Source organism: Janthinobacterium aquaticum (assembly GCF_009208565.1).
Lineage (GTDB): Bacteria > Pseudomonadota > Gammaproteobacteria > Burkholderiales > Burkholderiaceae_D > Janthinobacterium.
In genome coordinates this window covers 230687-288357 of record NZ_WFLK01000004.1, presented here as the reverse complement: position 1 = coordinate 288357, position 57671 = coordinate 230687, and the positions used below count along the sequence as shown (strand labels likewise).

Below are 57671 nucleotides of genomic sequence, written 5' to 3'. Positions count from 1 at the left end.
TCGGGCAACTACGGCTACAACGCAGCAAACGGCACCTACGGCGACATGGTTGAAATGGGCGTGCTGGATCCAGCCAAGGTAACCCGTTCGGCTCTGCAAAACGCAGCGTCGATCGCGTCCCTGATGCTGACCACCGACTGCATGATCTGCGAAATCGCCGACGACAAAGCCGGCGGCGGCATGCCAGGCGGTATGGGTGGCATGGGCGGCATGGGTGGCATGGACGGCATGATGTAATGTCCGGCGGCCAGGCGCGCAGGCGACGGCGTCGCCCGGCCGCATAGTCTTGCCAGCTTGCTGACGGGCCAAAAACTGCCAGCAGCCAAACAAGACGCCCAGGGCAACCTGATAAGCCATCTTCCTCGTGAAGATGGCTTTTTTTTCGTCCGCAGCCCCCACTGCCCGGCGATTTTGCTTTAGCATGGCCGCCATCACCATCCTCTCTACGCCATCATGCAGCCACGCTCCTCGTCTTCCAGAACCCCGATCATTGCCGGCATCCTGGCCGGCCTGCTCGCTGCCGGACTGGGCGCTTATTACGTCTACCAGCCGCCGCAGTCTCCAGGTGGCAGCAGCAACGCGCCGACAACCCAGGACGCCGACGCCAAAGCCGTCGACGCCTTGATGGCGCTGCCGGAAATCAAGGCCTGGTCCAGCCATATCGAAAAAGCCTCGAAAGGCCGCGCACATGGCGCTGTGATGGAAACGGCGCCCGAGCAGCGCCTGGTCGATGGCAAGCCCTACTACCAGCTGAGCTTTTTTGAAAGCACGCCCGACGCCGCGCACCGCTGGGAAAGTTTCCTGGTATCGCCCGACGGCAAGCGCATCCTGGTCGAAGACCTGGCCAGCGACGAACTGTTCAGCCTGGAGCGCTGGCGCAAGGAAAGCAAGCCGATGGAGCGTGCCGGCAACTAAGCAGCGGCAACGCTGCGCACGCGCGAGGCCCACCATACCATCAGCAGCGACAGGCCCGCGGCCAGATAGCCGTTGACGCCATAGCCGCTGATATGGCCAGCCGCATCGGTATGGAGCAGCAGGCCACCCAGCCAGGCGCCCAGGCCATTGCCGACGCTTTGCAGCGCCGCGTTGGCGCTGAGAAACGCCCCGCGCTGCTGCGGCGCCGGTATGGTCGTCAACAATGCCTGCAGCGGAATGGTGCGCCCCGATACCAAAATCATGAACAGCGCAAACGCCAGCATCAATAGCGGCAAGGGCAGCGGCGGCAGGTGCGTGATCAAGAGCATGGGCACGATGGACAACAGCGCCAGCCAGCGGTACACCTGCTGCTTGCCGGCGCGGTCGGCCCAGCGCCCGACCAGGCGCGCCGACACCAGCGTGGCGCAGCCGCCGGCCAGATACACCCACGTTACATCGGCTGGCGCCAGTCCCTGGTTGCCCACCAGCACCGGCGACACAAAGGGAATCAACAGCATGCCAGCCGCCATATTGACCACCGACAGGCCGAATGCAGCCAGGTGGCGCCGTTCGCGAAACAGCGCCAGCAGATTGGGCAGCACCTGGCGCAGCGGCGTGGGCTCGTTGGCCAGATGCGCCGTCAGCGACGGCAGCACGCGCATGCCGGCCAGCCAGATCAGCAGCGACAGGATTACCAGCATAAAGAACGGCGACGCCCAGCCATAGTGCGCCGCCATCACCACGCCAATCGGCACGCCGGCAATGGCCGCGATCGCAAACGAGGTCATCACGATGCCGGTGGCCGCGCCGCGCCGCTCGGCCGGAATCACGTCGCCGATGATGGCCATGGTCATGGCGCCCAGCACGCCGCCGGTCAGGCCGGCAAAGGCGCGCGACCACAGCAGCACATGGAAGTTGGGCGCCAGCGCGCAGGCCAGGTTCGACACCGTAAACAAACCAAACATGGCCAGCAGCAGACGCTTGCGGTCAAAGCGGTCGATATAGGTCGCCGCCAGCAGGCCGGACAAACCAGCGCACCAGGCATAGGCCGAAACCGCGCCCGAGACGGCTGCCGGGCCGATCTGGAAAGCCTGCATCAGCTGCGGCGCCAGCGGCATCATCACCATGAAATCCATAATGACGGTAAATTGGGTCAGCGCCAGCAGCCACAGCATGATGCGCTCGCGCGCCGGGCTGAGCACGGCGGCCGTCATGGCAGCACCTCGATCGCGCGGCGCGCTTCGCGCAAGATGGCGCGCATGGCCGCCAGCCGCGCTGTATCGGCATCTTGCGCCAGGCCGCGCGCAATAACGACTGCTTTCAATTCATGCATCAGCTGGCGCAGATCGTCGGCCCGCTCGCTGGACGATACGCGCGCGGCTATCGCGTCCACATAGCCGCGATTGGCGTCCAGGAACGCCAGGCCTTCGGGCGTAATGCTGTGCAGCTTTTTGTTACCGTCGCGGCTGACCGCCACATACCCTTGCCCGACCAGGCCGTGCATCAGCGGATAGATGGCGCCAGGGCTCGGCGCATAGCCGCCGCCGGCGCGCTCGCCGATGGCCTTGATAATGTCGTAGCCATGGCGCGGCTGGTCGGCAATCAGTTGCAGCACCAGATAACGCAAGGTACCGGCATCAAACATTTTCGGGCCACGCAGTACGGGAGCTGCGTCGGCAGCAAAAGGTTGGTTCATGGCTGCTCATTAAGATATATCGTAATAAGATATATCTTAATTAAAACCCGGCAACAACTCAAGCTTTACTTTCATGCAGCCCGGGCCGATACTCGCTGCATGCCAGCAACTTTCCTCCGCGCCCTCACTGCCGACGATGCACCCGCCTACCGCGCGCTGCGCCTGGCCGGCATCAGCGAACTGCCGCAGGCTTTCTGCACCACGTATGCGCTGGAAAGCAGCTTGCCGCTGGGACAGATCAGCCAGCGCCTGCAGCACACCCCACTCCAAAGAATATTTGGTATTTTCAACGATATACAGTTGATTGCCATTGCTGGCCTGCGTCGCGAACCAATTGCCGTCGTGCATGACAAGGCCACCATCTGGGGCGTGTATGTAGCGCCGCAGGCGCGCGGCCAGGGGCTGGGCCGGCAACTGATGCACGCTAGCATCCACCATGCCTGCACCATCCCCGAGCTGGCGCGGCTGCGCCTGGCCGTGGCGCACGACAATCAGGCGGCGCTATCGCTTTACCTGAGCTGCGGCTTCGTGCTCGACGAGACAGCGGCACAGGGCGATATGTTGCAGCTGCAATTGCTGCTGCCGCGCCCTGCCCTCACCACCGCAGGCGCGCCGACTTTCTTGAAAATCAATACCTTACAATTTCCGGCGAAATAAGCACAAAGCCGTTTTTTCTGTTGCCAGCAAACGCAACAGGCCTTAGCATCGCGGCTTACAAAAATCACTTGGGGGAGAGCCTATGTCAACGGCCGGGACACAAACTGCCAACGGCAAGATGCCGCGACAGATACCATATATTATTGCCAACGAGGGCTGCGAACGCTTCAGCTTTTATGGCATGCGCAATATTCTCACGCCGTTCCTGATCAGCACCTTGCTGCTGATGATCCCGATCGACCAGCGCACCGGCGAAGCCAAGCATGTGTTCCACACCTTTGTCATCGGCGTGTACTTTTTCCCGCTGCTGGGTGGCTGGCTGGCCGACCGCTTCTTCGGAAAATACAACACCATTTTCTGGCTGAGCCTGGTTTATTGCGCCGGCCACGCCTGCCTGGCCATCTTTGAAAACAGCGTCAACGGCTTTTATTTCGGCCTGTTCCTGATCGCCTTCGGCTCCGGCGGCATCAAGCCGCTGGTGGCGTCGTTTGTGGGCGACCAGTTCGACCAGACCAACAAGCACAAGGCCAAGCTGGTATTCGACCTGTTCTACTGGATCATCAACTTCGGCTCCTTCTTTGCCTCGCTGCTGATGCCGGTGTTCCTGCGCGACTACGGCCCGTCGGTTGCGTTCGGCATTCCCGGCCTGATGATGCTGGCCGCCACCATCGTATTCTGGATGGGCGCCAAGAAATACGTGCACGTGCCGCCGGCACCACCGAATCCGCATTCATTTACCCGCGTGGCGCGCACCGCGCTGCTGGCGCATGTCGAAGGTGGTTCGCGCCCGGGTCTGTATGTTGCCTATATTGGCGTGCTGGGCGCGCTGTATGCGTTCTACAGCATTCCTGACTGGGGCTTTGTGATTTCCGCCTGTACCGCACTGGTGCTGCTGCTGGCCTTTGGCAGCATCGGCACGGCCATGCAGCTCGAACGCGCACGCGGCATCCATCCTGACGAAGCGGTCGAAGGCGTGCGCGCCGTGCTGCGCATCCTGGTGATCTTTGCGCTGGTCACGCCGTTCTTTTCGCTGTTCGACCAGAAAGCTTCGACCTGGATCGTGCAGGCCAACACCATGGAAAAACCATCATGGTTCCTACCGGCGCAGATGCAGGCACTGAACCCGATGCTGGTGATGCTGCTGATCCCGTTTAACAACCTGGTGCTGTACCCGCTGCTGGCGCGTTTCGGCATGGAAGCAACGGCGCTGCGCCGCATGACAGCCGGTATCGGTTTTTCCTCGCTGGCGTGGATCGTGATCGGCCTGCTGCAACTGTCGCTCGACAGCGGCAACGCCGTCTCGATCATGTGGCAGATCCTGCCGTACGCGCTGCTGACGTTTGGCGAAGTGCTGGTCTCGGCCACCGGCCTGGAGTTTGCCTACAGCCAGGCGCCCGTCTCGATGAAGGGCGCCATCATGAGCTTCTGGAACCTGTCGACCACCGTGGGCAACCTGTGGGTGCTGATCGTCAACAAGAGCGTGATGAACGAAGGCGTGATCGGCAAGATTGCCGAAAGCGGCATCAGCGTGACGGCATTCCAGATGTTCTTCTTTGCCGCCTTTGCCGCGGTGGCGATGCTGGCTTTTGGTCTGTATGCCAAGCGCTACAAGATGGTCGATAACTATCGCAAGGCTGAGGTGGGCAAGGTTTAAGCCTGCTGTATGCGTGTCGGGTTACGCTACTGATTGTCGGATTACGCTACGCTAATCCGACCTACCCGACCTACTCTGAAAGGCAATCTGCGTAGGTCGGATTAGCGCAGAGCGCGTAATCCGACAATATTGTTGGCCACATTTGTCGGATTACGTCGTCACCGTCGGTGCATCGCGCCCCGTGCGCTCGCGGATCTGCGCGAGCTGTTCGGCCACCGCAATCAGGCCGGCCAGCGCTTCCTGCGTGGGGATGCTGTGATGGGCAGGATCGGCTTCATAGCGCTCCAGGTACAGCCTCAAGGTTGCCCCTTCGGTGCCGGTACCCGACAGGCGCAGCACGATGCGCGAGCCGTCGGTCATGACGATGCGCACGCCCTGCTTGTGCGACACCGAGCCGTCGACCGGATCGGTATAGCTGAAGTCGTCGGCCAGCGCTACCGTATAGTCGCCCAGCTGCTGGCCAGCCAGTCCTTCCAGTTGCCCGCGCAGCGCGTCCATCAATGCGTTGGCCACGGCGCTGTCAATGGCTTCATAATCGTGACGCGAATAGTAATTGCGCCCGTAGGTGGCCCAGTGCGCGCGCACGATCTGTTCCACCGATTGCTGTTTGGCCGCCAGCAGATTCAGCCAGAACAGCACCGCCCACAAACCGTCTTTTTCGCGCACGTGGTTCGATCCGGTGCCATAACTTTCCTCTCCACACAAGGTCGCCATGCCGGCGTCAAGCAGGTTGCCGAAGAACTTCCAGCCGGTCGGCGTTTCAAAGCATGGAATGCCCAAGGCAGCTGCCACGCGGTCGGCCGCGCCCGAGGTGGGCATCGAGCGGGCGATACCGGCCAGGCCGCCCGCATAGCCGGGTGCCACGCTGGCGTTGGCGGCCAGGATGGCCAGGCTGTCCGATGGCGTCACGTCAAAGCGGCGGCCCACGATCATGTTGCGGTCGCCATCGCCATCGGAGGCGGCGCCGAAGTCGGGCGCATTGTCGCCTGCCATGATGGCAATCAGTTCATGCGCATTGACCGGGTTGGGGTCGGGATGGCCGCCGCCAAAGTCTTCCAGCGGCACACCGTTGATCACACTGCCCTTTTTTGCGCCCAGCATGCCTTCCAGAATCGCCGTGGCGTATGGCCCCGAGACGGCGTGCATGCCGTCAAAGCAGATGCGCAGGCCGCCGGCAAACAGGGCGCGGATGGCGTCGAAATCAAACAGCTGCTGCATCAGTTCGGCATAATCGGCCACCGGGTCGATCACTTCAACCACCATCTGCTCGACATGCACGATGCCCAACCGGTCGAGATCGATATCGGCGCTATCGCTGATGCGATATTGCGTGATGGTTTCGGTGCGCGCAAACATCGCCTCGGTCAGCTTTTCCGGTGCCGGGCCGCCATTGCCGGTGTTGTACTTGATGCCGAAGTCGCCATCGGGGCCGCCCGGATTATGGCTGGCCGACAGGATCAGGCCGCCGCTGGCGCCATGCTTGCGGATCACGCAGCTGACGGCCGGGGTCGACATAATGCCGCCCTGCCCGACCAGCACGCGCGCATAGCCATGCGCGGCAGCCATGCGCAATACCGTCTGGATCGCAGTGCGGTTGTAGTAACGGCCATCGCCACCGAGCACCAGCGTCTGTCCGTGGCAGTCGCCCACGGTGTCGAACACGCTTTGCACGAAATTTTCCAGGTATTGCGGCTCGCTGAACACGCTGACTTTCTTGCGCAGGCCCGAAGTACCCGGACGCTGGCCGGCGATCGGCGCCGTATTGATGATCTGTACCGCCATGATGTCTCCAAATTAACTAATGACTAATTTTACATCATGCAGGACTGCCATTCTGTGCGGTGACACGCCCCCGCAGCGGCGCCATGCATCGATTGTCCTGTCGATTGCCCTGTCGATTGTCGGCTTGCTCTATCCATAACGCCCCACTATAATAAGAATGGTTCTCATTACTATTTATCGTGGCAGCGCTTTATTCACCCACCGCAAGTCATCCCGCCAGCCAGGTTTCGCGCCAAGCAAGCATCCATGCCGAAGCAGCGCCACTACATGCCTATAACAAGATAAGGGATATACCATGCAATTGACTTCCATCGCGCGCGCCAGCGCCCTCGTTGCCACGATGCTGGGCGCAGCAATGCTGTCGGCGTCGGCTGGCGCGCACCAGATCTGGCTGGAGCAGAATGACCAGCACGCCAGCGTGTATTTTGGCGAATTCGGCGACAACCTGCGGGAAGTCTCGCCCGGCCTGCTCGATAAATTCAGCCTGAAAAACGCCAGCCTGGTGGCGCCCGGCGGCAGCAAGACGCTGCAGGCCAGCAAGAGCGCCGCCGCATTTGCACTCAATGGCAAGGTTGCCCCTGGCGAGACCATCATCGTGGAAGAAAACAGCTATCCGGGCTGGGAAAACAAGAAAGACGGCAAGGTGACTTACGCCATCTGGACGCCGGCAGCACGGCTGGTAGCCGACCATAGCGCGCAGAAAGCGGCGCTGACGCTGGACCTCGTACCCACCGGCATACCGGGCCAGTTCCAGCTCAGCTACCGCGGCCAGCCGCTGGCCGGCGTCAAGGTCAACGCCGTGGTGCAGTCGGGCTGGTCGCGCGAAGCGTGGAGCGACAAGCAGGGCCTGGTCAGCTTCGCGCTGCCATGGCAGGGCCGTTATGTGCTGGAAGTACACCATGAAGACAAGACCGGTGGCGAGCGCGACGGCAAGTATTACGACCAGGCCAGCTACGTCACCACGCTGTCGCTGGTGCAGCCGCAGGGCGTGGCGCCGTTGCCGGCACCACCTGCCGCAGAACCAAGCAAGGATCACGGCTAAGCATGTCCGCCTCCGCTCAAACTGAAAAACTGCAGCGCCTGCGGCTGCCGGAGGCGCTGCGCTACCGCCTCGGCGTGGCCTCGCGCAGCGTAGCGGCCATCGTCGGCGGCTATCTGCTGGCCGCCCTGTCTACCATGCTGCTGTCGGTATGCCTGCCGATGGCGCGCGTGGAGGCCGTGATGACGGCGACGCTGCTGTCGTTTGCCATCTATACCTGCGCCGTCATGTGGGTGTTTGCCACCGGCAGCGCGCTGCGCGCCTGGCTGGGCCTGTTGATCCCCTGCGCTGTCATGGCCGCCATCCTGCAATGGATGGACGCGCTTTCCTGGAGTCTCGCATGAAAGAAGGTTTCCGCCAGTCGATGGCGTGGCTGCATACCTGGTCCGGCCTGCTGGTATGCTGGGTTTTGCTGCTGGTGTTTTGCGCCGGTACGGCCAGCTACTACCGCAATGAAATTACCCTGTGGATGCAGCCCGAACTGCATGCCGCCGCCGGTCAACCTGTCAGCAGCGAACAGGCTGCCACGGCAGCGCAAACGGCCATGCAGGAACGCGCGCAAGGCGCCACGCGCTGGTTTATCACCCTGCCCGGCGAGCGCAATCCTGCGCTGCAGCTGGGCTGGAGCAAGCCGTCCAAGCCGGGCGAGAAGAAAAAGGGCCGGCGCGGCAACTTCCACAGCGAAAAAGCCGATCCGTCCACCGGCGAGGTGCTGTCCAAGCCGCGCGAGACGCGCGGCGGCGAATTCCTGTATCGCCTGCATTTCGACCTGCACTATATGTCGGCCCTGTGGGCGCGCTGGATCGTCGGTTTTTGCGCCATGTTCATGCTGGTGTCGATCATCAGCGGCATCGTCACCCACAAGCGCATCTTCAAAGACCTGTTTACCTTCCGTCCGAAAAAAGGCCAGCGCTCCTGGCTCGACGCGCACAATGTGACGGCGGTGCTGGCGCTGCCCTACCACCTGATGATTACCTATACCGGCCTGGTCACGCTGATGTTCATGTATATGCCGTCGGGCGTGACGACCGCCTACAAGGGTGACCAGGATGCCTTTTTCTCCGAAGCCTTCCCGGCCCGTGCCGGCGAAACCAAGGCGGCCGGCGTGGCCGCGCCATTGACGCCGTTCGCGCCGCTGGTACGCCAGGCAGAGCAGCGCTGGGGCGCGCAGGTGGGCTTTGTCTCGGTCAACCTGCCGGGCGACGCCAACGCTACTGTCACGCTGCGCCGCGCTGGCGGACGCGACATGACATCCAAGCAGCCCACCATGGAATTCGATGGCGTGAGCGGCAAGCTGCTGGCCACCTATGGCGATGAACCGGGCGGCGCGTCCAGCACGCATGGCGTGATGGTGGGCCTGCATATCGCCAACTTTGCCAGCCCACTGCTGCGTGCGCTGTTCTTCCTGTCGGGCCTGGCCGGCTGCGCCATGGTCGCCACCGGCGCGCTGCTGTGGGCCGTCAAGACGCGCCAGAAGCAGGCCAAGGCGCTGGCGGCCGGCAAACGGCCCAGCTTTGGCCTGCGGCTGGTCGAGGCGCTCAATATCGGCGCCATTGCCGGCATCCCGATTGCCTTTGGCGCCTACTTCTGGGCCAACCGGCTGCTGCCGGTCGGACTCGAAGAGCGGCCGAAAGAAGAGATCGCCTGCTTCTTCGGCGCCTGGGCGCTGGCCGCCATCGTGGCCCAGTTGCGTCCGACGCGCGCCATGTGGCGTATTCAATTGTCTGTCGGCGCCTTCCTGCTGGCGTCGCTGCCGGTGCTGAACGCGCTGACCTCGGGTTCGCACCTGGGCGCAGTGCTGCTGGGTCGCGGTCCGGTGGCCGTAGCGGCATTTGACTTGGTGGTGCTGGTGCTGGGCCTGGGACTGGCCTACGCCGCCTTCAGGCTCAAGCCCTTGCCATCCAAATCAGCCAAGCCAACCAGACCGGCCGCCAAGGCCGACGTCACGCCCGATACTGCCGCAGGAGCCGCATAATGGAATGGATAAGCAACTTCCTGGTTTTTGCGCTGTGCTATGCGGGCCTGTCATGCCTGTGCCTGGCGATGGACCGCCACTACGCCGACCTGCACGGGCGCGGTGCCGAGCCGCCTTTGCAGCTGCGCCGGCGCCTGCGATGGGGCGGCTGGCTGGCGCTGGCCTTTGGCCTGGCCTGGGCCATGCACAGCAGCGGTGCCGGCTACGGCACGGTGGTATGGGTCGGCAGCCTGACCTGCTGCGGGCTACTGCTGATCTGGCTGCTGCCGTATGCCCCCAGACACGCGATGCTGCTGGCGCGCGTGGCTGGCGTGGCGGCGCTGCTGGCGGCGCTGGTACTGGCAGTACGATAATGCAGTTCGACAGCTGCTACAGCGCCAACCATGGCTGGCTGACCCACTGGCTGCAACGGCGCCTGGGCAATGCGTTCGATGCGGCCGACCTGATGCAGGACACCTTTGCGCGGCTGCTCGCCGGTTCACCAGCGCAACCGCAAACGGCTGCGCTGCGTTCGCCCAGAGCTTATCTGGCCACCGTGGCCAAGCACCTGCTGATCAACCATCTGCGCCGCCAGTCGCTGGAGAACGCGTGGCTGGACGTACTGTCGACGCTGCCCGAACAGCATGCGCCGTCGGCCCAGCAGCAGGCAGAAATGCTGCAGTCGCTGCAAGCGGTTGACGCCATGCTCGACGGCCTGAAGCCGAAAGTGCGCGCCGTTTTCATCATGGCGCAGATCGAAGGCCATACCTGCGCCGAAATCGCGGCCCGCCTGCATATCGGCGAGCGCTCCGTCAAGCGCTACCTGGCCGAAGCGCTGACCGAATGCGTGCTGCTGGCATGAAAACCGACACACTGCCGGCGCCACCCTTGCCGCGCAAGATTGCGCGCCAGGCCGTCGAGTGGTTCCTGCTTGAGCAGTCGGGTGAGGCTACGCCGGACGAACTGGTGGCCAGTGCGCGCTGGCGCGCACGCGACCCGGAACACCTGCGCGCCTGGCATAAGGTGCAGCAGGTCAGCGGTCAGTTTGAGCAGACAGCCGCCCTGCTGCCGCCGGGCGTGGCGGCGCCCGTGCTGCGCCGACCGCAGCGCCGCGCCGCCATGCAGGCGCTGCTGGCTTTGATGACGGTGCCTGGCGCCTGGATGCTGTACCGCCACGATCTGCTGCCCACCTATCTGCTGGCCGAACTGCGCAGCGACGTCGGCCAACGGCGCGAACTGGCCCTGCCCGATGGCGCCCGCCTGCTCCTTAACAGTAACAGCGCGCTCGACGTGGCCTATGGCGCGCACGAACGCCTGCTGACGCTGCGGCGCGGCGAAATACTGGTCGAAACCCGCCCAGACCATGCGGGCAGGCGGCCGTTTATCGTCGCTACCCGCCATGGCCGCATCCGCGCGCTGGGCACGCGCTTTATCGTGCGCGTGGAAGACGATGACAGCCGCGTAACGGTGCTCGAACACGCGGTGCAGATCGCGCCGCGCGCAGCTTCGGCCGCCATACGCCGGGTCGAAGCGGGCCAGCAGGCACGCTTCGACGCCAGCTACGCTGCGCTGCCCACGGCCGCCGCGCCGCAGGCCGACGCCTGGACGCAAGGCATGCTGCTGGCGCAAAACATGCGCCTCGATGCGTTTGCCGCCGAACTGGCGCGCTACCGCCCCGGCCTGCTGCGCGTCGAATCGCAGGTGGCTGGCCTGCGCCTGAGCGGCGCGTTCCGGCTCGACGACACCGACAGTGTGCTCGACAGTCTGACGCGCATGCTGCCGGTCGATGTGCTGTACCGCAGCCGCTACTGGGTCACCATCACTGCCCACGTAAAATAATTATTTTTTTCTGGCCCCTTTTTCACCGCTCGGCTGTCCTGTGGATGTCGCTTACTTGATTCCACTGGAAAGGCTATACCATGCATCTGCACCATCTGAACCTGTCTCCCCTCGCCCGCGCCGTTGGCAGCGCGCTGTTGCTGCTGTCGCTGGCACAGCTGCCCGCCATGGCGGCCGATACTGCCAGCGCCAGCACCAGCGCAACGCATTACAGCGTGCCGGCCGGCGACCTGCCCACCGCGCTTGCCGCCTTTGCCATTAACGCCAGGGTCAACGTGGGCGGCGCGGCCGAACTGCTGCAGGGCTTGCGCTCGCCCGGCCTGCAGGGCAGCTATACGGTGCCGCAAGCGCTGGCGCAACTGCTGGCCGGCACCGGCCTTGAAGCGGTGCCCGGCGCCGAGCGCAGCTATGTGCTGCGCAAAAGCACGTCTGCCGCGCCGATTGCCGCCACGCTCGGCGAAGTGGCCGTCAGTTCCAGCGCACTGCGCGACGGCACCACCGAAGGCAAGCGCAGCTACGCCGGCCTGACCAGCGCCACGCGCCTGAACCTGTCGCTGCGCGAAACGCCGCAAGCGGTCAGCGTGATCACGCGCCAGCAGATCGAAGACCAGGGCCTGCGCACCTTGCAGGACGTGCTGGTGCAGTCACCCGGCATCACGGTTGACCGCTCGTCGAGCACGCGCGAATACGACCAGGTGTTCTCGCGCGGCTTTGAAGTCACGTCGTACATGTTCGATGGCATACCGACCAGCAAGAACCTCGAAGCGCGCACCTATGACGCGGCCATCTATGACCGCGTCGAGATCATCCGCGGCGCCACCGGCCTGATCAGCGGCACCGGCAGTCCGTCGGCGGCCATCAACCTGGTGCGCAAGCGCCCGGGCCGCACGTTTGCCGCCTCGGCCGGCGTGCAGGCCGGCTCGTGGGACCGCTATCGCATCGATGGCGACCTGTCCACGCCGTTGAACCAGGACGGCAGCGTGCGCGCCCGCATCGTCGCCGCACATGAAGACCAGCATTCGTTTATCGAGCGCTATCGCCAGAAAAAAGACGTGCTGTACGCCATCGTCGAAGCCGACCTGTCGCCATCGACAGTGCTCAGCGCCGGCGTGAACTACCAGAAGGAAAAGCTGAATGGCGCCGGGCGCGAATTTCCCGCCTTTTACAGCGATGGTTCGCTGACCCATTTCAAGCGCTCGATGAACGGCACGGCTGCATGGAGCACCTACGACCGCGAACAGAGCATGCTGTTCGCCACGCTCGACCATTATTTTGACAACGGCTGGATCGCCAAGCTGGCCGTCAGCCGCAGCAGCAACCGCTATGACGCCCTGCAGGGTTTTGCCGGCAACGGCTATGCCGATCGCATCAGCGGCGCCAACCTGAAACTGTGGCTGGCCAACTGGCACAGCAAACCGCAGCAGACCGCGCTTGACGCCTATGTCAGCGGACCGTTCCAGGCGTTCGGGCGCCAGCATGAACTGGTGTTCGGCGTGAGCACGTCGGAACTCGAAACCAACAGCCCGATCTACCCGGGCTGGCGCCTGGACGGCTATGACTACAGCATCCCCGACATCAATGCCTGGAATGGCGCCATGCCGGTACCTGACTACCGCGGCACGCGGCTCGGCACTTCCTATGACAAGGAGCGCGAAAGCGGCCTGTATGCCACGCTGCGTCTGCGCCCGACGGAAGCGCTGTCAGTGATCCTGGGCGCGCGCCTGTCGTACTGGAAGCGCGATATCCGCAGCGATTACGACGCCGACACCGACCTGTATGACGCGATGCGCGAAAACGGCAAGATCACCCCGTATGCGGGGCTGGTGTATGACTTGGGGCCACACTGGTCGGCCTACGCCAGCTACACGAGCATTTTCACGCCGCAAAGCCAGCGCGATGTCAACAGCCGCTTCCTGCCGCCGCTCGAAGGCAAGAACTACGAGGCCGGCGTGAAGGGTGAGTTCTTCAACGGCGCCTTGAACACCAGCGCGTCCGTGTACCAACTGCGCCAGGAAAACCTGGCCGAAGCCGATCCGGGCAATATCTGGATCATCGGCACCGGCGGCGGCTCGTACGCCTATCACACGGTCAAGGGCGCCACCACGCGCGGCTTCGAGGCGGAAGTATCGGGCCAGTTGCGCCCGGACTGGCAACTGACGGCCAGCTATGCCTACAGCCGCATCCGCAATGCGCAGGGTGAGCGTATCCAGACCAACCAGCCGCAATCGCAGGTCAAGCTGTGGAGCACCTACCGCCTGTCGCAAGGCCTGCCCGGCCTGGTTCTGGGGGCCGGCGTGAACTGGCAAAGCGGCATCTACATGGACGACCGCGGCCCGAACGGCGAGCGCTTCACGCAGGACAGCTATGCGGTGGCCGGCCTGATGGCGCAATACCCGCTCAACCCGCGCCTGACGGCTACCCTGAATGTCAACAACGTGTTCGACAAACGCTACCACTCGACCGGCATGGGCGGCTACTATGGCGACCCGCGCAACGCCATGCTGTCGCTGCGTTACCGGTTCTGAACCGGCTGCCGTGAGCGAAAGCTGCTACAGTGCCGTGCACCGCAATAAGCTGACCGATGAACATGACAGAGCCTGAACACAAGAACGATATCCCGATTGCAGACGGCGTCTGGATTGAGGTCAGGGATCTCGATGGCTGCTATGCGCACGCGCATGAAGTTGATCCGTACCTGCACGGCCTGTGGGAGCTGCTGGCGCGCCTGGAAACCCAGTGCGTGGCCGGCTGCTGCGGCTTTGACGCCTATGACTTCAGTTGCGCAGCGGTGCATGCCGCCCTCGACGCTCCCGGAGCCGATGCAACAGCCTGGCGCACGGCGCTGAAAGAGGCCACGCAAGCCGTGGCAAAGGCGCCCGAAGTGCTGGTCAGCAGCACCATGAACAACTATGTCGACCGGCGCGCGCTGCTGCAGCTGCTGGGCCATCTCGACAGATGCATCAGTTCGCACCAGCGCTGATGGCGTTGCCCGGCAGGGGCGCGATGTCGGCCGGCGTCATGGCGCGGCCCAGCAGATAGCCGAACGCCTCATCGCAGCCCATGTCGGAGAGCAGCGCCAGCTGCGCGGCGTTTTCCACGCCGCTGGCAATCGTGCGCAGGCCCAGCGTACGCGCCATTGCCACGATGGCGCGCGCCATGCTGGCGCCATCTTCGCTGTCGCGTCCCAGCTCATCGACAAAACACTTTTCGATCCTGACGGCGTCGGCCGGGAAGCGCCTGAGCAGCTTGAGCGACGCCTCGCCGGTGCCAAAGTCGCTGATGCAAATCGTCATGCCCAGCTGGCGAAACTGCTGCAGTATCTGCTCGCAATTGTAGTTGCGATCGATCAGGATGCCGGCAGCGATATCCAGTTCGATGCAGTGGCCGGGCACGCCGGCCGCTGCCAGTGCGGCGCCAACATTGCGCGCGATATCGCGCTGGTAGAACTGGCGCGCCGACAGGCTGACCGACACCGTCAGGCAGTGCCCTTCCTGTAGCCAGCACCTGGCCTGCTCCACCGCCGTGGCCAGCACCCAGGCGCCGACCGGCAGGATCAGGGTGCTTTCTTCGAGCACCGGCAAAAAATCGAGCGGCATCATCAAGCCCTGCTCCGGATGCTTCCAGCGCAGCAGCGCCTTGACGCCCGTCATGGTGCGCGTCTGCAGATTGATCCTGGGCTGGTAATGGAGCATGAATTCGTTGCGCTCAAGCGCATGGCGCAGCGCCGTTTCCAGGATGGCGCGCGAACAGGACTGCACCTGCATGCGCGGCGCATAGCGCAGCAAGGTGCCAGGCGCGCGCCGCTTGGCCGCGTACATGGCCAGGTCGGCCTTTTCAATCAGCGCCGGCACATCGTCGTCATCGTCCGGATACAGCGCAATGCCGACGCTGGCGGCCACCGACAGGCTGTACTCCTTGACGACAAACGGCGCGGCAATGGCGGCGATGATTTTTCCAGCCACCCGTTCGGCGTCCTGCGCCGCATGCAGTTCGGTCAGCAGGATAATGAATTCGTCACCGCCCTGGCGCGCCACCGTATCGACCTTGCGCACGCACTGCTGCACCCGCTGCGCAAATTGTGCCAGCACCGCGTCGCCCACGTCGTGGCCCAGGCTGTCGTTGATGGGCTTGAAGCGGTCGATATCGACAAACAGCACGGCCAGCAGGGAACGGTGGCGCCGCGCATAGGCGATGGCGTGCTCGCAGCGGATCTGGAAATGCAGGCGGTTCGGCAGGCCGGTCAGGCCATCGTGGTGGGCGATAAATTCAAGCTGCTGCTCGGCATGCCGGCGCGCCGACACATCGTGCAGCAACAGGACCGCACCATCGCCGTGCGCCAGCGGCGCGCAGCTGTACTGCACATCGACGCGCGCGCCGTCGGACTGGCGCAGCAGCACGGCGCCGCGCGACACGTCGAGCAGCGCCTGTTGCGTCACGCAGTCGCGCACCTGGCACGCCATGTCGATGGGGGCGCCGTCGTGGAACAGCGGCAGCAGCTGCGCCACCGAGGCGCCCACGCCCTGCCCCGACGGCAAGCCGCCCAGGCTGGCGGCACGCGCGTTCAGATAGCGCACCACGCCATGCCGGTCGGTGCCGATCACGGCAGCAGGCAGGGCCTGCAGCAGCGCCGCCGCGCGCGCGTTGCCTTCGCGCCGGCGGTACCGGCGCTGCGCCGCGCACCAGGCCAGCACCGTACTGAGCAACAGCGATAAGAGCAAGCTGAGCAGCGAGCCGAGCAATATGCCCGGCAGCAGCCAGGACGCGCTCACGCGGCACCAGGCAGGCGAAAATGGGTGGCCATGAATTTCCTTTGCAAAGCGCGCCTTGCAGCGCCAGTCGACACTGCTGGAGCTTGCGGAAAGGAAATAATATAAGAATCAGCGCACTATTTTCACCTGTTCGTGACCTGCTTGAGCGCCATCAATCAGCGCGCTGCCTCGGCCGCTGCGGCAAACTCCTCGCGCAGCAAGGGATACAGGCGGCGGTAGCGCGCCAGGCGGTCGGCCAGCACGCTGTCGGCCTGCGGCGCAATGGCTTCGGCCACCGGTGGCCGCGTGCACACTTCCACTGGCGGACGGCCTGTCACGGCCATCTGCGCCAGGCGCGCCGCGCCCATGGTGCCGCCGGCTGCGCCATGGTCGTGGCGCAGCACCGTCATGCCCGATGCACTGGCGCACAGCTGGGCCCAGAAGCGGCTGCGCGAACCGCCGCCGACAAACGAAGCCTGCGACAGATGCGTGCCGGCGCTGCGCAGCGCCTCGTTGCCATCGGCCATGGCAAAGGCCACGCCTTCCATCACGCTGTAGGCAAGTTCGGCACGGCCATGGTCACTGGCCAGCCCGAAAAACACGCCGCGCGCATTGGCGTCATTGTGCGGCGTGCGCTCGCCGCTCAGGTAAGGCAGGAACAGCGGCGCCTTGCGCGCTTCCACATTGGCAGCCTGCGCCACCAGTTCGCCGATATCGGTTGACTGCGTCAGCTGCGCCACCCAGCTCAGGCTGGCTGCGGCGCTCAGGATCACGCTCATCTGGTGCCAGCGTCCGGGCAGGCAGTGGCAGAACGCATGCACGCCCTGGCCCGGATTGGGCGCAAAGCCGTCGCTGCCGGCAAACAGCACGCCCGAGGTGCCCAGCGACAGCAGGCCGGCGCCTGGCTCGACCACGCCCAGTCCCACGGCGGCAGCCGCATTGTCGCCGGCGCCGCCGGCCAGCAGCACCGGGTGGCTGATGCCCCACTCGGCGCACAAGGCCGGGCGTACCTGCGCGGCCGGCGCGCTGCCTTCGACCAGGCGCGGCATATGTTCGCGCGACAGCCCGGTGGCCGCCAGCATGCGATCGGACCAGTCGCGTTTGGCCACGTCCAGCCACAGCGTGCCCGAAGCGTCCGACATATCGGTCACAAACTCACCCGTCAGGCGCAGCGCCACATAATCCTTGGGCAGCAGCACCTTGGCGGTGGCGCGAAACAGCGCCGGCTCGTATTTTTGCAGCCACAGCAGCTTGGGCGCGGTAAAGCCGGGCATGGCCTGGTTGCCGGTAATGGCGCGCGATTCGGGTACCAGCGCTTCGAGTTCCACGCATTCGGCAAAGGCGCGCGTGTCGTTCCACAAGATGGCGGCGCGCAGCACGTGCTGCTGCTTGTCGAGCAGTGTTGCGCCGTGCATCTGGCCCGACAGGCCGATGCCGCGCAGGCCCGAAAACGCCACCGGCTGGGCCGCGCGGATGGCCGCAATCACGTCCAGCGTGGCATGCCACCAGTCCTCGGGATTCTGTTCGGACCAGCCGGGATGCGGGCTGGCCACGCGCAGCGTCACACCGCTGGTTGCCAGGATGGCCTGCGCGTCATCAAGCAGGATGGCTTTGACTTCGGAGGTGCCGATATCGATGCCGAGATAAGTCATGGGGGTCCGTTAGAAAGGTGAAGGGCAGGATAAAAGATGGCCGTCAGGCGGCCGGTTCGTTCAGGTTCATCAGCAGGCAGGCGCGAAACTTCGACGGCGACATCTGCTTATAGGCCAGGAACTGGCGGTTGAAATTGGACAGGTTGTTAAAGCCGGTGCGGTAGCAGATTTCGGTTACCTTCAGATCGGTGTTCATCAGCAGCTCGCAGGCCAGCGCTATGCGTTCCTGGTTGACATAGTGGATAAACGACATGCCCGTGTGCTTGCGAAAAAAGCGCGTGAATTTGAGCGTATTCATCTCGGCTACGTCGGCCACGTCCTGCTCGCAAAAATCGAGCGTGATGTTCTGTTTGATATAGGCCAGCACCTGGTTGATGGTCGAGGACATATAGCGCCCTGCCTGCGCCAGGTAATTGGCGCTGGCCAGCGGCCGGCGTTCGCGGCAGTCGCACAGTGCACCCAGCACGCGTGCAAACAGTTCGACCCGGCGCGGTCCCTGCGCCGTGGTCAGCTCCTGCATCAGCGGTGCCAGCTCCAGGCCCAGCGCATCGGGAAACTGCAGCCCGCGCGCCGCATCCTGCATCAGCACCCCGACCGGCGCCAGTTCCGGCAGCAGCTGCGCGCAGCGCTCGATAAAGTCGCTGGAGAACTGCAGCACCAGGTCGCGCTCGGCCAGCCGCACGCCCTCGGCCAGTTCGCTGATCCAGTTGTGCGGCAGGTTGGGACCGGTCAGCACCAGGTTACCCGGCGCATGGTTGCCGATATGGTCACCGACAAAAAACTTGCCGGTCGACTCGGTAATGATGTGCAGTTCGTACTCGGGATGGAAATGCCATTTGGCCACCGCATGCGGATAGCCGTGCGCCCAGGCACGGAACGATTCGTGCATTGGTTTATGGATCAGTTCCAGGTCAGGCGTCACGGCAGTCCCTTGCGCGTTGTGGTGGACTATTCTACCGCTGCCAGCACCAGGCCGCTATCGGCGTCGAACAGGTGCATATGCGCTTCATCGAAGGCCAGCGCCAGCGCCTGGCCCGGCTGCGCGTCGCCACCGGCGCCATGCGCCGGCAGCAGCGCCGACAGATTCACCTGCCCGCACTGAAAGCTGATCAGCGCTTCGGCGCCCAGCAGCTCGACCAGGTCGACCACGCAGCGCAGGCCATGCACCCCGGCCGCGCCGGGCGTATCGGCTGCAGCAGCGCGCAAATGGTTGGGGCGCAGGCCGAATACCACCTTGTGGCCGGCAGCGAGCGAGGCAAAGCGGCTCGACGCCAGCGGCCAGCGATAGCCGGCGCAAGCGAGCACGGTCTGTCCGTCCACCTTTTCAATCACGCCGTCGATGAAGTTCATGGCCGGCGTGCCGATAAAGCCGGCTGCAAACAGCGTGCGAGGATGGTTGTACAACTCGGCCGGCGTGCCGATCTGCTCGATATGGCCGCCCTTCATCAGCACCACGCGGTCGGCCAGCGTCATCGCTTCGAGCTGGTCGTACGTGACGTACAGCGTGGTGGTGCGCAGGCGCCGGTGCAGCCGCTTGATATCGGCGCGCAGCTGCGCGCGCAACTTGGCGTCCAGGTTCGACAGCGGTTCGTCGAACAGGAACACCTGCGGCGTCTTGATCATGGCGCGTGCGATGGCGGTGCGCTGCTGCTGGCCGCCGGACATGGCGCGCGGCTTGCGCTCGAGCAGCGCATCGAGGCTCAGGATGGCCGCCACCTCGCGCACGCGGCGGTCGATCTCGACGGCCGGCACTTTCAGCCGGCGCAGGCCAAAAGCGATATTGTCGTACACCGTCATGTGCGGATAGAGCGCGTAGTTCTGGAACACCATGGCCACGTTTCGCTCGCGCGCCGGCAGGTCGTTGACAACGTTCTGGCCGATCAGCAGCTCGCCGCTGCTGATGTCTTCCAGCCCTGCCACCATGCGCAGCAAAGTGGACTTGCCGCAGCCCGAAGGGCCGAGCAGGACGATGAATTCGCCATCGTCGATTTCCAGGTCGAACGGCTGCAGCACCGCCGTTTTCTGGTCATAGGTCTTGTGCAGCTGCCTGCAGGCGATGCTTGCCATGTTCTGGTCTCCTTGACGGCTGGCTCAAGCCAGCTCGATCTGTATTTTCACGTCGCCGGGCTGGCCCTTGGCCGCCTCTTTGAACGCCTGCACGCCATCGGCAAAGCCGAAGGTGCGCGAGATGAAAGGTTTGACATCGATCTTGCCGGAAGCGAGCAAGGCGATCGCGCGCGGGAAGATATTGGCGTAGCGGAACACCGACTCGATGCGCACCTCCTTGGCCTGGATGGCCACGATATCGAATGGCACTTTTTCCGGTGGCATGCCGACCAGCACCAGGCAGCCGTTCGGGCACAGCAGGTCGATGATATTGTCATAGGCGCGCAGGCTGCCGCTCGCCTCGAACACGACGTCGGCGCCCCAGCCTTCGGTGGCCTGTTGCACCACCTCGGACAGGCTGGCATGGCGCACATCGACCGTGGTCACGGCCGGATTGCCGGCAAACAGCGCCAGCTTTTCCGGCACCAGGTCGGCCAGGATCACGCGCGAGCAGCCACCGGCAAGCGCCGCGAGCGCCGTCATGGCACCGATGGTGCCGGCGCCGATCACGACCGCCACGTCGCCCGGCTTGATGGCCGCCTTGGTCGCCGCCTGCAGGCCGATGGCCAGCGGCTCGACGATGGCGCCCTCTCCGAAGCTGACATTGTCGGGGAGCTTGAAGGTAAAGGCAGCCGGATGCACCACGTAGGGCGTGAGGCAACCGTGGATCGGCGGAGTGGCCCAGAAGCGCACGGCCGGGTCCAGGTTGTACAGCCCGCGCATGGTGGCCGGCGAATCGAACTGCGGCACGCCCGGCTCCATGCAGACACGGTCGCCCACTTTCAGGTGCGTGACCTGTTCGCCCACTTCGGCCACCACGCCAGACGCCTCATGGCCCAGCACCATCGGCTCTTCGACCACGAACGGGCCGATTCCGCCGTGCTTGAAGTAGTGCACATCGCTGCCGCAGATGCCCACCGTGTGTATTCTGATTTTCACGTCGCGCGGCCCCACTGCCAGCGGCAGGTCGATCTCGCGCAGCGTGATGTTGTCGATTTTTTCCAGTACCAGTGTTTGCATGATGATGTCCTTGATCGGTTGTGATATGGCTTATTTATGTTTGAGCATGGAGTTGAGCAGCCGCCCCAGGATGCCGACAAACAGCAGTGGCGGCAGCGCCAGCAGGACGGTGGAGGCGTTGACCACGCCCCACGGCACCTCCTGGCCCATCGAGGTAAAGGCCGAGGCAATCACCGGCAAGGTGACGCTTTTCGACGAGGTCAGCGCCAGCGCGATCATCAGTTCATTCCAGACCAGCACGAAGCTGAACACGATGCCGCCCATCAGCGTCTTGGACGCCACCGGCAGCGCCACGCGCCAGAACACCTGGTACGGCCCGTAGCCGTCGAGCGCTGCCGCTTCCTCGATCTCTTTGGGTATGCGCGCAAAGGCTGGTATCGACAGCCAGATAATGGTCGACAGCGTCACCAGCAGATAGGTGACGATCATCGACAGGCGCGAGTCGTACAGTCCCAGGTCGATCCAGATCGAGATGAGCGGAATGGCCACTGCTACCGGCGGCAGGAAACGCAAGGACAGCAGAAAAAACTGGATGTCCTTCTTGGCCGGCACCGGATAGCGCGCAATCGCGTAGGCAGCCGGCACGCCCAGAACGGCCCCCAGCAGCACGGCAATGCCGACGATGGCCACGCTGTTACCCAGACCCGTCAGCACTTCGGGGCTGGCCAGCACCTGGCGGTAGTTGGCCAGCGTGGGGCTGAAAACAAAGCGCGGCACGGGCGTGACGATATCCATCAGCTCCTTGAATGAATTGAGCACCGCCCACAGGATGGGAAACAGCGCCACGAGCACAATCAAGGTAGCAATGGCAGTGGTGGAGATGGCGTCCACAGGACGGCGCAGGGTCAGTTTTCCCATTTGGCGACTCGCTTCCAGAGCAGGGTAAAGATGATGGTGGTGGCCAGCATCATCAGCACGGCCATGCTGGACGCGTACGACACCTTGCCCATCAGTCCGATGCCTTGCGCATAGGCGTACATGTCCAGCGTTTCGGTGGCGATGCCGGGGCCGCCCTTGGTCATCACGTAGATCAGGTCGAACGAGCGCAGCGACTCGACCATCTTGATAAACACCAGGCTCATGATGGGCACCTTGAGCATCGGCAGCGCGATATACGCATATACCTGCAGTGTGCTGGCGTAATCGAGGCGCGCCGCCTCCAGCGGTTCGTGCGGTAAGGTTTCCAGCAGTTTCAATATCACGGCGCCAAAGAACAGGCCCCACTGCCAGATATCGACCAGCGCCACCGCATACAGGGCAGTAGCCGGATCGGCCAGCAGCGCGCTGCCGCCCAGCCCCACGATTTCCAGCAGCCAGTTGAGAATGCCCATCAGCGGCGAATACATGAACTTCCAGATAAAGGCCGCCGACACGCGCGGCATCAGCACCGGCACGATCAGCAGCAGTGCAATGACATCGCGTGTACGGCCCCTGACTTTTTCAAACAGGAACACGGCCAGCAGCACGCCGGCGATCAGCGAACCGGCTACCGTCACCACTTCCCACACGGCAGAGACCTGCACGGCGTTCAGGAAGCGGCGGTCGCCAAACAGGCGCGCGAAGTTGGCCAGGCCTACATAGTCGCTGTCGCTGTAGCGCAGCACGCGGTTTTGCAGGGCCAGGTTGATGGCGGCAATGGTGGGCACCAGGCCCAGTACCAGCAGCACCAGCATGGGCAGCGTGAGAAACACCGCCGGCAGCCAGGTATGGCGTTTTTTATGAGAAGAATGCGGCATGAGGATGGCTTTCAGGCGTCATTTTTACCCCAGCGGCGAACTACCGGGGTCGGACCCGGCGGGACCAGACGTCCCCGTCCGACTCCGGCTGTTCAGATGCTGGGTGGAAGAAGGTTACTTGCGCTTCTTCGCGCGCTGCACGACGTCCGTTGCATACTCGTTCGCCTCATCGAGCGCACTTTGCACGTCGCCGCGGGTACCGGTAAACACTTCTTCGAGCACCACGCCCAGGTTGTCGCCGATATCCGGCCATTCGGGGCTAGGCCAGATGGTCACGCGCGAGACTGGCGTGGTGTCGGTCAGGCCGGCCTGGATCTGCGGCTTGACGTGCTTGCGGAAGTAGTCGCTGTTGACGGTGCTGCTGCGGTTGTAGTCGCTGAACACGCCGTCCTTCAGGCGCGCCTGTTCCTGCTCCTTGCCGGTGGCAAAGGCAATGAACTTGCCGGCCGCCTGGCGCGTGCATTCGTCTTTGGCGCCCGAGGTGGAAATGGCCAGGCCATGGCCGTAGGCAGCTGACGCCAGCGGTGCCGGCGGACGCGCATAGCCGACCTTGTCGACCACCGACGATTTTTTCGGGTCTTCCATCCAGTCGGCAAACGGCGTGGACTCAATCATGAAGGCAACCTTGCCGGACCTGAACGCTTCGAGCGCATTGCTCCAGTCATAGGTGGCGCCGCCCGGTGGCGCATACTTGAACAGATCGCGGTAAAGCGTGGTTGCTTTCACGGCCTGCGCAGAATTGAAGGCCGGCACGCCATTGTTTTCCCATTTGCCGCCGGCAGCGAGCATGAACGGCGCCCAGCGCCACACATTCATGCCCGAGCCACGCTGGCCGCGCGCCGCCCAGCCATAGATGTTCGGCGGACTGTGCATTTTTTTCACGGCTGCGACCAGTTCGTCGAGCGTCTTGGGCACGGCAACGCCGGCCTTTTCCAGCAGGTCGCGGCGGTAGAACAGGAAGTCGCTGCCGCCGATCAGCGGCGCGAAATAGGCGACGCCGTTATAGCTTGCCACGGCGCGACGTCCCGGCAGGAAGTCATCGTAGTCGGCGTCCTTGGGCAAATACTTGAGCAGCGGCTGAACCCAGCCGGCGGCGGCAAATTCAGCCACGTTGGCTTCATCGATATAGTAGACCTGGTAGGAGCCGGCCTTGGTGGAGGCGTCCAGGCGCGCCTTGGCGCGGCGGTCGTTCTCGCCAAAATAGCTGATCTGCACCTTGGTGCCGCTGGCTTTCTCATAGTCGACCAGGGTCTTTTCCATCACCGTCAGGCCCAGGCTCTTTTGCGCGAGCACCTTCAGTACGGGTACCTTGCAGCTTTGTGCCGACGCCATCGGCACGCTCATCAAACCGGCGGACGCGAGAGCGCCGCACGCAACAGCAGTTACGATTTTCATTGATGGTCTCCATTTTTATAGTCCGGCGGTTCTCCACCGGTAAAGCCACTATAAAAACAAAGACCGGCCGCCACCACTGCAAAAGCGGCCAGTTTTCAAATACTATTTTTCAACTGGACGGCCACTGCATCGGATCGACCAGCAGCTGGTGCATCACATACGCGTCCACATAACCGAGCTGCGCATGGCGATACGCGAGCGGCAGCGTGCCGACGATGGTAAAGCCCAGCTTTTTCCACAACGTGACGGCGGCCAGGTTGGTGCTGACGACAAAGTTGAACTGCATCGCCAGAAAACCGCTGCGGCGCGCCTCATCCATGCAGTGCACGCCCAGCAGGCGGCCCACGCCGACGCCCTGCGCGGCTGGATCGACCATGAACGAGGCATTGGCCACATGGTTGCCATGGTCAAGCTGGTTGGCCACCAGTTTATACATGCCCAGCAGGCGCTCGTTGCCCATCATGGCCACGAAACTCTGCACGCCGGGACCGAACCAGTAGGCGTGGCAGGCTTCGCGCGTGGTGCCGGCGCCAAACACATAGGTGTCGCCATTGGCCACCAGCGTGCTGAAAATGGCCCACATGGCCTCGAAGTCAGCCTCCTGGGCCGGGCGGATGGTAATGTCGTCCAAATCGGGTCTCCTGAAAAAATGGCCTGGGGCTTTCAACGCCCCAGACGAAAATTGATGTGCTGCGGGCGCCCGGGCAGCGCCAGGCGCGCGCTGGCTGGCGGCGACTCGCTGACGATTTCACCGCGCCGCATCACCAGCCGGCGCACCGCACGCAGGCGCAGCGCCTCAACGGTACTGGCGGCATCGAGCAGCACCAGGTCGGCATGGCAACCCGGCGCCAGGCCATAGCCTTGCAGCCCCAGGATGCGCGCCGGCGTTTCGGTCACGGCGATAAAACATTCGTGCATGGCTTGCAGGCCCGTCATCTGCGCCACATGCAGGCCCATGTGCGCCACTTCCAGCATATCGCCCGAACCGAGGCTGTACCACGGGTCCATCACGCAGTCGTGGCCGAACGCCACCGGGATGCCGGCGGCCAGCATCTCGGGCACGCGCGTCATGCCGCGCCGCTTGGGATAGCTGTCGTGGCGCCCTTGCAGCGTGATATTGATAAGCGGATTGGCAATCGCCGCCACGCCCGCTTCGCGGATCAAGGGCAGAAGCTTGCTCACGTAGTAATTGTCCATCGAATGCATGGACGTCAGGTGCGAGCCGGTCACCCGGCCCTGCATCCCAAGGCGCTGGCTATGGTAGGCCAGCGTTTCGATATGGCGCGATAGCGGATCGTCCGACTCGTCGCAGTGCATGTCGACCATCAGCCCCTGCTCGCACGCGTATTCGCACAGCAGGCGCACCGATTCGGCGCCGTCGGCCATGGTGCGCTCGAAATGCGGAATGCCGCCCACCACGTCGACGCCCATGGCAATCGCACGCTTGAGGTTGTCGAACGCGCCGGGGCTGCGCAGGATGCCGTCCTGCGGAAACGCCACCAGCTGCAGGTCGAGATACGGCGCTACCTGGCGCTTGACGTCGAGCAGCGCTTCGACGGCCAGCAGGCGCGGATCGCAGATATCGACATGGCTGCGGATAGCCAGCAGCCCGCGCGCCACCGCCCAGTCGCAATACTGCAGCGCGCGCTCGACCAGCGCATCCTGGGTCAGTTGCGGCTTGAGTTCGCCCCACAGCGCAATGCCCTCCAGCAAAGTGCCGGAGGCATTGACGCGCGGCAGGCCAAAGCTGAGCGTGGCGTCCATATGGAAATGGGCATCGACAAACGGCGGCGTGACCAGGTCGCCGCCGGCGTCGATCTCGCGCGCGCCGGTAACCGGCAAGGCAGGACCAACTTCGGCTATGCGGCCATGGTTGATGGCAATATCGATCCCGGTGCGCCCGTCGGGCAGGCTGGCGTTGCGGATAACGGTTTGCATGTAACTCCTGTCTAGATAGTGACCATGTTGCAGTGCACGCAGCATGGCCTGCCACAATTTTTCCGATCTAGCCTTGCGCTGGCTCAAAGCCCCTGCACTTAGCCACACAGTACGGGAAATGGCGGCAGGCAGACCACAGCACGATACAAAATAACTTTCAAACAACGCCAAACGCCGCTAGAATGGCCATATTGCATCGCATCAAAATCCAGCTGTCGCCAGCCTTGCGATCATTTGCCGGCAGCGCATGAGCCAGACAAAACGTCCGCTGCACTGCAGCGCGTCTTGCCAGCATTTTAATCCCGACAAGGAGTAAATATGTTTTCGCTTCCACAGGAATTTTCCAGCGCCGCCAAATCGCACCTTGATACGCAGTTGCAACTATTTGGCAAAGTTGCCAGCACCGTGCTCGATGGCGCCGAAAAAGTCATCGCCCTGAACCTGAACGCCGGCAAGGCCGCCCTGTCGCACACGGCCGCTACCGCCCAGCACCTGCTTGAAACGCAAGACCCACGCGAATTTTTCAGTTTTGGCGTGAACCAGGCCAAACCGAATATCGACAGCCTGCTGGCCTACGGCCGCCAGTTGTACGGCATTGCCTCCTCCACCCACGCTGAACTGCTGGCTTCGGCCAAGGCACGCCTCGACCTGCCCGAAGCGACGCCGTACACAGCTGTGCCGGTGCAGGTGCAACTGATTGCCGCGCCCGCTGTCAGCACGACCGAAGCGCCAGCGCAACTGGCGCCTGTCATTATTGTTGCCGACGAGCCGGTCGAAGCACCGGCTGCCGTACTGTCAGTGCAGGACGAAATAAAGCCGGCACCGCTGCCGCTGGCCGCCTCGGCACCGGTGGCGCCGCCAACAGAACCGCTCAAGCTCGAAGTGCCGGAATCGGCCGTGCTGGCCGCCGCCGAGGCAACCGAGCTGCCGATATCGCGTATCAAGGCACCGGTCAGCAAGACTGGTCCTGTGCCGGTGGTCAAGGGCGGCAAGAAAAGGTAAAAGTAAGAGTACCGGCCTGCATCCACGCAAACGGGCTACGGCCCGTTTTTGCTTTTGGTTGCCGAAGCGCATTTTCTTGCCTTGTTGTATGCTACGGCTCTCCCGTCCGCGCTCGCGCTCCCGCCCCGCGGCTCTCCGACTACAAGCAAAGGCAACCATGAGTTTATCGAGGCTAATCGCCAGCTTCGTGCGCCAGCATTGGCCATCGTACGCCGCCGCCGCCGTGATGCTGACCGGCGTGGCCACCCTGACGGTGTGGATACCGCGCCGCGTCGGCGCCATTATCGACGCGCTGGCCGCACATACCATGAGCACGCAACAGCTGTGGCTGGAACTGCTGACCCTGCTCGCAGTGGGCGTGATGATCTATTTCCTGCGTGTCGGCTGGCGCATCACGCTGTTCAAGGCGGCCTACCAGCTGGGCGTGATGCTGCGCACGCGTTTCTACACGCGCATGGCGCAGCAAGGCGCATCGTTTTACCAGGGCCAGCGCACCGGCGACCTGATGGCGCTGGCCACCAACGATATCGATGCGATTGAAATGGCGGCCGGCGAAGCCATGCTGGCCGGCTTCGACGGCACGCTGACGCTGCTGATGGTGCTGGGCATTATGCTGCTGGGGGTGGACTGGCGCCTGGCCTCGATTGCGCTGCTACCGTTCCCGCTGATGGGACTGGCTTTCTGGCGCATTTCCAGCCATATCCATACCGCCTCGACCGATTCGCTCAAGCGCTTTGCGGCGCTCAACGACCATGTCCAGGAAACCGTGACGGGCGTGCGCACGCTGCGCGCGCTGGGCCTGGAACAGCGCAGCAGCGCGCAGTTTTCCACGCTGGCCGGCCATGCGGCCAACGCCAGCCTGACGGCGCAGCGCTGGGAGGCGGCCTACGAGCCGGCGGTCGGACTGACGCTGACGGCGGCCACCGCACTGACGCTGGGCCTGGGCGGCTACCTGGTCTGGCACAACCAGCTGACGGTCGGCGCGCTGACCAGTTTTTCAATGTATCTGGGCCAATTGATCTGGCCGATGTTTGCAGCCGGCTGGGTGCTGTCGCTGATCGAGCGCGGCCGCGCCGCCTGGCAGCGCTTGCAGCCGATGCTCGACGCGCCGCTGGCCATTGGCGACCATGGCGCCATCGCGGCCGTCACGCCCGGCCCGCTGCAACTGGCGCAGGTCGGCTACGCCTATGCTGGCCAGACCGTGCCGGCGCTGTCGCAGATCGACCTGCAGCTGCAGCCGGGCCAGACGCTGGGCCTGGTCGGCCCGACCGGCAGCGGCAAGACCACCTTGCTGCGCGTGCTGCTGCGCCAGGTCACGCCGCAAACGGGCAGCGCCACCTGGAGCGGCCAGCCGCTCGACGCCTACACCCTGCATGCGCTGCGCGCAGCGATCAGTTGGGTGCCGCAGGAGTCGTTCCTGTTCTCGGCCAGCATCGCCGACAATATTGCGCTGGCGCGCCCCGAGGCGAGCCGGCAGGATGTCGAACGCGCCGCGCGCCTGGCCGATATCCATGACGATATCGTGCAGTTCCCGCAGGGCTACGCCACCCAGGTCGGCGAAAAAGGCATTACCCTGTCGGGCGGCCAGCGCCAGCGCGTAGCCATTGCACGCGCGCTGCTGGCCGACAACGGCCTGCTGCTGCTCGACGATGCGCTGTCGGCCGTCGATACCGGCACCGAAACGCGCATCCTGCAGCACCTTGAAGAACTGCGCCGTGCGCGCCCCGAGCGCAGCGCCATTATTGCCAGCCACCGCCTGAGCGCGGTGGTCAACGCCGACCTGATCCTGGTGCTGCGCGGCGGACGCATCAGCGAGTCGGGCAGCCACCAGCAACTGCTGGAACGCGACGGCTGGTACGCCAGCCAATGGCGCTATCAACAACTGGAGGCCAGCCTTGAAGACAACTGACACCGCCAACGGCGACGGCGCCTCGGTGCGGCGCCAGGCCATGCAGGCGCTGGCACTATTGCGCCGCGCCGCCACGCCCGACCTGCGCCACCTGAACTGGGCCACCTTCTGGCTGATCCTTGCCGCCGGCCTGGAAGTAATGGGCCCGATCCTGGGCAAGGCGCTGATCGACCAGCATCTGCTGCCGCGCCAGCTGGACTGGACCCGCATGTCGCTGCTGCTGGGCGGCGTGCTGCTGACCGGCTGGGCCGCCAGCGGCCTGCGCTACCTGCAACTGGTGCGCCTGTCCGGCCTGGCCATGCGTTCGGTGCAGCGCCTGCGTGAAAACGTCTACCAGCATGTGCTGAAACTGCCGATGGCGTTTTTCGACCGCGCCATTACCGGCCAGCTGGTCAGCCGCGTCACCAACGACACCGAAGCGGTCAAGTCGCTGTATGTGCAGGTACTGTTCGTGATCCTCGACAGCTCCATCGTGCTGATCGGCACCATGGCCGCGATGGCGTTTCTCGACTGGCGCCTGATGCTGATCGTGCTGGCACTGCTGCCGGCCGTGCTGGTGATCGTGTTCCTGTACCAGCGCTGGAGTGCGCCGGCCGTGACCCACGCGCGCGCGCTGCGCAGCGAGATCAACGGCCAGGTGGCCGAGTCGATTGGCGGCATGAGCGTACTGCAGGCCAATAACGCCGAGCGCCGCTTCGGCCAGCGTTTTGCCGGCATCAACCAGGACCATTACAAGGCGCGCATGCATGAACTGCGCGCCAACGCCTGGCTGCTGCGCCCGGCGCTCGATATGCTCAATATCGTGTTGCTGGCGGTGGTGATTTTCAGCTTTGGCCGGCGCGAACTGGGCGCCGTCGAAGTGGGCGTGCTGTACGCGTTCATCAGCTATATCGCACGCGTGATCGAGCCGCTGATCCAGATCACCATGCAGTTCAGCCAGCTGCAGCAGTCGGTGGTAGCGGCCGCGCGCGTCTCGGCCCTGCTCGACGAAGCGCAGGCGCCCGAACATGCGCAGCAAAGCGCGCGCCAGAGCAGCGCTGTCACGGCGTCGGCCGATACGCCGGCCGTGGCCATACGCGACCTTACGTTTGCTTATGTGGAAAAACAGCCGGTGCTGCACGATCTGTCGCTGACCATCCCGCAGGGCGCGTTTTTCGGCATCGTCGGCCATACCGGCAGCGGCAAGTCGACCCTGCTGTCGCTGCTGCTGCGCTTTTATCCGGTTTCGCAGGGCAGCATTGCCATCAACGGCATGGCGCTCGACAGCATCGACAATGCTCACTTCCGCGCCGAAGTGGGGCTGGTGCCGCAGGACCCGTTCCTGCTGGCCGCCTCGGCGCGCGAAAACATCGACATGGGCCGCGGCTACACGCAGGCGCAGATCGAGGCGGCCGCGCGCGCGGCGCATGCGCACGACTTTATCGCCGCGCTCGAACACGGTTACGACACCATGCTGGGCGAAGGCGGCTCGCGCCTGTCATCAGGGCAAAAGCAGCTGATCGCGATTGCCCGCGCACTGGCCGGCCAGCCGCGCATCCTGCTGCTCGATGAGGCCACCTCGCGCATCGACAGCCAGACCGAGCAGATCGTGCAGCAGGCCCTGAACGAGCTGCGCGGCAAGGTCACCATTATCGCCATCGCGCACCGGCTGTCGACCATTCGTGAAGCCGATACGATTATCGTGCTCAACCATGGCCGCATTACCGAGGCCGGCTCGCACGATGAACTGATGCAAATCGAACAGGGCTTGTACCAGCGCCTGTACCTGCTTCAGCAACTGGCCGCATAAGCTTGAGCGCTCCATGTTGTGAAATGTGCACTTTTAAGGAAAACTCCACGCGGCTTGATCTTTCCAGCTTGCAACGGCATATAATCCTTGCAGTGAACATGGTCATGCAGTAACAGCGGGAGCGGTGCATTGGCAGGCGGAGTCAAGACGACATCACGGTGGCAAGTCCGGTGCGGCGCACGCTGGCTGCTGGCCGCTGCATGCCTGTTGCCGCTGGCCGCCAGCGCCAGCGCCGAACTGGCGCAGCGCCTGGCCGATGTGCGCGAGGACGGTCGCTTCGCACCGGCGCGCGCATTGCAACGCCTGCTTGATGTCGAACAACAGGCACGCAGCGCCGAGCTGTCACTGCGCGCCGAATTCCTGACGCAACTGAGCCACGCACGCATGCGCCTGGGACAGACCGAGGCCGCCATGCAACTGGCCGACGAACTGATCGCCGACGGCAGGCAGCAGCACGACAACGTTACGCTGGCCAAGGGCGTGCTGAGCAAAGCCTATATCACGTTTGCCCGCAACGAGCGGCGCGCCTCGCACCTGCTGGCCTTTGAAGCGGAAAGCATCGCCAGCCGCACCGCCGACCTGCCGCTGCGCGTGCAGGCCACCATCAGCGCCGGCCAGTCGTGGGCCGAGGCAGGCGATTTTCCTGCCGCGCTGGCCAAGCTGCAGGCCGCAGTCGACCTGGGCCGGCAATCGGGCTCGCAAACCAGCCTGGCCTCGGCGCTGAACGCGCTGACGCTGCTGTACACGCAGATGCGCGAATACGACAAGGGCTTTGCAGTGCTGGACGAGCTGCTGGCTGTGACGAAGAAGCTGGGCTCGCCCGGGCGCATGGCGCAGGCCAAGAATACCGAATACGGCCTGGCGCTCGATGCGCAGCAGCCGGTACGCGGCCAGCGTGCCCTGCTCGTCGCGCTGGCGCTGGAGCGTCAGCTGGGCGCCAGGAGCATGGTGGCCACCACGCTGGTCAACCTGTCGGACAGCTATCTGAAGCAGGAGCAGTTCCAGCAATCGCTGCGCTACGCCAACGAAGCCATTGCTGCGGCGCGCCTGGTGAAAAACGAACAGGTCGAAGCGACCGCCTACCTCAATATCGGCCTGGCGCAAATTGGCCTGGGCCGCCTGGCCGAGGGCCGGCAAAGCGTGGAAAAGGGCCTGGCCTATTACGACCGGCAGGGCAGCTTGCCCGATATCCAACCGGTACTGCTGGAATACGGCATGGCGCTGGAAAAAGCCGGCGACATGCCAGGCGCTGTAACAGCCTACCATCGCGAGCGCGCCATCTCGAACCAGCTGTTTGAAAAGCAGCGCCAGCAGACCGTCTACGAGATGCAGGAAAAATACGAGACGGAAAAAAAGCAGCGCCAGATCGAATTGCTCAGCCATGAAAACCAGGTCAAGAGCACAGAAATCGACAATCGCCGCCTGCAGCAACGCGTCTGGTGGCTGCTGGCGCTGGTGCTGGCGCTGGCGGCCGTGATCGTCGGCCTGCTGTACCGCAAGGTGCGCCACGCCAATGTGCAATTAAAAGTCAGCAACCTGGAGCTGCAGCACCAGAGCACGCGCGACCCGCTGACGACGCTGTACAACCGGCGCCACTTCCAGGAGTTCATGCGCAGCCATGCGCCAGTGCGCAATCCCGCCGGCACGCACACCGGCGCCATGTTCCTGCTCGACGTCGACCATTTCAAGCAGATCAACGACAGCTGCGGCCATGCGGCCGGCGACCTGGTGCTGACCACCATCGCCGACACGCTGCACGAGGTATTGCGCGAAACGGACATGATCGTGCGCTGGGGCGGCGAGGAATTCCTTGCTTTCCTGCCGTCGATTACGCACGACGGCCTCGACGATATAGCGCGCCGCCTGCTCGACGGCGTGGCCGCGCAGACGGTGCATTATCAGGGCCAGCCAGTCAGGGTGCAGGTATCGATCGGCTATGCGCCGTATCCGCTGACGCCGCACGACCAGCCGCTGTCATGGGAGCGCAGCGTCAATCTGATCGACATGGCGCTGTATCTGGCCAAGGCGCATGGACGCAACCGCGCTTATGGCTTGCAAGGCTTTCATGGATTGGAAAAGACCACGCTCGAAGCGATCGAGCAGGATCTGGAACGCGCGTGGCGCGATGGCTTTGTGGACTTGCAAGTGATTTTGGGTGGCAGCACGGCGCTCGGGCCACCGTGCAGGGCGATTGGCTGAGGCCAGCATTAGCCGGCCTCGCCACTTATTGCCCCATCAGCCGGACTTACTTGGCCGATTCCTGGATTTTCTCTCCGGCGCGCTCGACCTTTTTGCCTACCGCATCGGCCGCTTCGCTCATTTTCTTGTCAGCGTCGGCAGCGACCTGATCCATTTTGGCATCGGTCTTGGCAGCCGCTTCGCTCATCTTGGCGTCGGCATTGGCAGCGGCGGCTTTCAGGTCAGCTTCGGCCTTGGCAGCGGTCGCATCGATCTGCGCACCGGCCTGCTCGGCAGGACCCTTGGTCGACATGTCATCTTTTTTCTGGCAGGCGGCCAGTGCGACCACCATCATGCCAGCCGCGCACAGCGTCATCAGGTTGTTACGTACTTTCATGATATTCCCTTTCATTGTTATTAAAACCAGCAGATCAGGCTTCAATATACACGCGGGAAATATTTTGAAGAGTACGCTAACGCACATAAGAACTGGCGTTTTGGCACGCAATTGTAAGCAGGCGTTTCTGCTGCGTTTTTGCCTCGTTATTGCCCCGCCGGCGCGTCCAGCAAGGCGCTCTCAAGCAGCTTTGACAAGGCCGCCCGCGTCGCCTGCGTGCGCGCCGCCAGCTCGGGACGCTTGTAGCGCTCGGCGGCCAGCAAACTCTTTTCTGCGCAGCCATGGTCGGCGCGCGCCAGGCAGGCGTCGGCAGCGTCGAGCTGTGCGCTGGCCAGCGCCACCTTGATGCGCGCGTCCAGTTCCAGCGTATCGGCGTCGTCGCCCCAGCGCTTGACATGGGTAGCCAGGCGGGTGGCGGCCTGCGCCGGCTTGCCGGCGTCCAACGCCTGCGCTACATCGAGCGTCAGCTGTTCGCGCGCCTGCTCGCGCCGCTGCTGTTTGCCGCAGTTGGTAGCGGCATTACTGATATCCGCTTGCACCTGCTTCACTTGCGCCGACGGCGCCTTGGCCGCCTTCAATTGCGCCAGCACCGCGCGCGCGCCATCGAGATCGCATTGCCGCGCCAGTACGCCAGCTTGTTTGACCTGATCGGCCACGCTGGCCGGCTTGTCGGCCGGCTTGTTGACAAACCAGATGCCGGCCAGCGCAGCACCCGCCAGCAGCCACGTGCGCAAGCGCACCGGCGGTCGCGGCGGCGGCACCGAGCGGGCCGTGGCCGGCCTGGGCGGAGCCGCTTTGGCCGGCGCAGGCTGGTCGATGGCGACAAATGCTTTTTCCGCTGCCGCCGGCGCCTCGCCGGGAGCGGCAGCGGCCGGCATCGGCGTTGGCGCCGGCCTTGGCACGGGCGGCGGCTTGAGCGCTGGCGCTGGCGTGGGTACAGGCGCCGGCGCAACCTGGGGCGTGCCGCAATATGGGCAATACGCCACGCGCAGCAGCAAAGGCCGGCCGCAGGCGGCGTTAATGCAAACTTGAGTTACTTTTTCCAACACGTTCCAACCTTTTCCTGGATGTGTCCGGCTTGCCTGCCGGACTCACCTGCCATCTTACCCCAGCCTGGCGTGGGCACGGCGCCGGTTCAGGCGCGCCGGAATTTACCGTCGCTGGCGTTGCCTCGGCCATCGCCGTGGCCTGCTCCGAACTGGCCGACCCGTGCTGGCGCGGCCAGGAAGCCACATCGCCAGCGGCCGGCGAACTGAGGATGGGTGAACGCGTGGTGGCTGGTCACGTAGGTCGGATTAGCCGGGCCGCGCAGGCGGGGCAAAGCCCCGCGTAATCCGACAACATTGTTGGCCGTAACCGTGGTGGTGTCGGATTACGCCAGCGCCTTACACCTTGACAGCGTCAGCCTTGGGAATCACCGTGCGCGGCACGATCTCGTTTTCCGGGCACGACGCCAGCGCGTCGGAATAGGCGAGCCAGCGCTTGAGGCTGTCCATGCGGCGGATGGTGATGCCCTTGCCGTTGATATAGCCGATCTGTTCGAAATTGGCCGGGCTGGTGGTCAGCTTGGAGACGGTGGGGGCGTTGTCGACCAGGCGGTCGTAGGCCTTGCGCGCCTTGTGCTCCCATTTGGCCAGCACCGGGTCGTCAAAGCGGTTGCTTTCAAAATAGATGGTGACGGTGCGGTCATGATTGGCAAAGCCGACAATGGCGGCACCTTTGCGTATCGTCATCAGGACATCTTCCTTGATGCCGTCTACCGGCACCAGCAAGGCTGCGCGGCCGTCCGCATCGGGCCGCTCCATGGGAATATCTTGTCCTAATAGACTCATCGCATCACACTCTTTCTGCTTGCTGTTCTCGTGCCTGGCTTCGGCTTTCGCTATGCTTCAAATAATACATTGCCGTAAAGCACTATACAAGCATACCAGTCACCACCACGACGGCTGGCCACAGCTGCGCCAAATGGAGAATGGCTGCTGCGCCGGCGCCGGCTTATAATGCGCAGCTTCCCTGACCGCACCAGCACCTGATCATGACGCTTCCAGAACCCGATACCAGCCGGCTTGACGCCATCAATGCCGCCGCCACCGATGTGGCGGCAAGCAATGTGGCGGACTTGCTGGCGCTGGCCATCTGTCACCGCCCTGACGAGCCGGCACTGGTGGTATGCGACACGCGCAGCTGGCTCAATGTGGTGCTGACCGAAGCGTACCGGCGCGCGCTGCCGCAGGCCAGCGTGATCGACTTTGACGCAGTCACGCCCGACACCGTGCTGGCAACGTTTGCGCAACTGCCGGCCGGCAGTCTGGTGGTGCTGATCCAGTCCACCAGTTTTCGCCTGGAAGCGTTCCGCATCCGCATCGAGTTGTTCAAGCGCGGCCTGAAAGTGATCGAGCATGTGCATCTGTCGCGCATGCCCGGCGTGCAGGGCCTGCACTATATTGCCTCGCTCGCTTACGATCCGGCCTACTATCGCGGCGTTGGCCATGCGCTCAAGGCGCGCATCGACCGTGCCCGCCACGGCATGGTGGACAGCGGCGGCGAACAGCTGGTGTTTGCCTCGCCGTTCGAGTCGGCCAAACTCAATATCGGCGACTACAGCGGCATGAACAATATCGGCGGCCAGTTCCCGCTGGGCGAAGTGTTTACGGAAGCGCAAGACCTCGAAGCGGTCAACGGCCGCGTGCGCATCTTTGTGTTTGGCGATACGCACTTCATGGTCAACCGCCCCGAGTCGCCAATTACCCTGATCATTGAAAAAGGCCGCGTGACCGGCACCGAAAACGCCACCCCGGCCTTTTTGGAAATGCTCGACATTATCCGCGCCCATGAGGGCGAAGTGTGGGTGCGCGAACTGGGCTTTGGCATGAACCGCGCTTTTTCACGCGAGCTGCTGGTCAACGATATCGGCACGTACGAGCGCATGTGCGGCATTCATCTGTCTCTGGGCGCCAAGCATGGCGTCTACACCAAGCCGCAGTTCAAGCGCAAGGATGCGCGTTACCACGTCGATATCTTTGCCGTGACCGAAGCGGTCTATCTGGACGACGAGCGCGTCTACCAGAACGGCGCCTGGCAATTGCAGCCTGACTGAGCCAACACGGCACTTTGTCGCATCTGCAGATAACCGCACCGAAATAACACTGTTCTGTAATGAACTTCGGCGTACATACAACAGTTAATTGCCAATAATGCATTCATTTTGAATAAATTTTTCTCTGTGGAAAGTACTTAATATATATTCGCGGCACGCTGTTTTCCTGCCGCCATTTCACCATGATGCTACGGTCGGGTTTTCAGCATCCTACTGACCACACCTGGAGAAATCTGTCATGCCCACCTGGATCAACAACATGAATATCGGCCGGCGCCTGCTGCTTGGTTTTGCAGTCGTGCTGCTGTGCTCGATTTTCGCCATCGGGATAGGCATCACGCGCTTGAGTGCGGTCGCCGACGCGAGCAAGCAGTTGCTCGAAGAGCCGCTGGCCAGCGAGCGCTATATCAGCGACTGGTACCGCAATGTGTTTTCAGGTATCCGCCGCAGCCTGGCCATCGCCAAGAGCAGCGATACGTCGCTGGGCGACTTTTTTGCTGCCGAGGTAGTGGAATCAACAAAAGGCTCGTCCGAACTGCAAAAGCTGATCGAACCTTCCATCAACACCCCGGAAGAAAAAAGGATCTGGGCCGAACTGATGGACCTGCGCAAGCAATACCTGGCCTCGCGCGATGAAATCTTCGCATTGAAAAAACAGGGTGAAGCCGAGCGCGCCTCGGCACTGGTCGATAGCAAGTATGTCCAGATCGCCAAAGGCTATTCCGACAAGATCAAGGAACTGCTGCAATACGAGCGTGACGATATCAACCGCCGCGCCGAAGAAATCCAGCAGATCTACAAACAGAGCCGCAACCTGATGCTGGCGCTGACGGGGCTGATGGTGCTGTTCGTGTTTGCCTGCGCCTGGCTGCTGGCGCGCTCGATCACGGTGCCGCTGGCCAAGGCGGTGCAACTGGCGCGCCAGGTGGCCGACGGCGACCTGACCTCGACCCTGACCAGCCATGCGCGCGATGAGTCGGGCCAGTTGCTCCATGCGCTGGCCGACATGAACGGCAAGCTGGCCAATATGGTCAGCCACGTACGCACCTCGAGCGACACCATCAATACCGCTTCGCAGGAAATCGCCGCCGGCAATGCCGACCTGTCGAGCCGCACCGAAAACCAGGCCAGCTCGCTCGAGGAAACCGCCAGTTCGATGGAAGAACTGACCTCCACCGTGCGCCAGAATGCCGACAATGCACGCCAGGCCAATCAGCTGGTCATTACCGCCAGCGGCGTGGCCGGCCGCGGCGGCAGCGTGGTCGAACAGGTCGTGGGCACCATGAACGGCATCCGCGACAGCTCGCGCAAGATCGCCGACATTATCGGCGTCATCGACGGCATCGCCTTCCAGACCAATATCCTGGCGCTGAACGCGGCAGTGGAAGCGGCGCGCGCCGGCGAACAGGGGCGCGGCTTTGCGGTGGTGGCTACTGAAGTACGCAACCTGGCCCAGCGCAGCGCTGGCGCCGCCAAGGAAATCAAGATCCTGATCAACGATTCGGTGCAGCAGATCGAGCAGGGCGGCGCGCTGGTCGACGAAGCCGGCAAGACCATGGGTGAAATCGTCAGCAGCGTGCAGCAGGTGGCCGACATCATGAGCGAAATCACCGCTGCCAGCGCCGAACAGAGCGCCGGTATCGAACAGGTCAATATGGCCATTACGCAGATGGACCAGATGACCCAGCAAAATGCGGCGCTGGTCGAACAGTCGGCGGCCGCTGCCGAAAGCATGCAGCAGCAGGCCGGCGACCTGGCCCAGGCCATGAGCGTGTTCCGCACCCATGCGGCAACGGCCGGTGCACAGCGCCTGGCCAGGCCAGCCGCACGCAAGCAGCTGGCCATCGCCTGAGTCAGATCACGGCCAGCAGGCCGGCCGCTGCCAGCTCACGGTCCCAGCTCGGGACCGGCTGGTATTCGGCCACCAGGAAATCGATCAGCGCGCGCACCTTCGGTGACGGCTGGCGGCTGGCCGGATACAGCGCGCTCAGGTAATTGAGCGGCAGCGACCAGTCGGCCAGCACCGGCACCAGACTGCCCTCGAGCAGCGCGCGCCAGGCCAGAAAAGTGGTGCTGTAGACAATCCCCAGCCCCTGCTGCGCGGCCTGTTGCAGCACCAGGCCATTATTGGCGGTAAATCCCGCCTGTACGCGCACACTCACTTCTTCGCGCTGCGCGCCCTGCCCCCGTTCAAAATGCCAGTTGGTGCCGTTCGTCAGGTGGCTGAAATGCAGGCAGTGATGCTGCAGCAGGTCTGTCGGCGCTTGCGGCGCGCCCCACTGCGCCAGATAGGCCGGACTGGCGCACAGCACCGCGCGGCACGGCGCCAGCGGCCGCATGGCCAGCGCGCTGCTGTCGGGAATGCCGCCAACGCGGATGGTCAGGTCGAAACCGTGGCGTATCGGGTCGAGCAGCGCATCATCGACCAGCAGTTCGGCCTGCACCTGGCGGTGCAGCAGGCAAAAACGCGCCACCGCATCGGCCAGCCAGGCGCTGCCAAAGCTCGATGGCGCCTGGATGCGCAGCGGCCCGGCCAGCGCGGCCCCGGTTTGCGCCGCATGGGCCACCAGCCGCGCCGCCTCCTGCGCCTGGCTGACCGCCGTCATGCACGGCGCCAGATAGGCACGGCCGGCGTCGGTCAGGCTCACCTCGCGCGTCGAGCGGTGCAGCAGGCGCGCCCCCAGCTTTTCCTCCAGCTGCATGACCATCTTGCTGACCATGGCGCGCGTCATGCCCAGGCGCTGACCGGCCGCCGTGAAGCTGCGCTGCTGCGCCACCTCGACAAATACTTCCATTGCACGCAATTGATCCATATCAAGATTGTCTGTTTTTTGACGACAATCTGTCAACCGCCAGCCGATTGTTTGGCTCGCCGCTGCCGCCTACAATAACGGCTTCTTATCATAGACGGAGCCGTTGCCATGCTGACCACTGCACAACAAGAACAATATCAACGCGACGGCTACATCATTCTGCCCGACTTCAAGAGCGCCGCCGAGATTGCCGCCCTGCGCACGCGCGCCGAGGAGATTGTCAACCAATTCGATCCCAGCGTCAGCCAGTCGATCTTTACCACGCGCGACCAGGCCAAAAACACCAACGATTATTTTCTCGCCTCCGACAACACCATCCGCTGCTTTTTCGAGGAAGAAGCGTTTGGCGCCGACGGCCAGCTGAAACAGGCCAAGTCGCTGTCGATCAACAAGATCGGCCACGCCATGCACGATCTCGACCCGGTCTTCCGCCAGTTTTCCAGCGACGCCAAACTGGCCGAAGTCGCGCGCGACCTGGGCCTGCTTGATGCGCAGGTATGGCAGTCGATGTATATCTTCAAGCAGCCCGGCATCGGCGGCGAAGTACGCTGGCACCAGGACGCCACCTATTTTGAAACCACTCCCATCAGCGTGACCACCTTCTGGTTTGCGCTGGAAGACGCAACGCTGGAAAACGGCTGCCTGTGGGCCGAGCCGGGTGGCCATCGCGGCCCGCTGCGCGAGCGCTTTATCCGCAACGGCGACCAGGTGCGCGTGGAAAAACTGTCCGACATGCCCTGGCCCGACAACAGTACCGCCGTGCCGCTGGAAGTGAAAGCCGGCGCACTGGTGTGCTTCCACGGCCTGCTGCCGCACTACAGCGCGCCGAACCGCTCGCCCGTCTCGCGCCACGCCTACACGCTGCACGCCACCGATGGCCGCACCGAATACGCGGCGCACAACTGGATACAGCGCGACCCATCGCTGCCAGTACGGGGCTTTGTCTGATGCGCATCGAGATTTTCGCCCCGCACTGGGGCAGCAACCACCTGGCGCCCGAGGTCTTTATCGAACAGGTGGTGGCCGCCGGTTTTGACGGCATCGAGATGTCGCTGCCGCTGGACGCTGGCGCGCGCGATAACTGGACGCACCGCATCGAACGCGCCGGCCTGAAACTGATCGCCGCGCAATGGGAAACCGTATTCCACAGCGATTTTTCCGCGCACCGCAGCGCGCTGGCCGAACTGCTGGACAACGCCTGCCAGGCGCGCCCGCTGCTGGTCAACACGCATACCGGCAAGGACTATTACACGCAGGCGCAAAACAGCGAACTGATCGCGCTGGCCGCCGCCATCTCGGCGCGCCATGGCGTGCCCATCGTGCATGAAATCCACCGCAGCCGCTTCAGCGGCCACCCGATGCTGCTGCTGCCGTATCTCGCGCAGTTCCCGCAACTGCCGCTGACGGCCGACCTGTCGCACTGGTGCTGCGCCTGCGAGTCGCTGCTGGAAGACCAGCCGCACACGCTGGCGCAGGTGCTGCCGTTGGTACGCCATATCCATGCGCGCGTCGGCCATGCACAAGGCCCGCAGGTAGCGGACTTCCGCGCACCCGAATCGCAGATGGCGCTAGAACAGCACCTGGCCTGGTGGGACCAAGTGGTGGCGCTGCGCCGCGCGGCCGGTGCCGAAGTGCTGACCTTCACGCCCGAATTCGGCCCGGCGCCCTACACCCAGACGCTGCCCTATACCCAGCAGCCGGTGGCCGACGCCTGGCAGCAGAACGTGGCCATGCTGGCGCTGCTGCGCGCACGCTACAAGTAGGAGCAGCGGCACCAGCAGCAGTTCGCTTGCAACAAAATAGCGCACTATATATACTGTGGTCATGACTACCTCACTGCCCACCGACCCGCAACAGGCGCTGCGTCTCGATAACCAGCTGTGCTTTGCGCTGTATTCGACCTCGCTGGCGATGAACAAGCTGTATCGCAAGCTGCTGCGCAAACTCGGTCTGACCTACTCCCAGTACCTGGTGATGATGGTGCTGTGGGAGCGCGACGGGCTGACCGTGTCGGAGGTGGGCGAACGGCTGTTTCTCGATTCGGCCACGCTGACGCCGCTGCTCAAGCGCATGGAAACGGCCGGCCTGCTGACGCGCGCGCGCGCCGCCAGCGACGAGCGCCAGGTCATCATTACGCTCACGCCCGAAGGCGACCAGCTGCGCCAGCAGGCAGCGGAGCTGCCGCAATCGATCCTCAACGCCAGCCAGTGCAGCCTCGATCAGATCGTCGGCATGAAGCAGCAGCTCGATGCGCTACGCGACAGTTTGATGAAAAGCGCCTGACAGCTGCGCGGCAGATCAAGAAAATCCGCAATCGCGGCGCAAACTGCGGGCTGCTCCCGCACAAATGCCGGCCAGGGCTTAGAATGCCTGCCTGGACCAACTGACAGCGGCCGCCGCGCCGGCACCACCATGAGCATCTCTGCCCCCATCTTTACCGATCCGTCCCGCGTGACCGAAGCGTTGCGCGAAGACGGCTATGCCGTGCTGCGCCCGCAGGACGTCGCTGCGCTGGCCGGCTGCCCGCTCGAGGCGCTGCAAGCACTGGTATCGAGCTGGGACACACTGGCGCCCGACAATTATCTGAAAGACGGCGGGCGCTATCGGCGCCGCCGCCACTCCTGCTTCGTGCAGGACGGCGCACAGCTGGCCCAGAGCGCACACCGTGCGCACTGGCAACCGGTCGAATACAACGCCCTGCATGGCGGCATGCACCGCCTGTTCGAACCGGTCAGCGCACAGGTGGTCGCGCAAGCGGCCTGGCAGCAACTGATTACCGCGCTGGGCGACGCCTGCTCCGCCGTCAAAGGCCAGCAGCCCTGGTTCATTGAAGCGCACCAGTTCCGCATCGACACCACCGACGGCATCGGCCGCCCCACGCCCGAGGGCGCGCACCGCGACGGCGTCGACTTCGTGGCCGTGCTGCTGGTCGGGCGCCACCAGATCAAGGGCGGTGAAACACGCATTTTTGAAGCCGATGGCCCCAACGGCAAGCGTTTTACGCTGACCGAGCCATGGTCGCTGCTGCTGCTCGACGATGCAGCCGTGATTCACGAGTCGACGCCGATCCAGCCTATCGGCCCGCACGGCCACCGCGACACGCTGGTGCTGACCTACCGCGCCAAGGCCTTCCAGGGCGAAAACTGAGCGGCTTCGCGAACCGGCAGGGGCGCGTCGCCGCCTGCCAAAAAAGTTACCCACAAGTTACTTTTGCAGGACTAAATCCGATATAGTCTCAAGGATGCCGATCTTGCGCGTCCCCTTGCGCCCAACATCCAATACCGTGCAATCTTAGGAGAGGTCTGTGGACTCCATCAATCAAATCAAGCCTGACGAAATCGAGATCCTGATCGTCGAAGACAGCCCGACGCAAGCCGAGCGCCTGCGCCGCCTGATCCAGTCGCTGCACTACAATGCGCGCGTGGCCGGCAACGGCCAGCTGGCGCTCGAGGCGATTCGCATCCACAAGCCGCACCTGGTGCTGTCCGATATCGTCATGCCGGAAATGAATGGCTATGAGCTGTGCCGCGCCATCAAGTCCGACCCGACCTTGCGCGACATTCCGGTGATCCTGGTCACCTCGCTCAACGATCCCAAGGACATTATCCGCGGTATCGAATGCGGCGCCGACAATTTCATCCGCAAGCCCTATGCGGAAGACTATCTGCTCAACCGCATCAGCCATATGCTGATGAACCAGAAGCTGCGCAAGAACCAGAACGTGGAAATCGGCATTGCGCTGTACCTGGGCGACCAGAAGCACTTCATCAACGCCGAACGCCAGCAGATCCTCGACCTCCTGATCTCGACCTACGAACAGGCGGTGCAGGTCAATGGCGAACTGCAGGCGCGTGAGCGCCAGGTAATCGAACTCAATATGCGCCTGGCGCATCACGCGGCCGAACTGGAAACGACCAACCGCGAGATCGCCCTGAAAAACCTGGAACTGGCCGAAGCGAGCCGCATGAAGTCGGACTTTATCGCCAATATGTCGCACGAGCTGCGCACCCCATTGAATGCGATTATCGGCTTTACCGGCGCCCTGCTGATGAAACTGCCAGGTCCGCTGACGCCCGACCAGGACAAGCAGCTGACCACCATCCGCGCCAGCGCGCGCCACCTGCTGTCGCTGATTAACGATATTCTCGACGTGGCCAAGATCGAAGCGGGCAAGCTGACGCTGTCGATCGAAGCGGTGGCCTGCCATGACCTGCTGGGCGAAGTGGCCGAGACGCTGCGTCCGCTGGCGCAGCAGAAAGGCCTGACGCTGGATGTGGAGATCGGCGACCGGCCGGTCGTGATCAACACCGACCGGCGCGCGCTGACGCAGATTTTGATCAACCTGCTTAACAACGCCATCAAATTTACCGACACCGGCAGCGTGCGCATTGCACTGCAGCAGTGCGACGCCAACGGTGCGCCAGTTACCGAAATCAGCGTGACCGACAGCGGCGCCGGCATCCGCCAGGAAGACCAGGCCAAGCTGTTCCAGGCCTTCTCGCAACTCGACTCCACCTCGACCCGCCATGTCGAAGGCGCAGGCCTGGGGCTGTACCTGTGCCAGAACCTGGCACACGCTATCGGCGGCAAGCTGTCGCTGCAAAGCGACTACGGCGCCGGCAGCACCTTTACCCTGAGCATGCCTGGAGCCTGACCCGGGAGGAGACAGTGCAGTGCAATATAAATCCGGCAATATGACTACTCTGTCACCGTAATTCTACGGTATTGCACTGCACCATTTTTAGCGCTATAGTGGAACTGTCTCCTCCAAGTCGTTCTCCGAACATTTGGATTTAGCCCGCGCCGCAAGGTTCGCGGGCTTTTTTTTGCCTCGGCTCAGCGGGTCTTGTCGGATTACGCCGCTGCGCGGCTAATCCGACCTACCAGGCACCGGCAAGGCGTAGGTCGGATTAGGCCCTTCGGGCCGTAATCCGACAACATTGTTGGCATGTGCGGGAATTGTCCGATCACGCCGCAGAAAATTTAAGTAAAACAAACGCTTCAGTTATATCGCGCGTTTGATTTATGTGTTTTAATCATGGCATGATTGAGAAAACACTACCGCACCCCACTGAAGACGCCCGCAAGCCGCGCTCCGATGGCGAACAGTCGCGCGAGCGGCTGCTCCATAGCGCCATCCGGCTGTTTGCCGAACAGGGCTATGCACGTACCTCGACGCGTGAGCTGGCGCAGGCGGCCGGCACCAATGTCGCCGCTATCAGCTACTACTTTGGCGACAAGGCCGGCCTGTACCGCGCCGCCTTTGCCACGCAGTCCATCGATCCGCAAATCAATATCGCGCAGTACGACCAGCCGCACTTCACGCTGCGCCAGAGCCTGGCCGGCTTCTACACGCAGCTGCTGGCACCGATGCAGCAGGGCGATCTGGCCTGCGACAGCATGCGCCTGTGGTGCCGTGAAATGCTGGAGCCGACCGGCCTGTGGCAACGCGAGATCGAAACCAATATCCGTCCCGAACACGAAGCGCTGACCCGCGTGCTGGCGCGCCACCTGGGCACCACTGCCGACAGCGACGACATGCACAGGCTGGCGTTCTCGATCGCCTCGCTGGCCCTGCAGCATATGGTGGGCGCCGATGTAGTGCGCACGCTGCGCCCGCAACTGCTGGCAACGCCGCAGGCTGCCCACGACTGGCTCGAACGCATGACCGATTATGCCATGGCGATGACGCAGGTCGAACGCGCGCGCCTCGCTTCCCCTCCAACCATCGATACCGCAAAAGGACAAGCATGAGGAAGTCTCCCTACGCCCTGGCCGCCGGCATGCTGGCGCTGGCCGGCTGCACCGTGCAGGGCCCGCCGCCCGGCGTGGCTGCGGCAACGCCGCTGCAATGGCAGGCGCCGCTGCCGCACCAGGGCAATGTGCAGGAACTGCGCCACTGGTGGCAGCAGCAGGGCGACGCGCTGCTGGTCGAGCTGATTGCCGACGCCCAGGAGGCCAGCCCGACCATTGCCACCGCGCGCACCCGCATCGTGCAGTCGCGCGCCGACCGCGTTGCCAGCGGCGCGGCGCTGGCGCCCACGCTTGACGCCACCGGCAGCGTGGTGCGCACCAGCCAGCAGTCGGCGCAGCCTGGTGGCACCACCTCGCAGGCAGCGCTGCAGGCGTCGTGGGAAATCGACGTGTTCGGCGCCAACCGCGCCACGCGTGACGCCGCCCAGGCGCGCTATGACAGCGCGCAGGCCGGCTGGCACGATGCACGCGTATCGGTCGCGGCCGAAGTGGCCAACCAGTATTACCAGCTGCGCGCCTGCCGCCAGTTGCAGGCCGTGGCCGAACAGGACGCCGCCTCGCGCAGCGATACGGCGCGCCTGACCCAGCTGAGCGCCGACGCCGGCTTCCAGCCGCCCGCCAATGCCGCGCTGGCGCGCGCCAGCGCCGCCGACGGCGCCAGCCGCGCCATCGAACAACGGGCAGCGTGCGACAGCAACGTCAAGGCGCTGGTGGCGCTGAGCGCCATGCCGGAACCGCAGCTGCGCAGCAAGCTGGCCGCCAGCGCCGAAGTGCCGTTGTCGCCGGCGACGGTGGCTGCGCTGCCGGCCCAGCTCCTCAGCCAGCGGCCCGATATTTTCAGCGCCGAGCGCGAGGTAGCTGCCGCCAGCTTCGAAGTGGCCGGTGCACAGGCGCAGCGTTACCCGCGCCTGTCGCTGGCCGGCTCGATCGGCGCCGGCAATATCCGCGCCGGCGGCAGCAGCATTTCGGCCAGCACCTGGAGCATCGGCCCGCTGGCCGTCAGCCTGCCGGTGTTTGACGGCGGCCGCCGCCGCGCCCAGGTCGACGCCGCGAAGGCGCGCTATGACGAAGCGGTGGTCAGCTACCGCGCCAGCGTGCGCCAGGCCGTACGTGAGGTGGAAGATGCGCTGCTCAGCCTGCAAAGCACCGAAGAGCGCAGCAGCCATGCGCAAACATCGCTCGAAGGCTACCGCGTCGCTTTCGTTGCAACGGAAGACCGCTACAAGAACGGCCTGGCCAGCCTGCTGGAACTGGAAGACGCGCGCCGCACGCGCCTGGCCGCTGAAAATACCGTGGTCAGCCTGGCGCGCGAGCGCAACGCCGCCTGGGTCGCGCTGTACCGCGCTGCCGGCGGTGGCTGGAACACGACAACTCTTGCCTCGACGGACAACCCATGAAAAATATCGCACTCAAGCCCATGACACTGGCCATTGCCATCGCCTGCGTTTGCAGCCTCGCCGGCATTGCCCTGTACTCCCCTGCCTCGACGGCAGCGAGCGACAAAGACAAGCCAGCCGTGCAAAAGCCGGCCCTCTCCGTCACCGCCGCCAAGCCGCAGACGGCCAGCCTGCCGATCAAGCTGTCGGCCAACGGCAACGTGGCCGCCTGGCAGGAGGCGGTAATCGGCAGCGAATCGAACGGCCTGCGCCTGACCGATGTGAAAGTCAACGTGGGCGATGTGGTGCGCGCGGGGCAGGTGCTGGCCGTATTCTCGAACGACACGGTCAACGCCGATGTAGCGCAGGCCAGAGCGAGCGTGCTGGAAGCCGAAGCCAATGCCGCCGAAGCGGCCGCCAACGCCCAGCGCGCGCGTTCGCTGCAAACAAGTGGCGCCATCAGCGCCCAGCAGATCAGCCAGTACCTGACGGCCGAGCAGACCGCCAATGCGCGCATCGCACTGGCCAAGGCGCAGCTGTCCACCCAGCAACTGCGCCTCAAATACACGCAGGTGACGGCGCCCGACAGCGGCGTCATTTCCTCGCGCTCGGCCACCGTCGGCTCGGTGGTCGGTGCCGGCACCGAACTGTTCCGGCTGATCCGCCAGAGCCGCCTGGAATGGCGCGCCGAAGTAACAGCGACTGAACTGGTCAATATCAAGCCGGGCATGGCCGCGCAGGTCAAGGCCGCCAATGGCAGCGTCTTGACTGGCAAGGTGCGCATGATTGCGCCAACGGTCGACCCGCAGACGCGCAATGCGCTGGTGTATGTCGACCTGCCGACCAGCAGCGCCAGCGCGCCGTTCAAGGCCGGCATGTACGCCAGCGGCGAATTCGAGATGGGCAGCTCGAACGCCCTGACCGTGCCGCAACAGGCGATTGCCGTGCGCGATGGCTTCAGCTATGTGTTTCGCCTCAATGCCGACCAGCGCGTGAGCCAGCTCAAGATCGAACCGGGCCGGCGCCTGGCCGAGCGCATCGAGGTGCTCAAGGGCCTCACGGCCGACACTACCATCGTGGTCAGCGGCGCGGGCTTTCTGAACGACGGCGACCTAGTGCGCAATGTGGCCACCCCTGCAGCACCAGCAGCAGTCAAAAAATAAGGCGGGCGCATGAACTTCTCCTCCCTGTCGATCAAGAATCCGATCCCGGCCATCATGCTGTTTGCCCTGCTGACGCTGGCCGGGCTGATCGCCTTCAAGGCCAATCCGATCCAGGATTTCCCCGATATCGAACTGCCGATCGTGACCGTCAGCGCTTCGCTGCCGGGCGCCGCACCAGCGCAGCTGGAAACCGAGGTGGCGCGCAAGATCGAAGACTCGGTCGCCACCTTGCAAGGCGTGAAAAACATCTACACCAAGGTGCTTGACGGCGTCGCTACCGTCACCGTTGAATTTGTCCTGGAAAAGCAGATTGCCGAAGCGGTCAACGATGTGCGCGATGCTGTGGCGCGCGTCAAGGCCGATATGCCGGCCGAGCTGCGCGACCCCACCGTCACCAAGGCCTCGACGGCTGGCCGGGTGATACTGACTTTTATCGCCTCGCCCAAGGCCGGCGTCGACAATCCGCTCGATGCGCCCGACCTGTCCTGGTATGTCGACAATACCGTTGCCAAGCGCCTGCTGACGGTGCCCGGCGTGGGCGCCGTCACGCGCCTGGGCGGCGTGTACCGCGAGATCCAGGTTGAACTCGACGAAGCACGCATGGCCGCGCTGAAGGTGTCGGCACTGGACGTGTCGCGCCAGCTGCGCCTGGTGCAGCGCGAAGCGCCGGGCGGACGTGGCGACGTCAGCGGCGCCGAACAGTCGGTGCGCACGATTGCCACCGTCAAGTCGGCCGAGGAACTGGCCAGGGTCGATATCCCGCTGCCGGACGGGCGCCATATCCGCCTCGACCAGGTGGCGAACGTGCGCGACACCATCGCCGAGCCGCGCGCCGTGGCCGAGCAGGATGGCAAGCAGGTCGTCGCCTTCGAGGTTTTCCGCACCAAGGGCGCCAGTGAAGTGGCGGTCGCCAATGGCGCGCGCGAAGCCGTGGCCGCGCTGCAGCAGGAAAACCCCAGCGTGGTGATCACGCAGTCGATCGACAATGCGCAGCCGGTCGAGGAAAACTTCGACGGCTCGATGGAACTGCTCTATGAGGGCGCGGTGCTGGCCGTACTGGTGGTGTGGTGGTTCCTGCGCGACTGGCGCGCCACGCTGGTCGCTGCCGCCGCCCTGCCGCTGTCGGTGATGCCGGCTTTTCTCGGCATCTACTGGTTCGGCTATACGCTCAATACCGTCACGCTGCTGTCGCTGGCGCTGGTGGTGGGCGTGCTGGTCGACGACGCCATCGTGGAAATTGAAAATATCTCGCGCCATCTGCGCATGGGCAAGACGCCGATGGAGGCGGCCATGGAAGCGGCCGATGAAATCGGCATGGCCGTCATTGCCACCACCTTTGCGCTGGTGGCCGTGTTCCTGCCAACGGCCTTCATGAGCGGCATCCCTGGCCTGTTCTTCAAGCAGTTCGGCTGGACTGCCGTGCTGGCCGTGCTGGCCTCGCTGGTGGTGGCGCGTCTGCTCACGCCGATGATGGCCGCCTATATCCTCAAGGCGCTGCCGCACAAGGAGGAACAGGACGGCTGGCTGATGACGCGCTACCTGAAGGTGATGCGCTGGTGCCTGAACCACCGCGGCATTACGGCGCTGGCTTCGCTGGCGTTTTTTGTCTGCTCGATCATGCTCGTGCCGCTGCTGCCGACCGGCTTTGTGCCGGCCGCCGACCGCGCGCAGACGCAGATCAACCTGGAACTGCCGCCCGGCTCGACCCTGGCCGAAACCGAGGCAGTGGCCGCGCAGGCGCGCGCCGCAGCCATGCAGGTGCCCGGCATCAAGGGCGTCTTCAGTTCGATCGGCGGCGGTTCGAGCGGCGACGCCTTTGCGCCGGGCGCCTCGGCCGAAGCGCGCCGCGCCGTGCTGACGCTGACCACCGTGCACCGCACCGAGCGTAAGGAATCGATGGCGGGCCTGGAATCGCAGCTGCGCCAGAAGCTCGACAATATTCCCGGCGCACGCTTTACCGTCGGCCCGCCCGACACCGGCGTCAAGATGCAGCTGGTGCTGCGCTCGGAAGACCCGGTGGCGCTATTGAGCGCGGCGCAAAAGGTCGAGCGCGAACTGCGCGGCCTGCATGGCATCGGCAACGTCAATTCCAGCGCCTCGCTGGTGCGCCCGGAAATCATCGTGCGGCCCGACTTTGCACGCGCAGCTGACCTGGGCGTGACGGCCGCCTCCATCGGCGAGACGGTGCGCGTAGCCACCGCCGGCGACTACGACACCGACCTGACCAAGATGAACCTGCCCGAGCGCCAGGTGCCGATCCGCGTCAAGCTGCCCAACAGCGTGCGCGCCGACCTGGCCGCCATCGAGCGGCTGACGGTACCCGGCAAGAACGGGCCGGTGCGCCTGGCTACGGTCGCTTCCGTCAGCATGGAAAGCGGTCCGGCGCAGATCGACCGCCTGAACCGCAGCCGCAACGTCACGCTCGACGTGGAACTCGGTTCGCGCACGCTCGGGGAACTCAATGTCGAAGCGCGTGCGCTGCCGTCAATGAAAAACCTGCCGCCCTCGGTGAAAATCGCCGAACTGGGCGACGCCCAGGAAATGGCTTCGCTGTTTGCCAGCTTCGGCCTGGCCATGCTGATCGGCGTGCTGTGTATCTACTGCGTGCTGGTGCTGCTGTTCAAGGACTTCATGCAGCCGGTAACCATCCTGGCCGCGCTGCCGCTGTCGATCGGCGGCGCTTTCGTGGCGCTGCTTATTACCGGCAGCGCCTTGTCGATGCCGTCGATGATCGGCCTGATCATGCTGATGGGGATCGTGACCAAGAACTCGATCCTGCTGGTCGACTATGCGATCCTGGCGCGCCAGGCCGGCATGGACCGTTTCGATGCGCTGGTCGACGCCTGCCACAAGCGCAGCCGGCCGATTTTGATGACCACCATCGCGATGGGCGCCGGCATGATGCCGCTGGCGCTGGGCTGGGGCGCCGACCCGAGCTTCCGTTCGCCGATGGCGATCACGGTGATCGGTGGCCTGATCACTTCGACGCTGCTGAGCTTGCTGGTAGTGCCAGCCGTGTTTACCTATATCGACGACCTGGAGCACCTGCTCAAGCGTGGCCTGGCACGCGTGCGCCGGCACAAGGCGCCAGCGCTGGCGCGGCAGGACAAGGTGGTGCTCGATAAGCCCTGAGCGGACTTTGTGACAAAAGTACTGCATGGGACAAGAAAGCGGTGTTGCGGCGGTGTGGCCGCGCTACACCGCTTTTGTCTATCTGGCATACTTTACACATTTCCATCCTGCTATCGGCATCACTTATGAACACCCACCCACCACCATCGTCACGCCTGCTCCCCTCACTGCTGCTGGTGCTTGCCAGCGGCTTGATGCTCACTGCCTGCGGCAAGAAAACCGCGCCGACAGAGGCGCAGCAGGCCTATGTCGTTACCGTACCGGCAGCTGCAACGCCAGCGACAGAAAATGCGCCCGACGCGGCCGCTGCCGTCAAGACCGAGGATGAGAAAGACCAGGAGCGCGAGCGCCAGCGCGAAATCGAACGTGAGCGCGAACGCGAGCGCGAGGTACCGATGATGCGCGCGGTGTTCGGCAAGGACTACCGCGCCGAAAGCGAAGATGCGCTGGCCGACCTGACCGATCCCGAAAATCACAGGGAAAAGCTCAGCTATGTGGTCAGCGCCGTCGGCCACAAGATACTGCCGGACGGGCGCGTGATCCTGCTGGCCAATGCGGAAACGGCCAATACCGAAGGCACGGCCGAATCGGCGCACGTTTCGCAGGGCCTGCTCAATGTGTTTTTCCTGAGCCCGAAGGGCAAACCTGGCGACGGACAGTGGCAGGTTACCAAACGCCTGGAAAACGTGGCGGCGTTCGGCTCGTTTGGCCAGCTCGGTGAAATTATCTGGGTTACGCCCGGTGCGGGCAAGATCGGCCTGGCTGTGCGCCACGGCTATACGGGCCAGGGCTACACGATCGAACAACTGGCGCTGTTTGAACTGGGCCAGGACAGCATTAGCGAACTCAATGGCAGCATCGACCTGCATTCGGACAATATGGGCGCCTGTGGCCCGGAAACCGAAGAATGCTGGCAGGTCAACGGCGCCTGGCGCTTTGTGCCAGCCAAGGATGGCGGCCCGTACGACGACCTGGTGGTGAGCTTTTCAGGCGCCACCGAAAAACTCAAGACCGGCGCCGCCGTCAAGCCCGACGAAGACCCGCCCCGCACTTCGACGCCGATCAAGGGTCACGCGCGCTATGCGTTTGACGGCAAGGTCTACAAGCTGGTCGAGGGCAAGAATATTGTGCCGGGAGTTTGACACGAAGAGAGTAGGTCGGATTAGGCCCCGCGGGGCCGTAATCCGACAACATTGTTAACGCTGCGGGTGTTTGTCGGATTACGAGGGGCTTCGCCCCTCTAATCCGACCTACGGCATCAGGATTTTCAGATTTTACCGTCGTACCTTGTCCAGCCTTGCCAGCAGCGGCGCATACATGCTGCGCGTATGGCTGGTCCAGCGCTGCATGGCGCTGTCGATGTCCTGGCACAGGCGTTCGGCCAGCACCTGCTCGGACGGCCCCTGCTGCAGCGCCCAGATCGCGTATTCGGCGCGCGCTTCAAAGCTGCCGTGGCGCGTCAGCGCGTCGTCAAATTCGCCTTTTGCTTCGGCCTGGCGGCCGCTTTGCGCCAGCGCGCGCGCTGTCAGCAGCGAGACGATCTCGGGGCGGAAATGCAGGTCGCTGCGGCGGATGAATTCCAGGTGCGTGAGCGCCTCGGCACCGCGCTCGCATTCGAGATAGGCGCGCGCCGCGCCCAGGCGGATTTCCAGGTCCGAAGCAAATGCCCCCTGCAGGCACGCTTCATAGGTCGCCGCTGCGGCCGGCGCATCGCCCGCTTCAAGCTGCGCGCTGGCCAGGCGCATCTGGTTTTGCGCCGTCGGCGTGTAGTCGTAGGCCTCGCGCGCTTCACGCAGTTCGCGGTGCGGATCGAGCACCTGCACTGCCTTGGAAGCTACCTTGCGCGCGCCCTGCGGCAGACGTGAGCCAGGCAGGACGATGGCAAACAGATACACCACGCTGCCCAGCAGCGGGAACATGAACAGGATCAGCAGCCAGTACAGCGGCTGGCCGTTGCGTACCACGTGCACTGCAAAAAATATCGCGACCAGAATATGCAGGCCGATGCCAAAAATTTCCATTCCCCTACTTCTCCATGCTGTGTGGCGGTAGCCGGCACGATGCCGCTACCTGCCTGATATTACACCGGCAATTTTAATGCTGTCATGGCGACGCTGCCATAGTAAAACACTTAAACGCGTTTCAAGGCATCGCGCTCCAGCCGCCGCCCATGGCGCGGTACAGGTCGACCGAAGCCACCAACAGGCGCGTCTTCAGTTGCAGCAGGCCGACATCGGCGCTGTAGAGCGTGCGCTGGGCGTCGAGCTCCTCCAGGTAGGAGGCGTAACCATTGCGGTAGCGGTTGTGCGCAATGCGCAAGGTCTCGGCTGCCGTGGCGCGGCGCGCGTCGTTTTCCACCGCCTGCTGGCGCAAGCGGTAAATCGCATCGAGGCCATTTTCGGTTTCCACCAACGCGCTCCTCACCACGTTTTCATAGGCATACACCAGTTGGTCGCGCTGGGCGCCGGCGGTATCGGTCTGCGCCTGCACACGCCCGCCATCGAACAAGGGCGCCGTTGCCAGCGCGCTCAATCGCCATAGCGCCGTGGGCGCGTTCAGAAAATCGGTCAGCGTGGTGGCCTGGCCGCCGCCGCTCACGGTCAGCTTGAACGACGGCAGCAGCTGGTCGCGCGTGGCGGCCAGGCTGGCGTTGGCGGCGGCCAGGTTATGTTCGGCGCGCGCGATATCAGGCCGCCGGCGCAGCAGCTCTGACGGCAGACCGGCCGGCACCGGTGGCGCCGCCAGTTGCGCCAGCGGCAGGCCGCGCGTAATCGGTCCCGGATTGCCGCCCACCAGCATGGACAGCGCATTTTCCTGCTCGAATATCTGCCGCTGCAGCTGCGGTATCTGCTCGGCCGCAGCATGGTATTCCGACTGCGCCTGCTGCCATTCGAGCTGCGAACTGTAGCCCACTTCAAACTGCCGGCGCGCCAGTTCGCGCGATTGCACGCGCGATGCCAGCGTCGCTTCGGTCAGCGCCAGCTGGGCATCCAGGCCGCGCAGGTTCAGGTAAGCACTCGCCACGCTGGCTGCCACCGACAGGGCCGCCGCATCGAAGCTGGCCTGCTCGGCGCGCAAGCTCTCGCCGGCCGCATCGGACAGCTTGCCCAGGCGGCCCCACACATCGATCTCGTAGCTGGCCTGCATCTCGGCCTGGAACACATTGGTGACATAGGGCGCGCCAAAGGCGTTCAGGGTGCGCGTGCGGGTGGGCGAGCCGTCGGCACTCAGGACAGGCGCGCGGTTGGCGCCGGCCTGCGCCAGGCGCGCACGGTATTCCTGCACGCGCGCACTGGCCACGCGCAAGTCGCCGTTGTGCGCCAGCGCGCTGGCTACCAGCTCGCTCAATACCGGATCGCCAAAGGCCTGCCACCACTGCTGTTCGACCTGCGCTGCGCCGCTCGCCGCTTGCTGCGGCGCGCGCCAGCCAGAGGGCAGCTGCAGGGTCGACGGCGGCTGCGGCGGCGCGGTGGCGGCGCAGCCCGAGAGCACCAGCACCAGCGCCAGCACGCCAGGCCGGATACAGCGACGGCGCATCATGGCCTGGCCTTTTTCGGTGCCGGCGCCGGTGCCGGATTCTGGGCCGAATCATTGAGTTCGGCCGAGGTGTCGATGCTGACTTCGACCGACATGCCCGGCGCCAGCCGGCGCGCATTGGCCTGGCCCGGATCGATGCGGATGCGCACCGGAATGCGCTGCGCAATCTTCAGGTAATTGCCGGTTGCGTTATCGGCCGGCAGGATCGAGAACTCGGAACCGGTGGCCGGCGAAATGCGCTCAACCTGGCCCGTCAGCTCGGCGCCGTCGAGCGCATCGACGCGGAAGGTGGCGCTCTGCCCTTCCTGCACACCGTTCATCTGGGTTTCCTTGTAATTGGCGATAATCCATATCTGGCGCGGCACCAACGCCATCAGCTGCGCGCCCGAATTGACAAACGCGCCCTGGCGCACCGTCACCTGGCCCAGCTGGCCGTCTTCGGGCGCCACGATGCGCGTATTGTCGAGATCAATTTTCGCGGCCTTGAGGGCGGCCCTGGCGCTGTCCACGGCCGCTTCGAGCGACTGCTTGCTGACCACCACCGAACGCACGCTCTGGTGCGCGATATCGACATTGGCCCTGGCCTGCGCCAGTGCGGCCGCCATCTGCGCCTGGGTGGCGCGCGACTGGTCGTATTCGCGCTGCGACAACGAGCCGTCGGCCACCAGTTGCTCCACGCGCGCCAGGTCGGCCGCCGCCTTGCGCGCCTGCGCTTCGGCATTGGCCAGCGCGGCGGCGCTGACGGCGGTATTGGCCTGCGAGGTAGCGTGCTGCTGCGCCCAGTTCGACAGTGCGGCCTCCTGCGCCGCCAGCTGCGCCTGCGCCTGTTCCAGGCGCTGCTGGTAAATGCGGTCGTCGATGCGCACCAGCAGCTGGCCGGCCTTGACGTCGACAAAATCCTGCACGTGCACTTCGGTGACATAGCCCGACAGCTGCGTGCCGATAATCGTCACCTGGCCGCGCACGGTGGCGTTTTCAGTGGTGACGACGGGACTCGTAAACGGCGGCAGGCGCCACGCATAGAGCACGATCAGCACGCCCACCAGCGCCACCGCGGCAAAGGCGGCCGTCGACAGCCACTGGTAGCGGCGGTCCGGCGGCGGCACTGATGGTGCTGATGGCGCTGATGGCGTTGCAGCAGGCGGGGGTGCCGATGGCGGCGGCGTTGGTGTCGGATTATTTTCTGTCATGTTGAGGTTCCGAATTGGTAATGGGGACGATGGACATGGCCGTCTGCGCATCGTGCACCGGACCGACCAGGCGCCGCGCGCCGACGGTAATCTGGGTCCAGAAGGCGCTGACCAGCATCCAGGCAAACGTGATCATGGCCACGCCGGCAATCAGCAGGAAGACATCGTTATAGGCCAGCACATTGGCTTCGCGCGTGGCGATCGCGCCGAGACGCGCCGCGCCTTCGGCACTGCGCAGGGCCGGGTCGGTAAGCATGCCGCCATAGGCGGCGGCGCCCGACTGCACGCGCGCGGCCACCTGCGGATCGAGCAGGCTCAGGTTCTCGACCAGATAACTGGAATGGAATTTTTCACGCGCCGTCTGGATGGTGCCGACAATGGCCGAACCGAGCAGGCCGCCCAGGTTCTGGGTCATGGTAAACATCACCGAAAAGCTGACCAGATTGCGCGGCTCGGCAATCACGGCGCTCATGCCGGCCACCATGGTGGGGCCGAGAAAATAGGTGCCGCCAAAGGCCAGCAGGAACTGGCTGACATACATGTTGACCGGGCGCGTCTGGCTGGTGGCGTGGCCGTCTATCAGTGCACCGATCGCGATCATCACCAGCGCCAGCATCAGCGAACGGTGCAAGGTGGCCGGATTGATGGTCAGCGCGCTGGTCACCAGGCCGGCCACGCTACCGAGCAGCACCACCATGAACAGGCTTTGCATCTGGTCGGTATTGAGGCCCAGCGCCTGCAGAAAGCCCACCGCGCCGGTCGACTCGGACAGCACCACGCGAAACAGCATCACCGACAGGAACAGCTTGGCGATCTTTGCAGTCGACAGCCAACGCGTGTTGATCAGGGGACGGGCGCGGTTATGTTCAATGGCCAGCGCCGAGGTCACCAGCACGATGGCGCCCAGCAGGTTCAGGCCTACCCACTGCGAGTCCATCCACCAGGCGTTGCGCCCCTGCGCCAGCACCGCGCACAGCAGCGCCACGCCCGGCGCAAACAAAATGAAAGTGAGGAAATCGAGCGGCTCGAATGTTTGCACGCGGTCGCCAGGCGGCAGTTTCAGGGCCAGCACGCAGCCCAGCGCCAGCAAGGTCAGGCCCAGCTCGAACAGATACAGGCCGTGCCACTCGCCCAGCTGCAGCAGTTCCGAGCTGAAAATGCGTGCCAGCGGCAGCGCCAGCTGCGCAAAACCCAGCCCCAGTACCACGGCCTTCAAGCGGTGACGCGCCGGAAATGCCTGCAGCGTGTAATACAGACCCAGAACGCCCAGTGCACCGCCGACCATGCCATGCGCAGCGCGCACAGCGATGGCCGAGGACAGCGAATTGGCATACAGGTGGGCAAAGGTGACGATCGCATAGAGCACCAGAAACGCTTCGGTAAACAGGCGCAGGCCGAACTGCTGGCGGAACTTCACCACCAGCAGATTCATCGACACGATGGTCATCACATAGGCAGCCGGCAGCCACTGCATCTGGTAAATGGTGGCGCCCAGCGAACCTTGCAGATTGTAGATATTGGCGATCACCAGCCCGTTGCCCAGCCCCCCAGTCAGCGCCACGATCAGGCCGACGACAAAGTACGCGACGCGCTTTCGCGTCGAGTGTTCCGGGTTGGAGGGAGAACCTGGCAAGGTCGGGCGTTCTGCCGGACTCCAGGTTCGCGGTGTGTAGGTATCCATGCGGCGAATATGATCTGGTTAGGTCGTGCGCTCACGCATGCACGGCGTTAGCCAGCAGCATATCACTGCCGTCAAAAGAGATGATTTATATTGCCTGGCGCGCTGCGGTGTAAATCAATAGGAAGTGAGCGTCCCAGCGCCACAAGCACACCAGTAAAGGTGACAACACGCCTGGCGCCGGCACAGGAGCTTCGGGCCAAGACAACACCTGCGGCGCCAACAATGTTGTCGGATTACGGCCTGCGGCCTCGGCGGCCCCGCCTAATCCGACCTACAGTTATGTCCGCCATTTTCTCGCCCTGCGACTTTCAATGAATCAGACGGGCCGCCAGGACCCGTCTGATGCCGGTACTACTTACACCCTCGGCGGATCCGTCTCGCGCGTATAAGCGCGGTGGGCGGCAATGGCTTGTTTGAAGGTAGCCAGAGCCTGCGCCACATCGGCAGCGGGCGCCACGATCACGGCCGGGTCAGGCGTGCCGTCCGGCAGGGCGTCCGGTATGCCGGCCTTTTCAAGCAGCG

General features: G+C 64.0%; 51 protein-coding genes and 1 pseudogene (2 of these 52 running past the window's edge). 30 read left to right on the top strand and 22 right to left on the bottom strand.

The window, feature by feature from the left end; genetic code table 11:
• Both groL and GCM43_RS09055 read left to right on the top strand, forming a co-directional pair.
• Positions 1-237 carry the end of a chaperonin GroEL gene (groL, locus tag GCM43_RS09060; protein ID WP_152243367.1) on the top strand. The gene continues 1413 nt to the left of window position 1, outside the view, so 237 of the gene's 1650 nt are visible here — the last part of the coding sequence; its start codon lies off the left edge, out of view; it ends in the stop codon at positions 235-237.
• A 216-nt stretch (positions 238-453) separates the two neighbouring features.
• Positions 454-915 (top strand): hypothetical protein, encoded by a 462-nt coding sequence (locus GCM43_RS09055; protein WP_226929411.1) that lies wholly within the window; start codon positions 454-456, stop codon positions 913-915.
• Here GCM43_RS09055 and GCM43_RS09050 read toward each other — a convergent pair.
• Together GCM43_RS09050 and GCM43_RS09045 are read right to left on the bottom strand one after the other, a co-directional pair.
• Positions 912-2129, bottom strand: coding sequence for an MFS transporter (locus GCM43_RS09050; RefSeq protein ID WP_152243366.1), 1218 nt, complete (start codon positions 2127-2129; stop codon positions 912-914). The genes GCM43_RS09055 and GCM43_RS09050 overlap by 4 nt on opposite strands.
• A complete protein-coding gene (locus tag GCM43_RS09045) occupies positions 2126-2611 on the bottom strand; it encodes a PadR family transcriptional regulator (protein WP_226929410.1) in 486 nt (161 codons plus the stop codon). The genes GCM43_RS09050 and GCM43_RS09045 overlap by 4 nt, the downstream gene beginning before the upstream one ends.
• A 99-nt stretch (positions 2612-2710) precedes the next feature.
• On the opposite strand from GCM43_RS09045, the gene GCM43_RS09040 reads away from it, so the two are divergent.
• A complete protein-coding gene (locus GCM43_RS09040; RefSeq protein ID WP_193315577.1) occupies positions 2711-3268 on the top strand; it encodes a GNAT family N-acetyltransferase in 558 nt (185 codons plus the stop codon).
• A 118-nt stretch (positions 3269-3386) separates the two neighbouring features.
• Positions 3387-4922, top strand: coding sequence for a POT-type proton-dependent oligopeptide transporter (locus GCM43_RS09035; RefSeq protein WP_193315576.1), 1536 nt, complete (start codon positions 3387-3389; stop codon positions 4920-4922).
• A 150-nt stretch (positions 4923-5072) separates the two neighbouring features.
• Here the strand turns inward: GCM43_RS09035 and GCM43_RS09030 are convergent, their stop codons facing one another.
• A complete protein-coding gene (locus GCM43_RS09030; RefSeq protein ID WP_152243358.1) occupies positions 5073-6704 on the bottom strand; it encodes an alpha-D-glucose phosphate-specific phosphoglucomutase in 1632 nt (543 codons plus the stop codon).
• A 295-nt stretch (positions 6705-6999) separates the two neighbouring features.
• On the opposite strand from GCM43_RS09030, the gene GCM43_RS09025 reads away from it, so the two are divergent.
• From GCM43_RS09025 to GCM43_RS08990, 8 genes are all read left to right on the top strand, one after another.
• A complete protein-coding gene (locus tag GCM43_RS09025; protein WP_152243356.1) occupies positions 7000-7746 on the top strand; it encodes a DUF4198 domain-containing protein in 747 nt (248 codons plus the stop codon).
• A 2-nt stretch (positions 7747-7748) separates the two neighbouring features.
• Positions 7749-8087, top strand: coding sequence for a DUF3649 domain-containing protein (locus GCM43_RS09020; RefSeq protein WP_152243354.1), 339 nt, complete (start codon positions 7749-7751; stop codon positions 8085-8087).
• Positions 8084-9718, top strand: coding sequence for a PepSY-associated TM helix domain-containing protein (locus tag GCM43_RS09015; RefSeq protein ID WP_152243352.1), 1635 nt, complete (start codon positions 8084-8086; stop codon positions 9716-9718). Before GCM43_RS09020 ends, GCM43_RS09015 begins: the two co-directional genes overlap by 4 nt.
• On the top strand, positions 9718-10071 hold the full coding sequence (locus tag GCM43_RS09010) for a DUF3325 domain-containing protein (RefSeq protein WP_152243350.1): 354 nt from the start codon (positions 9718-9720) through the stop codon (positions 10069-10071). The genes GCM43_RS09015 and GCM43_RS09010 overlap by 1 nt, the downstream gene beginning before the upstream one ends.
• Positions 10071-10559, top strand: a complete 489-nt coding sequence (locus GCM43_RS09005) for a sigma-70 family RNA polymerase sigma factor (protein WP_152243348.1) — start codon at positions 10071-10073, stop codon at positions 10557-10559. The genes GCM43_RS09010 and GCM43_RS09005 overlap by 1 nt, the downstream gene beginning before the upstream one ends.
• Positions 10556-11536, top strand: a complete 981-nt coding sequence (locus tag GCM43_RS09000; RefSeq protein WP_226929409.1) for a FecR domain-containing protein — start codon at positions 10556-10558, stop codon at positions 11534-11536. The genes GCM43_RS09005 and GCM43_RS09000 overlap by 4 nt, the downstream gene beginning before the upstream one ends.
• Positions 11537-11616: 80 nt before the next feature.
• Positions 11617-14061, top strand: coding sequence for a TonB-dependent siderophore receptor (locus GCM43_RS08995; RefSeq protein ID WP_152243346.1), 2445 nt, complete (start codon positions 11617-11619; stop codon positions 14059-14061).
• A 62-nt stretch (positions 14062-14123) separates the two neighbouring features.
• The gene (locus GCM43_RS08990) at positions 14124-14516 is read left to right on the top strand and encodes a DUF6331 family protein (protein WP_152243344.1); all 393 of its coding nucleotides are present in this window, start codon (positions 14124-14126) and stop codon (positions 14514-14516) included.
• Here the strand turns inward: GCM43_RS08990 and GCM43_RS08985 are convergent.
• From GCM43_RS08985 to GCM43_RS08940, 10 genes and pseudogenes are all read right to left on the bottom strand, one after another.
• Positions 14497-16305: a putative bifunctional diguanylate cyclase/phosphodiesterase gene (locus GCM43_RS08985; protein ID WP_226929408.1), complete on the bottom strand. Its 1809-nt coding sequence runs from the start codon at positions 16303-16305 to the stop codon at positions 14497-14499. The two genes, GCM43_RS08990 and GCM43_RS08985, sit on opposite strands and share 20 nt — an antisense overlap.
• 155 nt (positions 16306-16460) lie before the next feature.
• Positions 16461-17936, bottom strand: a complete 1476-nt coding sequence (gene xylB, locus GCM43_RS08980) for a xylulokinase (protein ID WP_152243340.1) — start codon at positions 17934-17936, stop codon at positions 16461-16463.
• Between the two features lie 43 nt (positions 17937-17979).
• Positions 17980-18858, bottom strand: coding sequence for an AraC family transcriptional regulator (locus GCM43_RS08975; RefSeq protein ID WP_193315575.1), 879 nt, complete (start codon positions 18856-18858; stop codon positions 17980-17982).
• A gap of 50 nt (positions 18859-18908) precedes the next feature.
• Positions 18909-20003, bottom strand: a pseudogene (locus tag GCM43_RS08970) (ABC transporter ATP-binding protein); the annotation flags it as partial.
• Between the two features lie 24 nt (positions 20004-20027).
• Entirely contained in the window at positions 20028-21062 is a 1035-nt protein-coding gene (locus GCM43_RS08965; RefSeq protein ID WP_152243336.1) for an NAD(P)-dependent alcohol dehydrogenase, read from the bottom strand.
• Between the two features lie 30 nt (positions 21063-21092).
• On the bottom strand, positions 21093-21920 hold the full coding sequence (locus GCM43_RS08960; protein ID WP_152243334.1) for a carbohydrate ABC transporter permease: 828 nt from the start codon (positions 21918-21920) through the stop codon (positions 21093-21095).
• Positions 21908-22798, bottom strand: coding sequence for a carbohydrate ABC transporter permease (locus GCM43_RS08955; protein WP_152243332.1), 891 nt, complete (start codon positions 22796-22798; stop codon positions 21908-21910). Before GCM43_RS08955 ends, GCM43_RS08960 begins: the two co-directional genes overlap by 13 nt.
• A 114-nt stretch (positions 22799-22912) precedes the next feature.
• The gene (locus tag GCM43_RS08950) at positions 22913-24193 is read right to left on the bottom strand and encodes an ABC transporter substrate-binding protein (protein ID WP_152243330.1); all 1281 of its coding nucleotides are present in this window, start codon (positions 24191-24193) and stop codon (positions 22913-22915) included.
• Positions 24194-24302: 109 nt separating this feature from the next.
• A complete protein-coding gene (locus GCM43_RS08945; RefSeq protein WP_152243328.1) occupies positions 24303-24824 on the bottom strand; it encodes a GNAT family N-acetyltransferase in 522 nt (173 codons plus the stop codon).
• A 32-nt stretch (positions 24825-24856) separates the two neighbouring features.
• Entirely contained in the window at positions 24857-26131 is a 1275-nt protein-coding gene (locus GCM43_RS08940; RefSeq protein ID WP_152243326.1) for an amidohydrolase family protein, read from the bottom strand.
• A 318-nt stretch (positions 26132-26449) separates the two neighbouring features.
• On the opposite strand from GCM43_RS08940, the gene GCM43_RS08935 reads away from it, so the two are divergent.
• The 4 genes from GCM43_RS08935 (at position 26450) to GCM43_RS08920 (ending at position 33030) form a co-directional block, all read left to right on the top strand.
• Positions 26450-27133 (top strand): phasin family protein, encoded by a 684-nt coding sequence (locus GCM43_RS08935; RefSeq protein ID WP_152243324.1) that lies wholly within the window; start codon positions 26450-26452, stop codon positions 27131-27133.
• Positions 27134-27290: 157 nt separating this feature from the next.
• Positions 27291-29042 carry an ATP-binding cassette domain-containing protein gene (locus tag GCM43_RS08930; RefSeq protein ID WP_152243322.1) on the top strand — a complete coding sequence of 584 codons (1752 nt, stop codon included), beginning with the start codon at positions 27291-27293 and terminating at the stop codon, positions 29040-29042.
• Between the two features lie 40 nt (positions 29043-29082).
• On the top strand, positions 29083-30831 hold the full coding sequence (locus GCM43_RS08925; RefSeq protein ID WP_152243657.1) for an ABC transporter ATP-binding protein: 1749 nt from the start codon (positions 29083-29085) through the stop codon (positions 30829-30831).
• Between the two features lie 207 nt (positions 30832-31038).
• A complete protein-coding gene (locus GCM43_RS08920; RefSeq protein WP_226929407.1) occupies positions 31039-33030 on the top strand; it encodes a tetratricopeptide repeat-containing diguanylate cyclase in 1992 nt (663 codons plus the stop codon).
• A 46-nt stretch (positions 33031-33076) separates the two neighbouring features.
• Here GCM43_RS08920 and GCM43_RS08915 read toward each other — a convergent pair whose 3' ends face one another.
• Positions 33077-33406 carry a hypothetical protein gene (locus GCM43_RS08915; RefSeq protein WP_152243320.1) on the bottom strand — a complete coding sequence of 110 codons (330 nt, stop codon included), beginning with the start codon at positions 33404-33406 and terminating at the stop codon, positions 33077-33079.
• A 146-nt stretch (positions 33407-33552) separates the two neighbouring features.
• Positions 33553-34146: a hypothetical protein gene (locus GCM43_RS08910; RefSeq protein ID WP_152243318.1), complete on the bottom strand. Its 594-nt coding sequence runs from the start codon at positions 34144-34146 to the stop codon at positions 33553-33555.
• On the opposite strand from GCM43_RS08910, the gene GCM43_RS08905 reads away from it, so the two are divergent.
• Both GCM43_RS08905 and GCM43_RS08900 read left to right on the top strand, forming a co-directional pair.
• Entirely contained in the window at positions 34133-34438 is a 306-nt protein-coding gene (locus tag GCM43_RS08905; protein ID WP_152243316.1) for a hypothetical protein, read from the top strand. The two genes, GCM43_RS08910 and GCM43_RS08905, sit on opposite strands and share 14 nt — an antisense overlap.
• A 46-nt stretch (positions 34439-34484) precedes the next feature.
• Complete coding sequence (locus GCM43_RS08900) at positions 34485-34739, top strand: hypothetical protein (protein ID WP_152243314.1); 255 nt, start codon at positions 34485-34487, stop codon at positions 34737-34739.
• Positions 34740-34791: 52 nt separating this feature from the next.
• On the opposite strand, the gene GCM43_RS08895 is transcribed toward GCM43_RS08900, so the two are convergent.
• The gene (locus GCM43_RS08895; RefSeq protein ID WP_226929406.1) at positions 34792-35238 is read right to left on the bottom strand and encodes a hypothetical protein; all 447 of its coding nucleotides are present in this window, start codon (positions 35236-35238) and stop codon (positions 34792-34794) included.
• 203 nt (positions 35239-35441) lie between these two features.
• On the opposite strand from GCM43_RS08895, the gene GCM43_RS08890 reads away from it, so the two are divergent.
• Both GCM43_RS08890 and GCM43_RS08885 read left to right on the top strand, forming a co-directional pair.
• The gene (locus GCM43_RS08890) at positions 35442-36503 is read left to right on the top strand and encodes a M29 family metallopeptidase (RefSeq protein ID WP_152243312.1); all 1062 of its coding nucleotides are present in this window, start codon (positions 35442-35444) and stop codon (positions 36501-36503) included.
• 238 nt (positions 36504-36741) lie between these two features.
• Positions 36742-38355 (top strand): methyl-accepting chemotaxis protein, encoded by a 1614-nt coding sequence (locus GCM43_RS08885; RefSeq protein WP_152243310.1) that lies wholly within the window; start codon positions 36742-36744, stop codon positions 38353-38355.
• A 1-nt stretch (position 38356) separates the two neighbouring features.
• On the opposite strand, the gene GCM43_RS08880 is transcribed toward GCM43_RS08885, so the two are convergent.
• Positions 38357-39316, bottom strand: a complete 960-nt coding sequence (locus GCM43_RS08880) for a LysR family transcriptional regulator (protein ID WP_226929405.1) — start codon at positions 39314-39316, stop codon at positions 38357-38359.
• 108 nt (positions 39317-39424) lie between these two features.
• Here GCM43_RS08880 and GCM43_RS08875 point away from each other — a divergent pair, with 108 nt between their 5' ends.
• From GCM43_RS08875 to GCM43_RS08830, 10 genes are all read left to right on the top strand, one after another.
• Entirely contained in the window at positions 39425-40264 is an 840-nt protein-coding gene (locus tag GCM43_RS08875) for a phytanoyl-CoA dioxygenase family protein (protein WP_152243308.1), read from the top strand.
• Positions 40264-41079 carry a sugar phosphate isomerase/epimerase gene (locus GCM43_RS08870; protein WP_152243306.1) on the top strand — a complete coding sequence of 272 codons (816 nt, stop codon included), beginning with the start codon at positions 40264-40266 and terminating at the stop codon, positions 41077-41079. Before GCM43_RS08875 ends, GCM43_RS08870 begins: the two co-directional genes overlap by 1 nt.
• A 61-nt stretch (positions 41080-41140) precedes the next feature.
• Entirely contained in the window at positions 41141-41599 is a 459-nt protein-coding gene (locus GCM43_RS08865) for a MarR family winged helix-turn-helix transcriptional regulator (protein ID WP_152243304.1), read from the top strand.
• 129 nt (positions 41600-41728) lie between these two features.
• The gene (locus GCM43_RS08860; protein WP_152243302.1) at positions 41729-42463 is read left to right on the top strand and encodes a 2OG-Fe dioxygenase family protein; all 735 of its coding nucleotides are present in this window, start codon (positions 41729-41731) and stop codon (positions 42461-42463) included.
• Between the two features lie 157 nt (positions 42464-42620).
• On the top strand, positions 42621-43970 hold the full coding sequence (locus tag GCM43_RS08855; RefSeq protein ID WP_152243300.1) for a hybrid sensor histidine kinase/response regulator: 1350 nt from the start codon (positions 42621-42623) through the stop codon (positions 43968-43970).
• Between the two features lie 389 nt (positions 43971-44359).
• Entirely contained in the window at positions 44360-45070 is a 711-nt protein-coding gene (locus GCM43_RS08850; RefSeq protein WP_152243298.1) for a CerR family C-terminal domain-containing protein, read from the top strand.
• Entirely contained in the window at positions 45067-46467 is a 1401-nt protein-coding gene (locus tag GCM43_RS08845) for an efflux transporter outer membrane subunit (RefSeq protein WP_152243296.1), read from the top strand. Before GCM43_RS08850 ends, GCM43_RS08845 begins: the two co-directional genes overlap by 4 nt.
• On the top strand, positions 46464-47609 hold the full coding sequence (locus GCM43_RS08840) for an efflux RND transporter periplasmic adaptor subunit (RefSeq protein WP_152243294.1): 1146 nt from the start codon (positions 46464-46466) through the stop codon (positions 47607-47609). Before GCM43_RS08845 ends, GCM43_RS08840 begins: the two co-directional genes overlap by 4 nt.
• A 9-nt stretch (positions 47610-47618) precedes the next feature.
• Positions 47619-50741, top strand: coding sequence for an efflux RND transporter permease subunit (locus tag GCM43_RS08835; protein ID WP_152243292.1), 3123 nt, complete (start codon positions 47619-47621; stop codon positions 50739-50741).
• A gap of 125 nt (positions 50742-50866) precedes the next feature.
• On the top strand, positions 50867-51883 hold the full coding sequence (locus GCM43_RS08830; RefSeq protein ID WP_152243290.1) for a hypothetical protein: 1017 nt from the start codon (positions 50867-50869) through the stop codon (positions 51881-51883).
• A gap of 132 nt (positions 51884-52015) precedes the next feature.
• Here GCM43_RS08830 and GCM43_RS08825 read toward each other — a convergent pair whose 3' ends face one another.
• The 5 genes from GCM43_RS08825 to GCM43_RS08805 all read right to left on the bottom strand — a co-directional run.
• Positions 52016-52762 carry a hypothetical protein gene (locus tag GCM43_RS08825; protein ID WP_152243288.1) on the bottom strand — a complete coding sequence of 249 codons (747 nt, stop codon included), beginning with the start codon at positions 52760-52762 and terminating at the stop codon, positions 52016-52018.
• Between the two features lie 121 nt (positions 52763-52883).
• Positions 52884-54281: an efflux transporter outer membrane subunit gene (locus GCM43_RS08820; protein WP_226929404.1), complete on the bottom strand. Its 1398-nt coding sequence runs from the start codon at positions 54279-54281 to the stop codon at positions 52884-52886.
• A complete protein-coding gene (locus GCM43_RS08815; protein ID WP_319636950.1) occupies positions 54278-55384 on the bottom strand; it encodes an HlyD family secretion protein in 1107 nt (368 codons plus the stop codon). Before GCM43_RS08815 ends, GCM43_RS08820 begins: the two co-directional genes overlap by 4 nt.
• Positions 55385-55454: 70 nt before the next feature.
• Positions 55455-57149 carry an MFS transporter gene (locus tag GCM43_RS08810; protein ID WP_152243284.1) on the bottom strand — a complete coding sequence of 565 codons (1695 nt, stop codon included), beginning with the start codon at positions 57147-57149 and terminating at the stop codon, positions 55455-55457.
• Positions 57150-57504: 355 nt separating this feature from the next.
• Positions 57505-57671, bottom strand: partial view of a catalase gene (locus tag GCM43_RS08805; RefSeq protein WP_152243282.1) — the final stretch only. It continues 2239 nt past the right edge of the window; the window shows 167 of its 2406 coding nt (coding positions 2240-2406); the start codon falls outside the window, past its right edge — the gene reads right to left on this strand; the stop codon is at positions 57505-57507.

What these genes read in the sequence shown, in the direction of transcription:
- GCM43_RS08960 (WP_152243334.1), bottom strand. Translation starts at nt 21,920, where the DNA reads ATGGGAAAACTGACCCTGCGCCGTCCTGTGGACGCCATCTCCACCACT.
- GCM43_RS09030 (WP_152243358.1), bottom strand. Translation starts at nt 6,704, where the DNA reads ATGGCGGTACAGATCATCAATACGGCGCCGATCGCCGGCCAGCGTCCG.
- GCM43_RS08835 (WP_152243292.1), top strand. Translation starts at nt 47,619, where the DNA reads ATGAACTTCTCCTCCCTGTCGATCAAGAATCCGATCCCGGCCATCATG.
- GCM43_RS08830 (WP_152243290.1), top strand. Translation starts at nt 50,867, where the DNA reads ATGAACACCCACCCACCACCATCGTCACGCCTGCTCCCCTCACTGCTG.
- GCM43_RS09045 (WP_226929410.1), bottom strand. Translation starts at nt 2,611, where the DNA reads ATGAACCAACCTTTTGCTGCCGACGCAGCTCCCGTACTGCGTGGCCCG.
- GCM43_RS09035 (WP_193315576.1), top strand. Translation starts at nt 3,387, where the DNA reads ATGCCGCGACAGATACCATATATTATTGCCAACGAGGGCTGCGAACGC.
- GCM43_RS08875 (WP_152243308.1), top strand. Translation starts at nt 39,425, where the DNA reads ATGCTGACCACTGCACAACAAGAACAATATCAACGCGACGGCTACATC.
- GCM43_RS08950 (WP_152243330.1), bottom strand. Translation starts at nt 24,193, where the DNA reads ATGAAAATCGTAACTGCTGTTGCGTGCGGCGCTCTCGCGTCCGCCGGT.
- GCM43_RS09040 (WP_193315577.1), top strand. Translation starts at nt 2,711, where the DNA reads ATGCCAGCAACTTTCCTCCGCGCCCTCACTGCCGACGATGCACCCGCC.
- GCM43_RS09050 (WP_152243366.1), bottom strand. Translation starts at nt 2,129, where the DNA reads ATGACGGCCGCCGTGCTCAGCCCGGCGCGCGAGCGCATCATGCTGTGG.
- GCM43_RS09055 (WP_226929411.1), top strand. Translation starts at nt 454, where the DNA reads ATGCAGCCACGCTCCTCGTCTTCCAGAACCCCGATCATTGCCGGCATC.
- GCM43_RS08885 (WP_152243310.1), top strand. Translation starts at nt 36,742, where the DNA reads ATGCCCACCTGGATCAACAACATGAATATCGGCCGGCGCCTGCTGCTT.
- GCM43_RS09005 (WP_152243348.1), top strand. Translation starts at nt 10,071, where the DNA reads ATGCAGTTCGACAGCTGCTACAGCGCCAACCATGGCTGGCTGACCCAC.
- GCM43_RS08925 (WP_152243657.1), top strand. Translation starts at nt 29,083, where the DNA reads ATGCAGGCGCTGGCACTATTGCGCCGCGCCGCCACGCCCGACCTGCGC.
- GCM43_RS08890 (WP_152243312.1), top strand. Translation starts at nt 35,442, where the DNA reads ATGACGCTTCCAGAACCCGATACCAGCCGGCTTGACGCCATCAATGCC.
- GCM43_RS08955 (WP_152243332.1), bottom strand. Translation starts at nt 22,798, where the DNA reads ATGCCGCATTCTTCTCATAAAAAACGCCATACCTGGCTGCCGGCGGTG.
- GCM43_RS08915 (WP_152243320.1), bottom strand. Translation starts at nt 33,406, where the DNA reads ATGAAAGTACGTAACAACCTGATGACGCTGTGCGCGGCTGGCATGATG.
- GCM43_RS08860 (WP_152243302.1), top strand. Translation starts at nt 41,729, where the DNA reads ATGAGCATCTCTGCCCCCATCTTTACCGATCCGTCCCGCGTGACCGAA.
- GCM43_RS09000 (WP_226929409.1), top strand. Translation starts at nt 10,556, where the DNA reads ATGAAAACCGACACACTGCCGGCGCCACCCTTGCCGCGCAAGATTGCG.
- GCM43_RS08840 (WP_152243294.1), top strand. Translation starts at nt 46,464, where the DNA reads ATGAAAAATATCGCACTCAAGCCCATGACACTGGCCATTGCCATCGCC.
- GCM43_RS08930 (WP_152243322.1), top strand. Translation starts at nt 27,291, where the DNA reads ATGAGTTTATCGAGGCTAATCGCCAGCTTCGTGCGCCAGCATTGGCCA.
- GCM43_RS09015 (WP_152243352.1), top strand. Translation starts at nt 8,084, where the DNA reads ATGAAAGAAGGTTTCCGCCAGTCGATGGCGTGGCTGCATACCTGGTCC.
- GCM43_RS08940 (WP_152243326.1), bottom strand. Translation starts at nt 26,131, where the DNA reads ATGCAAACCGTTATCCGCAACGCCAGCCTGCCCGACGGGCGCACCGGG.
- GCM43_RS08965 (WP_152243336.1), bottom strand. Translation starts at nt 21,062, where the DNA reads ATGCAAACACTGGTACTGGAAAAAATCGACAACATCACGCTGCGCGAG.
- GCM43_RS08990 (WP_152243344.1), top strand. Translation starts at nt 14,124, where the DNA reads ATGACAGAGCCTGAACACAAGAACGATATCCCGATTGCAGACGGCGTC.
- GCM43_RS08850 (WP_152243298.1), top strand. Translation starts at nt 44,360, where the DNA reads ATGATTGAGAAAACACTACCGCACCCCACTGAAGACGCCCGCAAGCCG.
- GCM43_RS08870 (WP_152243306.1), top strand. Translation starts at nt 40,264, where the DNA reads ATGCGCATCGAGATTTTCGCCCCGCACTGGGGCAGCAACCACCTGGCG.
- GCM43_RS08825 (WP_152243288.1), bottom strand. Translation starts at nt 52,762, where the DNA reads ATGGAAATTTTTGGCATCGGCCTGCATATTCTGGTCGCGATATTTTTT.
- GCM43_RS09025 (WP_152243356.1), top strand. Translation starts at nt 7,000, where the DNA reads ATGCAATTGACTTCCATCGCGCGCGCCAGCGCCCTCGTTGCCACGATG.
- GCM43_RS08865 (WP_152243304.1), top strand. Translation starts at nt 41,141, where the DNA reads ATGACTACCTCACTGCCCACCGACCCGCAACAGGCGCTGCGTCTCGAT.
- GCM43_RS08895 (WP_226929406.1), bottom strand. Translation starts at nt 35,238, where the DNA reads ATGAGTCTATTAGGACAAGATATTCCCATGGAGCGGCCCGATGCGGAC.
- GCM43_RS08820 (WP_226929404.1), bottom strand. Translation starts at nt 54,281, where the DNA reads ATGATGCGCCGTCGCTGTATCCGGCCTGGCGTGCTGGCGCTGGTGCTG.
- GCM43_RS09020 (WP_152243354.1), top strand. Translation starts at nt 7,749, where the DNA reads ATGTCCGCCTCCGCTCAAACTGAAAAACTGCAGCGCCTGCGGCTGCCG.
- GCM43_RS08995 (WP_152243346.1), top strand. Translation starts at nt 11,617, where the DNA reads ATGCATCTGCACCATCTGAACCTGTCTCCCCTCGCCCGCGCCGTTGGC.
- GCM43_RS08845 (WP_152243296.1), top strand. Translation starts at nt 45,067, where the DNA reads ATGAGGAAGTCTCCCTACGCCCTGGCCGCCGGCATGCTGGCGCTGGCC.
- GCM43_RS08810 (WP_152243284.1), bottom strand. Translation starts at nt 57,149, where the DNA reads ATGGATACCTACACACCGCGAACCTGGAGTCCGGCAGAACGCCCGACC.
- GCM43_RS09010 (WP_152243350.1), top strand. Translation starts at nt 9,718, where the DNA reads ATGGAATGGATAAGCAACTTCCTGGTTTTTGCGCTGTGCTATGCGGGC.
- xylB (WP_152243340.1), bottom strand. Translation starts at nt 17,936, where the DNA reads ATGACTTATCTCGGCATCGATATCGGCACCTCCGAAGTCAAAGCCATC.
- GCM43_RS08935 (WP_152243324.1), top strand. Translation starts at nt 26,450, where the DNA reads ATGTTTTCGCTTCCACAGGAATTTTCCAGCGCCGCCAAATCGCACCTT.
- GCM43_RS08880 (WP_226929405.1), bottom strand. Translation starts at nt 39,316, where the DNA reads ATGGATCAATTGCGTGCAATGGAAGTATTTGTCGAGGTGGCGCAGCAG.